Genomic DNA, 57,098 nt, shown 5'->3' with positions numbered 1-57,098 from the left:
GGGGATCCACCACGATCAGGTCGGGGCGCCACCACCGGCCGATCTCCAGGTAGTCGTCGAGCACGCCGCTCACCCGCTCGCGCCAACGCGCGGCAAGCTGGTCCCAGGTCGGCCGCCAGGTTCCGCCGGGAACGGCCGCCTGCTGTTGCGCCAGTTGAGCCATCTTGCGCCGCCGTTCCTCCTCCAGCAGCTCGCTTCCGACGGCAGCGGTGACGAACCCCGCGGCCTCGGCCTCGGCCAGCAGATCCGGCTGGCCGACCAGGAGGACCTCGTGGCCGGCCGCGCGCAGTGCCCCGGCCAGGGGCACCATCGGCAGAAGGTGGCTGGCCACCGAGACGGCGGCGAACAGCACCCGCATGAGCTCAGCCCACCAGTTCTTCGAGTACGGGCACCAGGTCGGCCGGGGTCGGCATGGCCGCGATCTCGTCGCGCAGCTGATGGGCGCCCTTGGTGTGGTCGGGCTCGTCGAGCACGGCACGCAACGCCGCCCGGATCGCAGCGGGGTCGTTCTGCGTCTCCGCCTCGTCGAGCTGCCGGCCCGCGCCGACGGCCTCGACGCGGTCTGCCACGACGAACGTGTCCGCGATGCCGGGCAGCACGAGCTGAGGTAGCCCGTACGCCGAGGCGGTGAGCGTCGAACTCGCCCCGCCGTGGTGCACGATCGCGTCGCAGGTGCCGAGGAAGAGGTTGAGCGGTGCCGGATCCACCACCCGCACGGAGGGCGGGACAGGGCCCAACTCGTCCTGGAATTCCGGCTCCAGAGTGAGGATCGTCTCCACTCCGTCGAGTGCCCCGGCGGCCTCGGCGGTGGCCCGGAACAGGGGGATGCCGTTCAGGGCCGCGGTCAGTCGCCCGAACGTCACACAGATGCGGCGCTGCCCGCGCGGTTCCTCCTTCGCCCAGTCGGGCAGCGTGCCGGTGCCGTTGAAGGGCACGTACCGCATGGCCCTGCTCGGCGGCGCCTCCGGGACCTGCAGGCTCGGCGGGCAGGGGTCGATGACCAGTGCGGGTTCCGGCAGACCGTCGAGGCCGAGGCGACCGAGCATGGTGCCCATCGTCCTGCGGGCCATCTCCTGCCCCGGGAATCCGGCCGGGTCGATGCCCCAGCGGCGGTTGACCGTCGGTATCCCGAGGACCCCGCCGACGATGAGCGCGCTGAACTCCAGCGGGTCCGCGACGATCAAGTGCGGCTGCCACTCCCTGGCCAGCGCCAGGTACTGGGAGACCATGTAACGGCAGTGGATCAGCCAGATCTTGTTGACCGCGTCCCAGTGTCCGTCCCGCACCCTGGTGCGCCCCACCTCGATCGGCCGCTTGCCCTCGGGCAGGCCGGAGGTGAGCGGCTCCAGCGCGTCGAAGTACTCTCCGACGACCGAGGTGCACAGCCCGGCCCCATGGGCCGTACCGACGATGTCCGGCTGCCCGGCGACCAGCACCTCGTGCCCCGCCGCACGCAGCGCCCAGGCAAGCGGGATCGACGGCGCGAAGTGCGTGGACACCGGCGTACTCATGAACAGGACACGCATCGAGGATCTCCCTCAGCGACGGGCTACGGCAGGTTTGCGCCGCCCATCGTCGAAGCCGTGGTTCGAGCCTCGTTGGGATCGCTGTCGAGGCGGCCCGCCGGAAACGGACCGCCTCGTCGAGGTGGGGGAGCGAGCGTCTTGCGCGCCCTGCGCTGCCCTCAGTCGTCCTGTTCCGCGAGCAGGCGGTAGAGCGAGCGTCGCGCGTCCAGGAGGACCTGGCGCGTTCGGTCGTAGCGCTCGTCGTCGGCGTCGTGCAGAGCGTGTCGTACGGCGGTGACGACGTGCTCGCACAAGGTGTTGATCTCCACGGCGCGCTCGTCGACGCCGGTCGCCAGGGTGTCCCACAGGGCGGCCAGCTGTTCCTGGTGCTCGGCCACATGCCCGCGTCCGGCGTCGGTCAGCCGGTAGTTCTTGCGCCCGACGCCGTCGACCTGCTCGGCGAGCCCGTCCTGTTCGAGGCCCTGCAGAGCCGGGTAGACCGCGCCCGGACTCGGCCGCCACGAACCATGGGTGCGCTCCGCGATGTACTGGATGATCTGGTACCCGTTCGCCGGCTGCTCGGCGAGGAGGGTGAGGGCCGCGGTCCTGATGTCCCCGCGTCCGGCCTTGTGGGCGCGCACCGCCGTGACGGCGGCGGCCGGGGCGACGGCCTGCAGAGCCATGGGGGCAGCCGTCGCGGACGGCACCGGTGCGAGCGCGGGTTCGGCGCGCGGTAACACCGGCTCGACGGCGCGCACCGAGGCCGGTTCTGCGGTGGGGGGGATCTCTGCGTCACTCATGGTGTTCCACCTGTCTGGTCGCTGAACTGCAGGAACGCCCTGCACAACTAAACGATATATCTAGAACTTCTATAGAGCAACCCTGTTCCCCTCGGGCCTCGGCCGCGCGAGCGCCGGCTCAGGTTCGTGTCAGCGTCGGCTCAGGTCGGCATCGCACGGTGGTCCCGGACGAGCGGCGCCCTGCCCGGGCCGCGCCACCACCGAAGAGCGAGGAGCATCCACAGAGATGAACGGTCCGACCATCACGACGGCGAAACAGACGCCCGACGGGCCGGGGGCGATGTCGCCGAACATGATCAAATGGATCTCGGCCAGCGCGCTCGGCACCCTGCTGCTGGCCAGCCTCGACCAGACCATCGTCGGCAGCGCGGCATGGACGATCGCCCGGGACCTTGATCCCCAGCAGGGTCTGCAGCGGCTGCCCTGGCTGTTCACCGTCTATCTCCTGGCCTCGACCGCCACCCAGCCGCTGTACGGCAAGTTGAGCGACGTCTTCGGCCCGAAGCGCGTGTTCATGTTCGCCACCAGCCTGTTCCTGGTCGGCTCGATACTCTGCGGAACCGCCCAGAACATGACCCAGCTGATCGTCTTCCGGGGCGTTCAGGGGCTCGGCGCGGGCGGCCTGGTCGGCGTGACACTGGTCATCGTCGCGATGATCTCGCCGCCCAAGGACCGCGCACGCAGGTCGGGCCTCGGCGGCGCGATCATCGGCGGCGGCAGCGTGGCGGGCCCGCTGCTCGGCGGGGTGGTCAGTGAACACCTCTCCTGGCGCGGCCTGTTCTACATCAACCTGCCGCTCGGCATCGCGGCGCTGGCGGTCATGCTGTACGCACTGCACCTGCCCGCCGGCCAGCGGCGCCGCGAGCCGGTCGACGTCCTCGGCGCGGTCCTGATCGCGGCGGCCGCGAGTGTCATTCTGCTCGTCACGGACTGGGGCGGTACGAAGTACTCCTGGACCTCGCCCCTGATCATCGCCATGGGCCTGGGTGGCGTTCTGCTCAGCGCGCTGTTCGTCTGGTGGGAACGGCGGGCGCCCGCGCCGATCCTGCCGCTGTCCCTGTTCCGCAATCCGGTCTACCGCACGGTCACCCCACTGCAGATCGTCACGGGGCTCGCGGTCATGTCCGCGCCCGTCTACCTGGCCACGTACATGCAGATCGCGCGGGCGCAGACGCCGACCAGCTCGGCCTTGTTCACGGTGCCCCTGGCGGCCGGTCTGGTGCTCTTCTCGACGTCCGGCGGCATGTGGATCTCCCGGTTCGGCCGCTACCGCATGGTGCTGGTGATCGGGAACCTGCTGTGCACCGCGGCCCTGACTCTGTTGGGCACCCTGGGCACACACACCCCGTCGTGGGTGATCGCGGTCGATCTGTTCCTGCTCGGCGCGGGGCTCGGCGGACTCATGCAGGTGTCGGTCCTCGCGGTGCAGAACGCCGTCGAGGCACACCAACTCGGTGTGGCCACCACCTCGGTGCGCTTCCTGGGTCGGATGGGACAGGCGTTGGGCACCGCCCTGCTCGGCGTCCTCCTCAACACGGCCTTCAACTCCCGACTGCCGCAGGATGTGCGGGACCAGCTCGGCGGGAACGTGTCGAACCTCGGCTCCGTCCAGCAACTGCCCGATGCGGTGCGGGAGACGGTCGTGGACGCGTTCGTCTCGGCCAACCACGTCATGTACCTCACGGCGGCCGCCGTCTCGGTGATCGCCGTCGCGCTCTCCTTCTTCGTGAAGGAGACGATGCAGGACGCGCAGCCGAACTGGGCCCAGGCGAAGCCGGAGCCGGCCGCGAGCAAGACCGGGGATGTCGGTTCCGAAGGAGCCTGAACCCCGGCCGAGAGACCCACGGGTCGGCGGCGGTAATCCCCCGGCCGCATCCGCCCGTGCAAGGCCGAGCGGAGAGGAAGCCCGCGGAAGCGGGATCACCTCTCCGCTCGGCCGGTTTTCCGACCCGGCCCGCGACCTCACCCCGCCGCGCGGCCCGCGAGCTCCTCCAGCGGGGCCACCCAGCTGCTGGGCGTCGGCATCGCGGCCATCTCCTCGGCCAGTTCGCGTGCGGCCCGAGCCGGGCCCGGGCGGGACAGCAGGTCCGCGACAGCGCTGCGGATGTCCTCCTCGCGCTGCCCACCGTCGCTCAGTATCGTGCCCGCACCGCGGTCGGCCAGCCGCTGCCCGTGCTCCACGAGATACGGGGCCTGCGGCAGCACCACCTGGGGCAGCCCGAACGACGTGGCGGTGAGGGTGGTTCCCGCACCGCCGTGATGCACCACCAGGGAGCACTCCGAGAGAAACAGATTCAGCGGTACGGCCCCCAGGACCCGTACCTCGCCGGGAAGTTCACCAAGCCCGGCGTCGGCGCCGACGACCACCACCTCGTCGGACGTTCCGGGCCCGGTCAGCGCCCGCAGCGTCCGCCGTACGGCCTCCGCGCCGCCCAGCGCGACCGTCCTGGTGCCGAAGCACACACAGATCCGTGTGCCACGCCGCGCGGCGAGCCCTGGCCGGCTCCCGCTGCCGTTGAACGGCACGAACCGGATCCCCGCGCCCCGGCTCAGGTCCGGCGCCTGCAGACCGGGCGGACAGGGATCGAGCACCGCCGAGGGCGCGGGCAGACCGCCCGACAACCGGGCGCGGGACACATCGGCCAGCGCGCGTTCGGCCTGCCGCCACCGTTCGTCGCCGAGTGCGTCCACTCCCCAGCGGTGGTGGACGTAGCCGATCCCCAGCTCACCGGCCACCAGGGGGGCCGCCAGTTCGAGCGGATCGGCAACGATCAGGTCGGGCCGCCAGCGCCGTGCCACGGCCATGCAGGGGTCCAGCAACCGGTCGATCCGCTCGCGCCAGTGACGAGCCAGCATCGGCCACGGTGGGCCGCCCGCCTTCGTTCCGGTGCCGTCGTCGGTGGGCGGCGTCTCGCGTCGGCGCCTGCCGGCGTCGGTGTACGCGTCAGCGACGACCGCGACGCTGAAACCGGCCTGTCGGGCCATCGCCACCACATTCGGCTGGCAGGCGACGAGCACCTCGTGCCCCGCGGAACGCAGGGCCCAGGCGAGCGGAACGATGGGGGCCAGATGGGTGGGTACCGGACTGGTCATGACGAGTACACGCAACGCAACTCCGCATGTCGTGAGGGGACCCGGGCGCGACGCACTGTCGCAACGCCCCTTCGACATCCGATCGAGTCCGCTGTCGTCGTGCCGGCAGTCGCGTTCCGCACCGGCGCTGGATCGGCGCACGAAGGCCCCGCGAAGGCCGGGTGATGGGCTTCGGTCAGGTGCTCACTCCATCGGAACGGACGGAGAACATGAAAGGGATCATCCTCGCGGGAGGCAGTGGCACGCGGTTGTACCCGACGACGCTCGCGGTCTCCAAGCAGCTGATGCCGGTCTACGACAAACCCACGATCTATTACCCGCTCTCGGTGCTCATGCTGTCCGGCATCACCGACATCCTGATCATCTCCACCCCGGCGGACCTCCCGCAGTTCCGTCGCCTGTTCGGCGACGGCAGTGAGCTGGGCCTCACGTTCAGCTATGCCGGGCAGGAGCATCCCAACGGGCTGGCGGAGGCATTCCTCATCGGGTCGGGCCACATCGGCGGCGACTCGGTGGCCCTGGTGCTGGGCGACAACCTCTTCCACGGCCCAGGGCTGTCGCCGCTGCTGCAGAAGAACGCACACGACGTGGACGGCTGTGTCCTGTTCGGCTACCAGGTGAGCGATCCCGAGCGCTACGGCGTCGGAGAGGTCGACGAGCGCGGGTGCCTCGTCTCGATCGAGGAGAAACCGACCGCCCCGCGCTCCGACCGCGCCATCACCGGGCTCTACTTCTACAGCAACGACGTGGTGGACATCGCCAAGAACATCAGGCCGTCGGAGCGGGGAGAACTGGAGATCACCGACGTCAATCTCACCTATCTCGCCGCGGGCAGAGCCCGGCTCGTGGAACTGCGCCGGGGATTCACCTGGCTGGACACCGGCACCCCGGAGGCATTGCTGACGGCAAGTCAGTTCGTCGGCATTCTGGAGAGCCGGCAGCGGGTCCGGATCGCCTGCCTCGAAGAAATCGCCCTGCGCATGGGCTACATCGACGCGGAGACCTGCCACCGGCTCGGCGAGCGTCTGGGCAAGTCGGACTACGGTCAGTACGTGATGGAGGTCGCCAGGACATGGCGAACCCCCTCCGCGGTGACGGCCCGGAGCCAGTGACAGCCGGTTCAGTCGAGCATGATCAGTGACAGCTCGACGGCCTTTTGGACGGCGTCCAGTCGGGACACGGCCTGCAGTTTCACGAAGATGTTGTGCAGATGCCGCTTCACCGTGCCCTCGGAGATGCTCAGCTGGCGGCCTATTTGCGCATTGGTCAGGGCCTTTCCGACGAGTTCGACCACTTCGCGTTCCCGGGAGGACAGGGCTGCCGGCTCGGTGCGCTTCTCCGCCGCGGGCCGCGGCCACGAGAAGACCATCCTGCTGTCGTGGAACGTGCTCATGTAGATGGTCGAGAGCAGGTAACGGTGCGGAACGTCCTTGGGCAGGTAGGCGCGTACGCCCTGGGCCATCAGCTGCCGCAGCGCGTCCGTGTCCACATCCCACCCGAGCACGATGACCTCCGTGAGCGGTGACACCCGGAAGATGTCCGCCACGACGGACTCCGTGTCGTGGGTGGCACGTTCCAGCCCCAGGAGAAGCACGTCGGGACGTGTGTCGGCGATGCTCTCCAGCATCGCCGACACACTCTCCGAGTCATGCCCGACCACGCACAGGCCCTCGTCCTGGGCTATGACGGTCCGCAAACCTTCTCTGAATATGGTGTTTACGTCGGTGATCAACACACTTATGGCCCGTGTAGTCGCCGTAAGGTGTTTGGTACTGGCCCCCGCAGCCAACCTTTTCGCCCTCCATGAATCCATAGGACCGAGACAGGAGAGAGCGTCCGTCAGGTCATTCTCCTGTGTCTCTGCATGGGCACGCTCCCCCGGGACATGACAAAGTTGCCTCTGGAACGTAACAGGGAGATCGTTTTCGAACAAGCGTAGCCTGCGAGCTCATGGGCGGGAATGCGCCATACGCGAACTTAATGGAATACTAAAGAAAACCGGGCGGCGAGGGTCGGTTCACCGGGCCGTGGACAGAGCGAGGCCCCCGCATGTTCCGTGGAACAAGCGGGTGGCCGCCGGTTCGGCGGTTGCCGGTCCGTCGCCGTCCTGGTGCGAACCTGCAGGTGTTTTCACGCCGAAATCCGCATCTCGAAGGCGGATACATCGTCGTCCGTCGAGTCGCTCAACAGATGCTGCTGAAGGCGCTGGAGGGGCAGTGACGGCCGCAGCCCCAACTCGTCGTCCAGGAGCCGTCGCAGGGACTGGTAGGCCTGGAGCGCTTCGCCCCTGCGCCCGGAATGACTCAGGCACGCGATCAGTTGGGCGTGAAACCACTCGTTGAGCGGATGGGCCGCCACCAGCGCGCGCAACTCGGGTACCAGTTCGGCGTGCCGGCCGAGCCGCACGTCGGCCTGCACGCGCAGTTGCAGTGCGGTCAACCGCATTTCCTCCAACTGCACCACGTGCGCTTCGAGCCTGCGCCCGGTGGTGACGTCGGCCATCGCGGGACCGCGCCACAGGACCAGTGCCTCGTGCAGGTGGCGCGCCGCCTCCTCCGGCCGGTTCATGGCCAGCAGCCTCTTTCCCTGTTCGGTGAGCCGCTCGAAGACCTGCGCGTCGATCCGGTCCACGTCGACCCGTAGCCCGTATCCCGGGGCCTGGGTGACGAGGAGACGGGCGGCAGCCTCGTCACCCACCGCCCGGCACAGCATCTTTCTCAGCTGATAGATATACGTCTGTGCCGTGGTGACGGCACTGCGTGGGGGATTGTCGCTCCACAGTTCATCGATGAGTGCGGGTATCTCCACTATCTGGTTGGCGCGGGACAGCAGGAGTGCCAATGTGTTCCGGGCCTTGGGGGCAGTCGGTGTGCAGATCCTGCTTTCGTGCAGAACTTCCATCGGTCCCAGAATATTGAACTGCAATGTACTTACCGTTCCTTCCAGGTGGTTGAGGTTTGGAACCGGCGGATCACACCAATTCAGGTCACCTCGTGTGGCAGTTCGGTTCGCGCTCTGCCGTGCAACTCGAAACTATTATCCGCGATTTACCGGACGTCTCAAGAGTGATACGTCTCAAGTAGTAGCCGACTTGCTCCCGTACGACTCCGCACGTGTACCGCACTGGCTGACGAGATCAGCCGGCCCCGCGTATCCGGTCCACCAACTCCGCCTGCCGCAGAATCTCCTCGGCGTGCTCGTCGAAACCTGTCCCGCTCAACGCGGCGCGGGCGAAAGCACCGACGATGTTCACGAACTGCCGGTCGGGCCGCAGCGTGAACTCCCGTGTGGTTTCCCGCCGTTCCAGACGCAGCACGGGCGCGAGGGTGTCCGGTGTGGTGAAGGCCCGGTCGAGCGTCAGCCTGCCCTCGCTGCCCCACAGCTCGTACGCGCACCGGTAGAAGCGGTCCCAGCCGAAGCTCAGTTGCGCACCGACCCCGGACGGGGACCGGAGCAGCGCACTGCCCCCGAGGTCCCTTCCCGTGTCCGGGTCGAGGGTCAGTGTGGCGCCGACAACCTCCAGGTCGTCCCCGGAGAACAGGCGGGCCGCCCGGACCGGGTACACACCTGTCTCCAGAAGGCTGCTGAGCGTGTGTCCCTCGCCCGCCGCCGCACGCGGCGGGGCGGGGATCCCGAACACGGCGTTGAACTCGCGCAGTTGGCCGATGGCTCCGTCGCGGACAAGCTCCTGCACGCGCGCGTGCTGCTCGTGATGCAAGAACATGAAGTTCTCCATGACGAGCAGCCCCCTTCCGCGCGCGGTCGCCACCACCTCCGTGGCCTCACGCAGACCGGTGGTGCACGGCTTCTCGCACAGGACGTGTTTGCCCGCCTCCAGGGCTCGTGTCGCCCACTCGGCGTGCAGCGCCGTCGGCAGCGGGACGTAGACGGCATCGATGTCAGGCCGTGCGAGAAGTCGGTCGTACCCCTCGACGGCCGCGCAGCCGAACCGGTCGGCGAGCTCCCCGGCTCGGGCGAGGCTGCGGCTGGCGACCGCGACGAGGTCCACCAGCGGTTGGCTCTGCAGGGCGGGCAGCATCCGGCGTACAGCGATGTCGGCGCAGCCCAGAACGCCCATGCGGACGGTCCGCGCCGGCGCTGCTGTGCTCACCATGTGGTGTGCAGACTCGCCAGCAGGCTTCGCGCCTGCACATTCAGATAACGGCTGTGCTGTACAAGCGTCATGAGCTGATGGACCGTCACCCAGTGATAGTCCTCGTCGTCGTGCAGCGGTACATCCTCACCCACCTCGATGATCTGGTAGTGGTTGTCCGCGTGGTGGAACCGTCCGCCCTCCTCCGACAGCACGGCGTCGAAGCGCAGGGTGTTCGGGGCGGCGTCCAGCACGAGGTCCAGGTACCGCGGCTGCCGGTTGGCCGCAAGCCCCTGGTAGTTGACCGGCAGACACTGCACCGTGGGCGCCAGCTCGCACACGTCGAAGGCCCCGGCCTCGGTCTTCGCGTGGACCAGGAGGTGTAGTACACCGTTGATGGGCCTGGCCAGAAAGGCGGCGACACCCCGTTCGACAGGGGCGATGAGGGGCTGGGTCCACCGGGTGACTTCGCGGGTGTCGGCCCGCACGTCCGCGGCGATCACCTTGAAGTGCTTGCCCTCGTCGTGCGCGATCTCGTCGTCCGCATGGGTCCAGCCGTCGAGCTTCGACAGGGGAACGGTACGCCGGGCGAACGAGTGCCGTGCCTTGACGTCGGTCAGCCAGGCGAGGAGCCGGCCGGTCGTGTGCAGGGAGCCGTGCCGCCCGGTCAGCGAACGCACCAGGGACTCACGGTATTCGGAGTTCGGCGCATTCCGGATCGGTCCGTTCGGTGCCTCGAAAGGTACACAGGACAGGATGCTGCGTGTATCCATGTTGACTACGTTGTCGTGCGTGAGAGCACGATGTATCTGCCCGATCGTGAGCCAGCGGAAGCTGTCGTGCGGGGGAACGTCGCCGGTGACTTCGATGATCATATTCCGGTTCCTCTTCTGCAAGAACCAGGCTCCCTGTTCGGACTGGAGGGAGTCGACCAGTACCGTCCGTTCCGCGCTCGTGAAGTACTCGATGTAGGTGGTGCGGCGCCCGCCGTGCACACCTGTGTAGTTGCTCCGGGTCGCCTGCACCGTGGGCGACAGTTGGACGGTTTCGGGGTTTCCGGGCTCCATCTTCGCCTGCATCAGACAGTGCAGTACGCCGTCGAACTCTTTGACGACAATGCCAAGTATTCCGATCTCGGGCTGGTCGAGGATCGGTTGCATCCATGAACCGAGGTCCGGCCGGTCGGTGGTCACCTCCAGCCCGGTGACGGAGAAGAATTTCCCGCTGTCGTGGACCAGATTTCCGTCGCTTTCCCGAAACCGCCAACCGACGAGATCGGCGAAAGGGATCCGGGTGACGTCGAACCGGTTCGTTCTTCTCTGTCGCTCGAACCAGGCGTCGAACGCCGCGTTCGGGGTGACCGGGCTGTCGACCACGGACGCCGAGACGGTGAACCGCCGGCCGAGGCCGGAGGGGCCGGTGGCCTCGGGCACACCGGGCAGAGCCATGGGCAGGGTCATAGCTGGGCTCCTTGTCGGGTTGGCGAGGTCACTGGGCCGCGCGCAGGGGCTTCCACCAGTCCGGGTTCCCCCGGTACCACTCGACCACGTCGGCCAGCCCGTCGGCGAAGGAGAGCGACGGGCTGTACCCCAGCTCCGTCCGGATCTTGGCGTCGTCCACGGCGTACCGGAAGTCGTGCCCCTTGCGGTCCTCGACGGTTCGGACCTGGCTCTTGTCGGCTCCGCACAACGTGAGCAGTTGCCCGGTGATCTCCCGGTTCGACAGGGCGGTGCCGCCGATGTTGTAGATCTCGCCTGCCCTGCCGCCGGTGAGGACAAGCTGCACGGCGCGGCAGTGGTCCTTGACGTGCACCCACTCCCGTACGTTCCTGCCGTCCCCGTACAGAGGCACGGGCTGTCCGCTGAGCAGGTTGGTGACGAACAGCGGGATCAGCTTCTCGACGTGCTGGTACGGGCCGTAGTTGTTGCTGCAACGTGTGACGCGGACGTCCAGACCGTAGCTTCGCCAGTACGCGCGGGCGATCAGGTCTCCGCCCGCCTTCGAGGCGGCGTAGGGGGAGTTGGGCAGCAGAGCGCGGGACTCCGTCCACGAGCCGCTGTCGATCGAGCCGTACACCTCATCGGTCGAGACATGCACGACTCGCTGCACCTCTGCCCGCAGACAGGCCTCCAGGAGGCTCTGGGTGCCCGCCACATTGGTCCGCATGAACTCGGACGCGTCGCACAGCGACCGGTCCACGTGGGACTCCGCGGCGAAGTGCACCACCTCGTCCTGCCCCTCGACCACGGACTGGATGGTCTCCCGGTCGGCGATGTCGCCGACCAGGAACCGCAGTCGCTCGTGTCGCTCCGGCAGATTGGCCCGGTTGCCCGCGTAGGTCAGCTTGTCCACGACGGTGATCCAGGAGTCCTCGTAGCCCGGATACTCCCCGTCCAACAGCGCACGGACATAACTGGAGCCGATGAACCCGGCGCCGCCCGTGACCAGAATCCGCACCGCACGTACTCCCAACGTCTTCGGAAACCAATGGACAGCCGCTAGGAAGCGACAGATTGAGGGAAGCCCTCGGCGCGCAGCGCCTCGGCCGCCGCGCGCAGCGAGAGGCGGTCCTGCTCTCCGGTCCCGGGACGGGCGGAGAGCAGGGTGACGACGGAGCTCGCGCCGCGCCGGACCGCGGGGTGCCGACGGGCGATACTGCCCAGGCCACGGCCCGGACCCGCCTCCACCAGGACGTGGTCTCCCGAGGACAGCAGCGCGTCGAGCGCGGACCAGAACAGGACGGGCGCCATCGGCTGGCGTGCCCAGAAACCCGGATCGAGCGCCTCCGCGGTCCGCAGGGGAGCCGCCGTGTACCCGGAGTACACAGTGATCAGTGGCGGCCTGCAGGCCACCGCGGCGACGCGTTCCTCGGCGCCCACCAGAAACGGGGCGAGCACCGGGCTGTGGAAGGCGGTGTGCGAGGGCACGGGACGGCTGGTGAGGCCGTTCGCGTCGAGCCGCCGTGCCACCTCGGCCAAGAGGCCGCGCGGCCCCGCGAGGACGGTGTGCCGAGGCGCGTTGACCGCGCCGACCACAACGTCCCCGCCCAGGAACGGCTCGACCTCCGCCGGGGCCGCCGCCACCGCGAGCATCCCGCCCGGTGGTGCGGCGGCGACCCTGGACACACGATCGAGCACCAGGCCGGTGGCGTCCCGGAGTTCGAAGACCCCCGCGAGCACGGCCGCTGCCATCTCGCCGATACTGTGACCGAGCAGCGTGGCCGGCTCGACCTGCCAGCTCATGACGAGCCTGCCGAGGGCGTAGTCCACCGCGAAGAGCAGCGGCTGGGCCCAGGCCGCGGACTCCGTCGGGACCGACGGCCGCTCGGCGAGCCAGTCCGTGCGCAGGGCCGGACCCGCCGCGCCCATGGCCGAGAAGACCTCGTCCATCGCCTCGGTGAAGACCGGCTCGGACGCGTACAGGCCGGCCCCCATGCGCCGGTACTGGGCGCCCTGACCAGGCAGCAGCAGCGCCACCCGGCGCGGCCGGCCGCCCACCGACCCACTCATGGAGTGCCCCCGTGCTCCGGCCGGGCGGTCAGTGTCCGGCCAGTTGCTCGGCGTACTCCTTGGACAGCCTCAGATTGCCCATGCTGTTGGCGCTCAGGATGCGGCGCAGATACTTGCGGGCACCCTCCACGGTCATGTCCTCGCCGAGAAGGTGCAGCCCTTCCGTCCGGATCGTCGCCGTGTGCCGGGCGCTGACGACGACGCCCTCCGGAGTCTCCGTGAACAGCCAGTGGCCGGTGTGCGCGAGCAGGGTCTTCGGCGGCCGGGTCTGCTTGTAGACGATCTTGTGGTTCGTCAGGCAGATCCGCACCGAGCGCGTGGTGTGCTCAGAGCCGTCGGACGAGCGTGTGTCCATGTCGAAGAACTGGATGTTCGGCGTGTTCTCCTCCAGCTCCAGCCGGATCACGTGCGGAATCCGCTCGGGCCACTTGTCCGCCTCGTACAGGTATTGGTAGGCGTCCTCCACGGACCCCGCCACGAACAGTGGGTCCTCGAAGGAGACGATCAGCCTCTTCAACTCGTCGGCTTTCTCCGCCGCGTGCTTCAGGGTCGTGAGGTGCCGCCGGCTTCCGTGCTGCATCGACTCCGCGCGCTCCGCGGCCACCCGCTCGTCCTCCTCGACGAGGGTGAACTCGTGGTGCATACGGACGAGAGTGGCACCGTCCGGCTGCTCCTCGAACTGGAATCCACCGCCGACCGTCGCGAAGGGGGCGTTCGCGGGCTCGTGCGTGAACAGCACGTCGCCCGAGTCGGTGACCCTGCGCCGGGACGTCCAGGTCCGCACCGTGTGGTCGTCCACGACCGCCCAGTGCTGGATCAACTCGCCGTCTGTACCACTGTCCAGGATCTCCGCGTGCACCGCGGGTTCGTGCAGTTGGGTCCACGCCTCGACGTCGACCACGATCTGGCGCACGACGTCCACGGGCGCGGCTATCAGCGCCTTCTCTTCCACTCGGTGTGTCTTCACTGCCGACACTGGTCCTCCGGTCCGCTTGCGTTGGTCGCACATGACGGTGTCGCGCTTGCACCATGCCCGCGGAAAACGGAGTCCCGTTGGAGGCAGCATCGATCCCCGTGGCCTCCAACGGGTTTCGAGGCCAGTCGTGGACCGTGCCTTCGACGCCCGGCACTCACGGCCGGCGGCGCCCCGACGACAGGGAGACACTCGTGATCGCACAGGATGTGGCCGAACGCGTGACCGCCGAGGTCTACGCGGAGGTGCAGCAGTTCTACGCCGAGCACATGCAGTTGCTGGACGGCGGAGTCGTCGACGCGTGGGCGGAGACATTCACCGAGGACGCGACCTTCGCCGTACCGACCCTGCCGGAACCTACGCGCGGCCGGGAACAGCTCAGGGAGGCGCTGCGTCGCACCACACAGGAACTGGCCGAGGCCGAGGAGCAGCGCCGCCACTGGCACGGGATGGTCGCGGTGTTCCCGAACGACGACGGATCACTGCGGGTACGGTGCTACGCCCTGGTGTTCGCGACCCGGCGCGAGCAGCAGCCGGTCCTGCACCGTGTCTGCGTCTGTGAGGACGTCCTGGTCCGCGAGAACGGCGGTCTCCTGGTGAAGAGCCGCAAGGTCACCCGGGACGACCTGCCGTAGCGCGGAGGAGGTGCGGACCGGTTCGCACCGGTCCGCACCTCCTCCCGCACAGCGCTCCCGTGTCACTCCTCCACGAACGCGACGGCCCGCGCCCAGCCCGCCCCGGCGTTCACGAACTTCACCGGCAGGCAGGAGACCGTGAACCCGGTGCTGCCAGGCAGCGCGTCCAGATTGGCGAGCCGCTCGATCTGGCAGTACTCGCGCTCACGACCCACGAAATGCGCGGGCCACAGCACGCCGCGATCACCGGTGCGGCGGAACTTCTCGATCATGTACGTGAAGGGCGCGTCCAGACTGAAGGCGTCGGTGCCGATCACCTTCACCCCGAGGTCGAGCAGAAGATGCGTCGCCGAGGCGTCGAGACCCACGAAGTCCGTGAAGTACTTGGGGGTTCCGGCGATCCGGTCCGCGCCGGTGTTCAGCATGACGATCTCCATCGGCTGCGGCTCCCGGCCGATCCGGTCGAACTCGCGCCGCAGCACGTCGGTGCCGACGGCGCCGACCGGTTCACCGGTCAGGTCGAGCACCATGCCCGGGCGCACGAACCAGTCGAGCGGCATACGGTCGATGTGGCGCGGTACGCCGTACGCCGCCGTGGAGCCGTAGTGCGACGGCGCGTCGACGTGGGTTCCGGTATGCGTGGTCAGTCTGACGGTGTCGAGCGAGAGCAGCTCGCCGCCGGGCAGGTCGGCCGGGTCGAACTCCAGGCCGTACCGTTCCCGCATGCCCTCGGCCATGTGCCGCCCGCCCTCGGCGGGCGACATGATCTCGTGTTCGACCGGATTCGGCTCCCACACGCCGGCATCGATCGATGTGGACAGGTCGATGATGCGCATACGTCCCCCTACTTCGCCGCGCCGCGTCGGGTCGGCACCAGATGAACCCGCCGGAGCAGGTTCTCCAGACCGGCGTCGTCCGTGAGCGGTCCCTTGGCCGCCAGATAGCCGTCGGGGCGCACGAGGGCGAACGAGGGGCCGGCCGTGAGGGCGAAGCCGCGCAGCACCCGGCCCCCCGGGTCGTGCAGAGGCTCGGGGCCGCCGTCCCGCGCGGTCACCTCCGTGTCACGTACGACGCGTACGCGCAGTGCGTCCCCGTACGTCTCCTGCACGCGACCCACCGCTTCCGGAGGTGCGCCGGGGCCGGTGAAGACGAGCAGTTTCCACCGTGGATCGGCCAAGTCGTCGCACACCGCCAGCCATCCAGGGCTGACGCCAAGCTCCTCCACGGAGCAGGAGACCCGGTCGCCCGGCTCGATCCCGGCGCTCCGGCCGCTCGCAGTGCCCGGTTGCGCGGGAACGGTGAGCGGACCGGACCGGTAGTGCAGAGCGAGTCCGGACATACCGCGCAGGATCTTGCGCTCCACCCCGCGTTTGACCGGTGCCAGAAGATTGAGCAGGCCCATGCCGAGCGGCAGCAGGACGGGGGCGGCCGCGTTGCGCAGGGCAATCAGTTTCGTCGCGGTCTTCGTGGAACCGAGCAAGACCTCGCCGACGGGCACCCGCTCGGCGCTGTACGTGTCCAACAGGCCCTCCAACGCCTGCCCGTTGACCACCGAGGCCAGCTTCCAGGCGAGGTTGTAGGCGTCCTGAACACCGGTGTTCATGCCCTGCCCGGACGCCGGACTGTGCACATGCGCCGCGTCACCGGCCAGGAAGCAGCGGCCGGAGCGCATGTTCTCCACCATCCGCTGCCGGATGGTGAACACCGACATCCACGTCAGCTCTTTGACCCTGACCGGCCTGCCGAGCCCCTCGGACATCTTCGCCTCGAACCGGGCCCGCACCACGTCCGGTCGGTCCTCGTCACCGACGTCGTCGGTGTCCAGGAGCCGCCACTTGCCCTCGTCGGGGAACGGCACCATGAGGATGGTCCCGCGCGACAGATGCATCCAGTGGAGGCTGTCCCGGGGCAGCTCGGTGTCGATGAAGGCGTCGGCCACCATCCACTTCTCCGAGGACTCGCCGAGCAACTCGACACCGAGCTGTTTGCGCACGGTGCTGTGCGCCCCGTCGGCCCCCACCAGCCATGCGGCCGCGTACTCCTCCAAGCGGCCGTCGTCGTGCCGCAGCCGAGTGACGACGCCGTCCGGGCCGTTGTCGAGACTCTCCAGCGCGACACCCCACTCCACGTCGACGCCGGCCGTACCCAGGCGCTCCCGCAGCACCTCCTCGGTGATGACCTGGTCGACCTGCAGCGTGAACGGGAAGCGGGTCGGGAGCTCCGAATAGTCCGTGCCGAGGCTTGTCAGCACACGGCCCTTGCGGTGCATGGTGAAGTTCTCCACACGCTGCCCGCGTGCCAGCAGGTCCGGCAAGATGCCCATCTGGTGGTACACCTCAAGCGTGCGGGCGTGCGTCGCCGTCGCACGGCTCGTGGTGGCCGGACCCTCGGCCCGGTCCACGACCCGCACCCGTACACCCCGTCGCACGAGCTCGTACGCGGCTGTCAGCCCGACCGGCCCGGCCCCGGCGACCAGCACATCGACGTCACTGGATATCGCGTTCATCAACCCTCCATTCAGCCTGTGTCCGGGCCACCCTGTCCGGCCCGCCTCGACGCCGGTCGGAACCTCGCTGGAGGGGCGCGCGGCCCGTGCTCCGTCTCGATTCGAAGCGCCTTCGAAGTCCTGCGGACACAGTGCGGCCATGGCAACCACCGATTCCGCGAGCACCACGAGCTCGGCCATGGCGGGACCTCCGCTCGACACCATCGCCCACCTGATCGCCGGCCCCCGGGTCGACCACATCCTGCGCAGGGCGGCCGAGCGCCGGCCGACACACACCGCGCTGCGCTCCCCGGCCGGTGAGACCAGCTACGCGGAACTGGACGCGGCGGCCGACGCGTTCGCCTCGGGCCTGCGCGCCCTGACCGACGGCACCTGCGAGGTCGTTGCCCTGGCGATGGTGCTCGACCCCGCGTTCCCGCAGGCGTTCTTCGGCATCGCGCGGTCCGGCAACGTGAGTGCCCTCGTCAACCCCCTGCTCCCGCCGGAGCGCCTCGCTCACGTCCTGCGTGTCTCGGGTGCCCGTGTGGCCGTCGTCAGTCCCGCGCTGCTGCCGGCGCTCGCCGCGGTGCAGGACCGGCTCGCCGACCTCGAACACATCGTGCTGACCCACCGCGAGCCGGACATGGCAGCGGGGGCCGCCGACCTGCCCACGGTCGCCGAGCTGTCGGCGGGCGCCCCCGCGTTCACGCCGCCCCCGGAGGTGGACGGCGACGAGGTGGCGTGTCTGCAGTTCACCAGCGGCACCACGGGAGCGGCCAAGGCCGTCCGGCTCACCCACCGCAACCTCACGGTCAACGCCGCCCAGACCGCCCACATGCACCGGGTCGACGAGCACTCGGTGCTCTTCAACCATCTGCCGACGCTGCACCTGATGCACGTCACGGTGGCCGCCACCGCGGGGGCCACCCATGTGCTGTGGCCCGGTGCGGATGTGGCCGAGGCCGTCATCGCCGCGGACGTCGCCAGGGCCACGCACTACTACAGCCTGCCCATGCGGCTGGCCAAGCTCGCGGCCGACCCCCGGCTCGGCGAGTTGGAGGCTCCCGCCCTGCACGCGATCCTCTCGGGCGGCTCAGCCCTGACGCCCAGCGCGGCCGGTGTGCTCAGCCAGCACTTCGGAGTACCGGTCGTCCAGGGTTACGGACTCGCGGAGACCTCTCCGGCCACCCACCTCTCCGACCTCGACCGCCCCAGGCCCGGATCCTGCGGCGTGCTGGTCCCGGGCGCGGAGAGCAGGATCGTCGACATGGCGACCCGGACCACCCTGCCGGTCGGCGAATGGGGCGAGATCCAGGTGCGCGGCCCCCAGCTGATGCTGGGCTACCTCGGGCGCGACCTGTCCCACGACGTCGATGCGGACGGCTGGTTCTCCACGGGAGACATCGGCTACACGGACCCGACCGGGCACCTGTTCGTGGTGGACCGGATCAAGGACGTCTTCAAGTGCGACAACTGGCTGGTGTCGCCGACGGAGATCGAGCGTGTGCTGCTCAAGCACCATGCCGTCGCCGACTGCGTCGTCGTCGACGTCCCGCACGAGTTCAGCGGCGCCGTCGCGCACGCACTCGTCGTACCGGCCGACACCTCCTGCACACCGCGGGAACTCGTCGACTTCGTGAACGCCGAGGTCGCCGCCTTCGAGCGGCTGCACCACGTGGCGCTGGTCGAGAGCATCCCGCGGTCCGCCACCGGCAAGGTGCAGCGCCGCGAACTGCGCGACCAGCACCTGCGCGAACTTCGGCCCGGAGACCTGACCGTCTGACCCGACCTCATCTCCGCCGCGCCCACACCACGAGCCTCAGGAGCATGCCACCGTGCACCACTTCATCAACCGCTACACCGTGTCCGGCGATGTCACCGAGTTCCGCAGGCTGCTCGCCGAACTGTCCGCCTACATGAGGGACCAGCCCGGCTTCTCGGCCCACCGCCTGTACCGGTCCGCGAGGGACGAGCGGACCTACGTGGAGGTCGCCGAGTGGACCGACCCGCAGTCGCATCGCAAGGCGCTCTCGGGCGACGGCTTCCTGGGCCCGGTGGCCGAGCTGCGCAAGCACGCGACCGCGGATCCGGCCCCGTTCGAGCTGCTCGCCGAACACGTCGTACCCGCGTCCGAGTAGGGCAGCGGTGTCGAGCGGACAGGTGGCCGCCGGTGCCCACGGCCGACTGAAGGAACTGAGTGACCTCAAGGAGCTGGCCCGCCGCGGGCCGGATCCGCAGGGCACCGAACGCCAGCACGCCAAAGGCCGGCTGACGGCCCGTGAGCGGATCGAACTGCTGGTGGACAAGTGGAGTTTCGTGGAGATCGAGTCACTGCGCAGACACCGCGCGACCGGCTTCGGGCTGGAGGCCAGGCGCCCGCACACCGACGGCGTGGTCACCGGCTGGGGCACCGTGGAGGGCCGCACGGTCTTCGTCTGTGCCCATGACTTCCGCATCTTCGGGGGCACACTCGGTGAGGCGCACGCCGAGAAGATCCACAAGGTCATGGACATGGCCGTGGCGGCAGGTGCTCCGCTCGTCTTCCTCAACGACGGGGCCGGCGCGCGCATTCAGGAGGGCGTTCTGGCGCAGGCCGGATACGGCGGGATCTTCCGGCGCCACGCCAGAGCGTCGGGTGTCGTCCCGCAGATCAGTGTGATCCTCGGCCCGTGCGCCGGCGGCGCGGCCTACGGGCCGGCCCTGACCGACTTCGTCTTCGCCGTACGGGACATCTCCCAGATGTTCATCACCGGACCCGACGTGGTGCAGGCCGTGACCGGTGAGGAGGTGACCCTGAACGAGCTGGGCGGGGCGGACGTCCACGCCGAGGTGTCAGGGGTCGCGCACTTCCTGTACGACGACGAGGAGACGTGCCTCGCCGAAGTGCGCTATCTGCTTGCTCTGCTGCCGTCCAACAACCGGGAGCTGCCGCCCGCGGTGCTCTGCGAGGACCCCGCCGACCGGCTCTGTGAGGCGGTGCTCGACCTGGTCCCTGACGACGGCAACCGTTCCTACGACATCCGCCGGGTGATCGAGGAACTCGTCGACGACGGCGACTTCATGGAGGTTCACGCCGGCTGGGCCTCCAACATCGTCTGTGCGCTGGCTCGCATGGACGGACGGACCGTGGGGGTGATCGCCAACCAGCCCACCGTCATGGCCGGTGTGTTGGACATCAAAGCCAGTGAGAAGGGAGCGCGGTTCGTGCAATTCTGCGACGCCTTCAGCGTTCCGCTGCTCACCCTCGTCGACGTTCCCGGCTTCCTGCCGGGTGTCGACCAGGAACACGAGGGGGTCATCCGGCGCGGAGCCAAGCTGTTGTACGCGTACTGCAACGCCACCGTGCCGCGGGTCTCGGTGGTGCTGCGCAAGGCGTACGGCGGCGCGTACATCGTGATGGACTCCCGGTCCATCGGCGCGGACGTCGCGCTGGCGTGGCCGGGCAATGAGATCGCCGTCATGGGGGCCGAGGGCGCCGCCAACGTGGTGTTCCGCCGTGACATCGCGGAGGCCGAGGACCCCGAGGCGATGCGCCGGCAGAAGGTCGAGGAGTACAAGCGCGAGCTGGTGCATCCGTACTACGCCGCCGAGCGGGGACTCGTCGACGACGTCATCGACCCGCGCGAGACCCGGACGGCGCTGATCCGCGCGCTCGCCATGCTGCGGGCGAAGGATGCCGATCTGCCTCGTCGTAAGCATGGAAATCCGCCGCAGTGACAAGGGGCCGGAAGGTGGGGGACGGGAACGTGACGCACGTGCCACGTGTGGAGAAGGGGCTGATGGAATCCGGCGAACCTGCGTTCGTCGGCCCGCTGGAGCAGGTCGGACCGTGGGCGATGTTCGTGAGTCCCCGCAGCCGGCAGAGGTGAACCTGTGTCGCGAGCGGTCACAGTAGTGGGGATCGGGGGATCCGCGGGACCCGGCTCGACCACCGAGCGGGCCGTGCGGATCGCCCTCGGAGCCGCCGCTCGGCGAGGCGCGCGGACGCAGCTGATCGGTGGTTCCGAGCTGGTACTGCCGCTCTACGACGCCGCCGAGGCCGGGCGGTCCGCGCTCGGGCGCAAGCTCGTCGCCTCGGTGGCGTCGGCGGACGGAATCATCATCGGCACCCCGGCCTACCACGGGTCCATCTCGGGCATGATGAAGAACGCGCTGGACTATGTCGAGGAGTTGCGCACCGACGAGCGGCCCTACCTCTCGGGGCGTGCCGTGGGGTGCATCTCCGTCGCGAGGGGATGCCAAGGTGCCGGCTCCGCCCTGGCCGCGGTAAGGACCACCGTCCACGCCCTCCGCGGCTGGCCCACGCCACTCGGCGTCACGGTGAACACCGAGCCGATGCCGTTCGACTCCGGTGAACGGCTCGATTACCTCCGGATTCGCGAACGACTGGAACTGCTCGCGAACCAGGTGGTCGAGTTCGCCCTGATGCGCCAGGCATGGACGACGCAGTTGTCGAGCGAGGCCGTAGAACTGCCTCCGGGGGCGTAGCCGGCGTCCTTCCACCGCTGTCGGCGAGTCGGCGGCGCAGGCCGCACGGCGTCCGCACATGACCGCCGGCGAAGCCGGCCCCGGCGGCAAGGTGATCGCCAGGACCGTCGACCGGCCCTGGCACCACGAGACGGCCCTGAAGACCCGCGACTGGGGCACCGTCACCGCCGACCTCACCGGTGTCTCCGACAGCCAGACCTGGACCTCCCTGGACGACGGCGCGGGCGTCAAGTGGCGCACCACCTCCAGCTCCGTCACGCACGACACCGTCGCCGGCCGGGTCACCCAGGTCGACGACCGCGGCGACACCGCCACGGCGGCCGACAACCAGTGCGTCCGCACCACGTACGCCACCAACGCCGACAAGAACATCCTGCTGCTGCCGTCCCGGGTGGAGACCGTCACCGAGGGGACGCCGGACGGGCGATCGCCCAGTACGACACCGTCCTCGAGCACCGTGCCACGCCCAGCGTATGGCGTTCCTCATGTCGGGTCAGTATGGGCCGGGCTGCGGCGGCGGGCGGTGGCCTTGAGTCTGGGCCTTCGGCACTCACACGATCGCCGATGTCGAGGCCGGCACGCTCCCTGTAGGAGTCAGTGGTCTCAATTGCGGTCTGAGTACCGTTCAGCGGTCGGCGATGCCTGGTGGCACGACCCACTCGGTGGGCTGGCCGGTGAGGGAAGCGATCATGTCGAAGTCGCCGTCGTAGTGGAGTACGGTCAGCCGGTTCAGCTCCGCTGTGGCGGCGATGAGAAGGTCGGGGAGTGACAGTGCCCGGTGGAAGCCTGCGTTGAGAGCGTGGCGCTGGACCTCTAGGGCGCGAGTGAAAGTGTGGTCGTCACTGCGCAGGTAGTCGAAGGCGTGGAGCCAGGTGCTGATTCGCGTTGCCTCGGCGGTGTCCCGGGCCGAGTGGATCATCTCGTACTCGGTGGGTTCGCAGACTGCGAGCAGGTAGCGTTCGTGGAGGGGCTTGAGTACCTCTCTGACGCCGGGTTTCGTCCAGCGCGCCAGAGCGGACTTGTCGATCAGGTAGCGGTCCTGCATCAGGCGGCTCGGCCACCTTCGCGCTTGAGGGTTCCGTCGGCGTTCCGAGGGCCGGTGCTCTCGATGATCTCGCTGAAGTCGAAGTCGCCGGCGTCCATGGCGTCGAAGCCCTCCTGTCGCAGGTGCCGTTTGACGGCGTCCTCCATGGCGAGGCGTACGGCCTGAGCTTTTGTCTTGGTGCCGAAAATCCGCATGGCCTCGGCGACCATGGTCTCGTCGAGGTCGATCACTGTCCTTGCCACATTGGCCTCCTCGCATGATCAGAACCACCAAATGATATCAGATTTGCACGATAAGCGATATCATCTGGTGTGCCCTGGCGGGGTCCGTCATGTTGGTCGTGGAGCCTGGTCGGCTGGGGAGGCCCAGGTCTGCTGGAGTGTGGCCGACGGTGGGTCGCTCGTTCGGGTGAATTAGCGGTCTGCGGGGACTGTCTGCGCCTGCAGCGGTGAGCTTCCTCCAGTAAGCGGGTTCGGCTCTCATCGCAGAGACGGGGCTGGGGGTGGCGCGTTGACTGAAGCTCATGGCACGTTCGATGGCCTGACCCTGCTGCGCACGTATGTGATGGCGCTGCCGCCCACGGTGGATCTGCGGACGGCCAACAAGATACTTGCCATCGGGAGGAGCACCGGCTACCACCTGGCGAAGAGTGGCGAGTACCCGTGCAAGGTGCTGAGGCTAGGCAATGCCTACCGGGTCGTTACTGCTGATCTTCAGCGCATCCTGGCGCTTGAGGGAGTGGGAGAGGCTCCGGAGCCTGCTCCGCCGCCGGTTCAGGCCGGTCCGCCTCGGCCTGCTGAGGCGGTGCCGGGCTGATGCTGTCATTGCCGATGCCGGAGTCTGCCGGTTCCGTAGCGAGCAGATTGTGGGAGGTTGACAGAGTCAATCCCGAACCCGTGCCGACACTGCTGGCAATGATCTCGGAGGCCGACCGGCGGCTGCACCAGCCTCCAGCCAGTCCTCTCCGGTGGACAGCCGGTGGACAGACGCCTTTGGACGGTGCAACACCGAGTGGCATGGTTCAACCGGACTCTTCAATTCTGATCAGGCAGAACGTCACGAGGTGGCACCACGCGGCACCGGGCAACATGATCGCTCTCGGTCTCGTAATGCGTAGGTCTCGGGTTCGCCCCGAAGGCCTGGTCGGTCGGCCAGGTCTGGTTCATGACCACGTGAGGGCCGCCGCACTCCAAGTGAGGGTGATGGCGTCGCCGTTGAGAAGTATGTCTGCGAAGGCGGTGACCTGCCGGACGACGTCCGTGAAGCGTTCGGGGTAGCTGGTTGCGGCGGGGCCTTGTCAGCGGCGCCAGGCGGTGTAGGAGATCTGGCGGCGCTCGCCGAGGTCGGTGATGGTGGAGCTGAGCGATTTCAGAGTGATGCCGCGGTGTGTGGCGGTGGCGGTCAGTGCTGTGGTGAGTTCTTGGCCGTCCAGGTCGTTGAGGGTGAGCAGGCGGTAGAGGTCGCCGTAGTCGCGGTCGCGGGTGTTGAGGTCGCCGAGTGAGACGGCGGTGGAGAGTTTCTCGGCGATGACGGTGGTCAGTGGGTAGCCGAAGATCTGGAAGCTTTCCTCCGTGAGCTGCTGTGGGTAGTTGATGAGCCGGGGGCCGGGCGTGACGGGGTCGCCGAAGCTGACGTCCAGTTGGAGCTTGAGTCGGGCCCGGGCGATGGAGACAGCCATGGACAGGCGCAGACCGTGGTGCTCGTCCTCCTCGCGGATGGGGACGGTCTTGAGTGTCGCGGGATCGAATACGACTCCGTCGTCGCTCTCGGTGGCGGCGATGGCCGCGATTCTGTGGATGATCTCGGTTTCTGTGCCTGGGAACGATCGGCCGAGGATGTCGATGTCGCGGGTCATTCGACGTGCGCCGAACTGGGCGAGCAGCAGGCCACCCTTGAGGACGAAGTGCTCCCGGCCCAGGGGCGATGAGGCCAGGCGGTAGAGGAACCGTTCGAGGACGTACTCGACCATGACCTCGTCCCTGGACCGGCTGTTGCGGCGGGCCAGGTTGCGCAGGTCGTTGTAGACGCGGCCTGCGGTGGCGTCGCGGGTGGGGTTGGCCATCAGGTGAGCACCGCCTCTACGGCGGGGCGGACGACGGAGAGAGCGTCCAACTCGCGTGCGATGTGCTGGAGTTCGCCGACCCCGCCGCGTCCGCTCCGGCGCAGGTAGCGGCCGAGCGCGGACAGGGCGAGGGTCTCGCCGAGGCGGCTGCGGTGGCGCATCGCGTCGACGGCGCTGCGGGCTGCGTTGTACATGGGGATGGTCTCTCCCGGGGCTGCTTCGAACCGTTCGATACCGAGGTCGAAGGTCTTCGCGGCGTACTGCGCCACCACGGTCGGCGGGTAGGAAATCGTCGGGCGGCGTGTACCGCGCGGCACGGCGATGTGTACTGCTGCGGGGATGTCGTCGATCAGCTCATGCAGGGCCAGGGCGGATTCACCACACACGACGGTGCGAGGGGCCCGTGCGCACACGGCCAGCAGATCCGCGTGCGCCGTCTCCGGGGCGTCTGCCCGCCGGTACACCCCACGGGACAGTTCGTCTATCTGCGCTTCTGCGACCAAGTGCGCCAGATCGCGGGGGGGGGAGGAGAGAGAGGAGGGCCTGACGCGCCTGCGCCGTCGTGAATGTGGGGGAGAGGCCGGCCAGCCGCTGTTCCAGGCGCGAGTTTTCCGCAGCACTCATGTATCGAATGACACCCCTCAGGTGGACTCAGGGGATCGATTTGATACGTCCAGTGGCGTGTGAGCGGTGTATCCGGTGTTGATCACGTGCTGCGAAACCGCAGGTCAAGAGCTCCTTCCATGGGGACTTCCCGGGGACTTTTCAGGGACTTTCACGTCTGTCCCAGGGGCATTCCGGGGACTTTCCGCCAGGTAAGCAGGGAAGGCCCCGACAGCGCCGAAAGAAACGAACGCGCTGGTCAGGGCCCGTTCCCCTAGCACTCGATGATATTGACCGCCAGCCCGCCCCGCGCCGTCTCCTTGTACTTGACGCTCATGTCCGCGCCCGTCTCCTTCATGGTCTTGATGACCTTGTCGAGGGAGACCTTGTGGGAGCCGTCGCCGCGCATGGCCATCTTCGCCGCGGTGACCGCCTTCACCGCGGCCATGCCGTTGCGTTCGATGCAGGGGATCTGGACGAGGCCGCCGACCGGGTCGCAGGTGAGGCCGAGGTTGTGTTCCATGCCGATCTCGGCGGCGTTCTCGACCTGCTCGGGGGAGCCGCCGAGGACCTCGGCGAGGGCGCCGGCGGCCATCGAGCAGGCCGAACCGACCTCGCCCTGGCAGCCGACCTCGGCACCGGAGATGGAGGCGTTCTCCTTGAAGAGCATGCCGATCGCACCGGCGGCGAGGAGGAAACGGACCACGCCGTCCTCGTCCGCGCCCGGGACGAAGTTGATGTAGAAGTGGAGGACCGCGGGGATGATGCCGGCGGCGCCGTTCGTGGGGGCCGTGACCACCCGGCCGCCCGCCGCGTTCTCCTCGTTCACCGCCATCGCGTAGAGCGTGATCCACTCCATCGCGTGGGCCAACGGGTCGCCCTCCGCCCGGAGCTGGCGGGCCGAGACGGCGGCCCGGCGGCGGACCTTGAGGCCGCCCGGCAGGATGCCCTCGCGGGACATGCCCCGGGAGACGCAGGACTGCATCACGTGCCAGATGGAGAGGAGGCCCTCGCGGATCTCCTCCTCGGTGCGCCAGGCCCGCTCGTTCTCCAGCATCAGGGCGGAGATCGACAGGCCGGTCTCCTTCGCCAGGCGCAGCAGCTCGTCGCCCGTGCGGAAGGGGTATTTGAGGACCGTGTCGTCGAGTTTGATGCGGTCCTCGCCGACCGCGTCGTCGTCGACCACGAAGCCGCCGCCGACCGAGTAGTACGTCTTCTCCAGTACCAGTGCGCCGGAGGCGTCGTAGGCGAAGACCGTCATGCCGTTCGCGTGGTACGGCAGGGCCTTGCGGCGGTGCAGGACCAGGTCGTCGGCGAAGGAGAACGGGATCTCGTGCGAGCCGAGCAGCGAGAGACGGCCCGACGACTTGATCTGCTCCACGCGGTCGTCGGCGCCCCCCACGTCCACCGTCCGCGGCGACGCGCCCTCCAGACCCAGCAGCACCGCCTTGGGGGTGCCGTGGCCGTGGCCGGTCGCGCCCAGGGAGCCGTACAGCTCGGCCCGGACCGAGGCCACCGAGGGCAGCAGGTCCTCGTTGTGCAGACGGCTGGCGAACATACGGGCCGCGCGCATCGGCCCCACCGTGTGAGAACTGGACGGGCCTATGCCGATCGAGAACAGGTCGAAGACCGAGATGGCCACGGGGACTCCTCATAACGGGGTGGTGCGAGGGGCTCCGCACAAGGGGGAGCGAGGGGTGGGGCACCGCGCACCTTCCAGTGTGCGCAGTGCCCCGGGGGCCGACTACAGCCCGGGGTAGAGCGGGTGCTTCTCCGCCAGGTCGGTCACCCGGGCCCGCAGGCCCGCCACGTCGTACGACGGCTTCAGCGTCTCGGCGATGATGTCCGCGACCTCGCGGAAGTCCTCGGCCCGGAAGCCGCGGGTGGCGAGGGCGGGCGTGCCGATGCGCAGACCTGAGGTGACCATCGGCGGGCGCGGGTCGTTCGGGATGGCGTTGCGGTTGACGGTGATGCCGACCTCGTGCAGGCGGTCCTCGGCCTGCTGCCCGTCCAGCTCGGAGTCGCGCAGATCGACCAGGACGAGGTGCACGTCCGTGCCGCCGGAGAGGACGTCCACCCCTACGGCCTTGACGTCGTCCTGGACCAGGCGCTCGGCCAGGATCCGCGCGCCGTCCAGCGTGCGCTGCTGGCGCTCCTTGAAGTCGTCCGAGGCGGCGACCTTGAAGGAGACGGCCTTGGCGGCGATCACGTGCTCCAGGGGACCGCCCTGCTGGCCCGGGAAGACCGCGGAGTTGATCTTCTTGGCCAGTTCGGCGGTGGAAAGGATCACGCCACCGCGCGGGCCGCCCAGCGTCTTGTGGGTCGTGGTGGTGACCACGTGGGCGTGCGGGACCGGGTTCGGGTGCAGACCCGCGGCCACGAGGCCCGCGAAGTGCGCCATGTCGACCATCAGGTAGGCGCCGACCTCGTCCGCGATCCGGCGGAACGCGGCGAAGTCCAGCTGACGCGGGTACGCCGACCAGCCCGCCACGATCAGCTTCGGCCGGGACTCCTTGGCGAGGCGCTCGACCTCGTTCATGTCGACCTGACCGGTCTCGTCGCTCACGTGGTACGCGACCACGTTGTAGAGCTTGCCCGAGAAGTTGATCTTCATGCCGTGGGTCAGGTGCCCGCCGTGCGCGAGGTTCAGACCCATGATCGTGTCGCCGGGCTGCAGCAGCGCGAACATCGCCGCCGCGTTGGCCTGGGCGCCCGAGTGGGGCTGCACGTTCGCGTGCTCGGCGCCGAAGAGCGCCTTGACGCGGTCGATGGCGATCTGCTCGACCACGTCGACGTGCTCGCAGCCGCCGTAGTAGCGGCGGCCGGGGTAGCCCTCGGCGTACTTGTTGGTCAGGACCGAGCCCTGGGCCTCCATGACCGCGACCGGAGCGAAGTTCTCCGAGGCGATCATCTCCAGGGTGGACTGCTGGCGGTGCAGCTCGGCGTCGACGGCGGCGGCGACGTCCGGGTCCAGCTCGTGCAGGGGTGTGTTCAGAAGCGACATCGGTCGGAAGTCCTTAGGAGCCGGAGAACTCGGTGTACTCGTCCGCGGAGAGCAGGTCGGCCGGCTCGTCCGTGACGCGTACCTTGAACAGCCAGCCGCCCTCGAAGGGGGCGGAGTTCACCAGCGACGGGTCGTCCACGACGTCCTGGTTGGTCTCCACGACCTCACCGGTGACCGGTGCGTACAGGTCGCTGACGGACTTGGTCGACTCCAGTTCGCCGCAGGAATCGCCCGCGGTCACCGTGGCACCGACCTCCGGAAGCTGGGCGTAGACGACATCGCCGAGCGCGTTGGCCGCGAACTCGGTGATGCCGACCGTCGAGACGCCGTCCTCGGCGACCGACAGCCACTCGTGCTCCTTGCTGTAGCGCAGCTGCTGGGGGTTGCTCATGGCCTGAATTCTCCTGTACGCGGGGGAGTGCTGATGAACGGGATGAAGGAGATGAACGGGATGAAGGAGGTGGAGGAGATGAAGGAGGTGGAGGAGATGGACGGGTGGTCCTGGGATACGAGACGTCACCCGGGGCGTGGCGTCACGTGGGCGCGCTGGACCGCCGAGCTCTTTCGGGCCCGGAGCTACTTCTCGCGCTTGTAGAACGGCAGCGCCACGACCTCGTACGGCTCGTGGCTGCCCCGGATGTCCACGCCGACCCCGCTCGTGCCCGGTGCGGCGTGCGCGGCGTCGACGTACGCCATCGCGATCGGCCTGCCCAGCGTGGGGGAGGGCGCGCCGGAGGTGACCTCGCCGATCACCTCGCCGCCGGCGACGACGGCGTACCCGGCACGCGGTACCCGACGGCCCTCGGCGATCAGGCCGACCAGCACCCGCGGCGGGTTCTCCTGGGCTCGGGAGGCGGCCTCCTGGAGAGCGGCACGCCCCACGAAGTCCCCTTCCTTGGCGAACTTCACGACCCGCCCGAGCCCCGCGTCGAAGGGGGTGAGCGTGGTGCTCAGCTCGTGCCCGTACAGCGGCATGCCCGCCTCCAGGCGCAGCGTGTCGCGGCAGGACAGACCGCAGGGGACGAGACCGACGGGCGCGCCCGCCTCGGTCAGCGCCTGCCACAGCTTCTCGGCGTCGGACGGGGCCACGAACAGTTCGAAGCCGTCCTCGCCGGTGTAGCCCGTGCGGGCGATCAGCGCCGGGACGCCCGCGACGGTGCCCGGCAGACCCGCGTAGTACTTCAGCCCGTCCAGGTCGGCGTCGGTCAGGGACTTGAGGATGCCGGGGGACTCGGGGCCCTGGACGGCGATCAGCGCGTACGCGTCGCGGTCGTCGCGCACGAGGGCGTCGAAACCGGCGGCGCGCTCGGTCAGCGCGTCCAGCACCACCTGGGCGTTGGAGGCGTTGGCGACGACCATGTACTCGGTTTCGGCCAGCCGGTAGACGATCAGGTCGTCGAGGATGCCGCCGTCCTTCCGGCAGATCATGGTGTAGCGGGCACGGCCGACGCCGACGGAGGCGATGTCGCCGACGAGCGCGTGGTTCAGGAGCGCGGCCGCCCGCGGGCCGGTGACGGTGATCTCGCCCATGTGCGAGAGGTCGAAGAGACCGGCCTTCGTGCGGACGGCGAGGTGCTCGTCACGCTCGGAGCCGTACCGCAGGGGCATGTCCCAGCCCGCGAAGTCGGTCATCGTCGCGCCGAGCGAGCGATGCAGGGCATCGAGCGCGGTGAGACGGGGTGCGTTACTGCTCATCGGTGGGGCTCCCAAGGCATGACGGCGAGGTCGTTCCTCCCCATCTGTCATCGGAACCTGAGAGGTTCATCACGACCCCGCGAACGGTGGTCCTGACTTGCACCTTGGGTGGAGCCGCCGGACGGCGGCCCGCTTTTCAGATGTGCCTCGCCCGCGCGGTAACGGGGCCTGAGAGATTCAAGGGAGGGACTTGCTCCTTCGGCGTCCGGGTACCCGTGGGTCCCCGGAACTCTCCCGCGCGGATTCAAGCGGCCGGTATGCAGTTTGGCGGGCACATCATCGCACGCGCCGTCCGATCACGGCAGTCCGCATCTGTAACCGGCCTGTGGCAGTCCGCGTACGGAAATGAGAGACACCGCGCATTACCTTCTCTTTACACTCGACGGGGATGAGACTCCACACCCCAAGGGGAGGACGATCACGGTGAACAGGACCACGGCGTACGCGACGACCTCGGGCGTCGCGCTGCCCGAACAGCCCGGCGCCCCGGCCCGGGCCCGGGAAGCGTGCGGACCGCTCCCGGCGGCCTTCGTCCGCGACCTCAGGCAGCGCGCGGGACGCAGCCCGCACGGTCTGTACTTCGGGGCCGCGGACGTCGTCGTGGTCACCGGGCTGCCCGGCAGCGGAAAGTCGACCCTGATGCGCCGGGCCGTCACGGGCGCCCGCATCGACTCCCAGGACACCCGCGACCGCTGGGACGGCCGGCTCTCCCGCCGGCTGCCGTACGCGGTCTACCGCCCCTTCGTCCGCCTCGCGCACTACGTGGGCCTGCGCGGAGCGCTGCGCTCCGGCGCCGGCGTCGTCGTGCACGACTGCGGTACGCAGGCCTGGGTGCGCCGCTGGCTGGCCCGCGAGGCCCGCCGCCGGGGCGGCACCCTGCAGCTGCTGCTGCTCGACGTCACGCCGGGCACGGCGCTGGAGGGCCAGCGCGAGCGCGGCCGGGGCGTCTCGCGGTACGCGTTCGCGCGCCACCGGGGCGCGGTCGCCCGGCTGCTGCGCTCCGTCGAGCGGGGCGATCTGCCGGAGGGCTGCGGCTCGGCGGTGCTCCTGGACCGGGACGCGGCGGACGTACTGCGCCGGATCGACTTCGGCGACTGAGGAGTCGAGGAGTCAAGGAGTCCTGGAAGTCCTACGAGCCCACTAATCTTTCCAGCCAGAACACCAGAACAGTGGTTCACAGCAGGCGGTAGACAGGTAGACAGATGGACTTCCCCGAATTCCAGGCTTTCCCGGACTCCCCGGCACCGGCGCACCCGCACGCCCACCCGCACGGCGGCTGGCCGGGCAACGAACTGGAAGAGGTGCTCTCCGCGTCCCTCGGAGTGCCCTCGGCCGGCGGCCGCATCGTCGAGGTTCTCAGCCGCAGCTTCGTCTGGGTGCCGCTGCCCAACGGCGGCGGACCGCACGCGGACTCCCTCGACCTGCCCACGCTGGAGATCGAGGGCCAGGCGTATGTGCCGGTCTTCAGCTCCGAGGAGCAGTTCCGCCAGGTCGTCGGCGGCCACCTGTCGTACACGATCGCGCCCGCCGTCGAGTTCGCCCGCGGCCTGCCCCCGCAGCTCGGCATCGCGATCAACCCGGACGGCGTGGTCGGTGTGCCGCTGCCGCCACCCGCGGTCGCCGAGCTGTGCCGGGCCGGGCGCACCCCGCTGGACGGGATCGCGAGCGGCGGCCGGGTGCGGCTCTTCGAGCCCGACTGGCAGGACGACCCGGTGGACTTCCTGGCCGCGGCCTCGGCCGAGTTCGCGGCGGCCGGTGTGGTGCTGACCGCGCGCCGCTGCCTGGCCAGCGTCGAGGGCGGCGAGGCGCTGATGTTCATCGGGGTCGAACTGTCCGGATGGGAGGGCGACGCCCGTACGCTCCCGCTGGACGCGCTCGGCCGGGCGCTCGGCCGGGTGCCGGTGGAGCGGCCCGTGAACATGGTGTTCCTCGATGTCGCACAGGATCCGGTGGGGGACTGGATGCGGGCGAATGTGCGCCCGTTCTACCAGCAGGGGTACTGACGCGGCACAGACCTCCCGCGCCGTGCGTCAAGTCGCTGTCAGGTTCGCCGCTTAAGCTGGTTTCATGGCTCGGTCGGGGTTCGGTCGAGGTGTTGTCGAAGTGTCGACTCACGTTCGTCACGAGCGCCGTCGGCGTATTGCGTGATTTCGTCGTGATTTCGTCATGATTTCTTCGCGAAGGGGCGGTTGAGGGTGAGCGCGTCGGGCACGGCCGCGGCCGGGCAGGTCGAGCACATGCTGCGCCAGGTGACGCCCGGGCGTTACGACGCCTACGAGGCGCTCCTTCGCGCGCTCGCGACCCCGTCGTCCGGCCAGGTCTGGATGCTGCTCTGGCACGGCCAGGCCGGCTCGCCGGACGCGCAGTACGGGAACATGGAGGTGGACGGCTTCGGCTACGCGCCGTGCGTCACCTCCGCCCAGGAACTCTCGGCCAGCGGCTGGAACCGGTCGTACGAGGTCGTCGACGGTCTGGATGTGGCCCGCACCCTCTACCCCGACCACTTCGGACTCTGGCTGAATCCGCATGCCCCCGGCGGCGGGGTCGGCATCCCGTGGCTGGATCTGCGCAGAATCGCCGCGGGCCTGGAACGCCAGCCCGCGGGTCCGGTGCGGCTCTCCGAACCGGGCATCGAGATCCCGCAGTTCTACGCCCTGCTCACGCAGAACGCGCACCGCACGCCCGCCGTGCGCTCGCTGCGCCGCGCGTGGGTGCAGCCCGCGCTCGGGGCGCCCTATCTGGCCATCGGTCTCGATGTCTACGACACCTCGCCGCCCGCCGTGGACTCGGTACGGGCGATGATGCAGCAGTCGATCGGCGCGGTGCCGGACGGGCTGCCCGTGTCGACCGTCGCGATGTCCGACGAGTACGACCCGGTGGCGATGTGGCTGCGCGCCAACGCCCGGCCGTTCTACGACCGGGAGGCGCACGCGGCCGCTCCGGCGCAGGCGCCGATGGCGGGTGGCTACGGGTACCCGCAGCCTCGCTCATACTGAAGACATACTCGTTCGGCCTCCTCGTTCTTCACGTGCCCGACCGTGCTGACCTGCGCGCAAGGAAGCGTAAGGGTCAGATGTCCGCTTGTGGGGTGACAAGCGGCGAAAGGGGGCCCTGTGGCCCTTTCAACCCCAACTGTCCACTGTCCGACCCCCGTTACCCACTGTTCGGATAACGGAATCCTCCTGACAGCATCACGGTTACGCATACTTTCTCCGTCAGCTCTGGCACGTGATCGTGGAGTCGCTGAAGACTCCCGTGTCAGACGTGGGGTCATCGATCCTGTGAGCGAGACAGTCGTAGCTCAAGTCATAGATCAAGTCGTAGTTCAAGAGCGCAGCGGCGCCGCATCATCTGCGGCGACTGCGCACGTTGTAGGCGAGGCAAGCCGTGGACCGCGGCATGCAGAGGCCGGTGACCACCGGCGAGAAGGGTCAGGGCACTGTGACCGCACCGATCGAGACCACCGGGGCGGCTGCCGAGGCGCAGCCGGAGGCAGTCCTCGCCGGGGCCAAACAGAGCCAGATCCAAGGTCGTTCCCTCGGACAGATCGCCTGGCTCCGTTTCAAGCGGGACAAGGTGGCCGTGGCGGGCGGAATCGTCGTCATTCTGCTGATTCTGATGGCGGTGCTGGCGAAGCCCATCGAGGCGATCTTCGGTCTGGACCCCAACGAGTTCCACCAGGACCTCATCGACCCCGCCCTGCTGTCCCCCAAGGGGAGCTGGGGCGGCATCAGCTGGGACCACCCGCTGGGCGTCGACCCGCAGTTCGGGCGTGACGTCATGACCCGCATCATCGAGGGCTCCTGGGTCTCCCTGCTGGTCGCCGGTGGCGCCACGCTGCTGTCCGTCGTGCTCGGCGTAGTGTTCGGGGTGGTCGCGGGCTTCTACGGCGGCTGGATCGACACGATCATCAGCCGCGCGATGGACACCTTCCTGGCCTTCCCGCTGCTGCTCTTCGCGATCTCGATCTCCGCCTCGCTGCAGGACGGAGCGTTCGGACTGACCGGACTTCCGCTGCGGATCGCCGTACTCATCTTCGTGATCGGATTCTTCAACTGGCCGTACATGGCACGCATCGTGCGTGCGCAGACGCTCAGTCTGCGTGAGCGCGAGTTCGTGGAGGCCGCCCGCAGCCTGGGTGCTCGCGGGCCGTTCATCCTCTTCCGGGAGCTGCTGCCCAACCTCGTCGCGCCGATCCTGGTCTACGCGACGCTGCTGATCCCGACGAACATCCTCTTCGAGGCGGGCCTGAGCTACCTCGGCGTGGGCATCGCCCCGCCCCAGGCCTCCTGGGGCGGCATGCTCTCCAGCGCCGCCGGCCTCTACGAGACCGATCCGATGTACATGATCGTGCCGGGCCTGGCCATTTTCATCACGGTCCTGGCATTCAACCTGCTGGGCGACGGGCTGCGTGACGCACTCGATCCCCGCAGCAAGTAACGCGCGGCAACAGGCAGTTCGTCCGCCGCAACCATCAATCGAGGGGGCTTTCCTCAGGTGAAGACCAAGAAAGTGACAGCTGCAGTCGCCACTGTGGTGGCGCTGACGCTGGGGGCGTCTGCGTGCAGCAGCTCCGACGACGGAGACGGCGGGGGCGGTAGCAAGGGGGGAGCCTCCGCCAAGGCTGACGCCGCACTCACTTCGATCGTGAACCCGAGCACGAAGAAGGGCGGCACCGTCTCCTACGAGATGTCGGACGTGCCGGACTCGCTCGACCCGGGCAACACGTACTACGGCTGGGTGCAGAACTTCTCCCGCCTCTACGCGCGTTCGCTCACCACCTTCAAGCCCGCAGCGGGCAACGCCGGCCTGGAAGTCGTTCCGGACCTGGCCGAGGGCCTCGGCGTGCCCAGCGACGGCGCCAAGACCTGGACGTACAAGCTGCGCAAGGGTCTGAAGTACGACGACGGCACCCCGATCACCTCGAAGGACGTCAAGTACGCCGTCGAGCGCTCCAACTTCGCCCCCGAGGCGCTGTCCAACGGTCCGACGTACTTCAAGGCGCACCTCGTCGGCGGCGACAAGTACACGGGTCCCTACAAGGACAAGTCCAAGGACGGTCTCAAGTCCATCGAGACCCCGGACGACCAGACGATCGTCTTCAAGCTGAAGGACGCCTTCGCGGACTTCGACTACCTGGCGACGTTCAACCAGACGGCGCCGGTGCCGCAGGCGAAGGACACGGGCGCCTCGTACGTCCAGAAGATCGTGTCCTCGGGCCCGTACAAGTTCGAGTCGTACGAGGAGGGCAAGAGCGCCACCCTCGTCCGCAACACCAACTGGGACCCGGCGACGGACCCGATCCGCAAGGCGCTGCCGGACAAGATCTCGATCCGCTTCAAGGTCAACCAGACCACCATCGACAACAACCTGATGTCCGACAACATCACGGTTGACGGCGCTGGTACCGGTGTGGCCCCGGAGACCCAGCCGAAGGTGCTGACCAGCGCCAAGTACAAGGGTCAGCTGGACAGCTCCTACGCCGGTGCGACCGGGTACGCGGGTCTCAACCTGCACGTGAAGCCGTTCGACAACATCGACTGCCGCAAGGCCGTCCAGTGGGGTCTCGACAAGGCCTCGGTCCAGGCCGCGGCCGGCGGTGACCCGAAGGGTGACGTCGCCACCACGCTGCTGCCCCCGACGGTCAACGGTTACACCAAGTTCGACCTGTACCCGAGCGCGGGCAACAAGGGCGACGAGGCCAAGGCCAAGGCGTCGCTGAAGGCGTGTGGCAAGCCGAACGGCTTCACCACCAACCTGTCGGCCCGTTCGGACCGCCCGGCGGAGATGGCCATGGCCACCGCCATCCAGGCGTCGCTGAAGAAGATCGGCATCACGGTCAACATCAAGTCGTTCCCGTCCGGCAAGTACTTCTCGAACTTCGCGGGTGTTCCCAGCTACGTGCACGAGCACGACCTGGGCATCATCATGACCGCGTGGGGTGCCGACTGGCCGACCGGTTTCGGCTTCCTGGACCAGATCATCAACGGCTCGGCCATCAAGCCGTCCGGTGGTAACAACGTCTCGGAGCTGAACGACCCGGCGATCAACAACGCGCTGAACAAGGCCATCGGCAACACCGACGCCACCGCCCGCACCCAGGCGTGGGGCGACATCGACAAGCTGGTGATGGAGAACGCCTCCGTCGTTCCGCTGCTCTACCGCAAGAACCTGCTGCTGCGGCCGACCTCCGCGACGAACGTCACGGTCACCCAGGCCTACCTCGGCATGTACGACTACCTGCTGATGGGCTCCGCGAAGTAGTTGCGGGCCCGTTGGGCTTAAGAGACTGAAAGGCAGGTGAAGGCGCCGGTGTCCGCCGGCCGGGAAACCCCCGGCCGGCGGGCACCGATGCCGGACAGCTGTGGCTGCGTACATCATCCGACGCGTGTTTGGCGCTGTGGTGCTGCTGCTGATCGTCAGCGCCGTCACCTTCGCGATTTTCTTCCTCGTCCCCCGGCTCGCCGGGCAGTCGATGGACCAACTGGCCGCTCAGTACGTGGGTAAGGACGCCAACAAGGCCTCCATTGCCGCGGTGAAACAGAACCTCGGGTTCGACCAGCCGCTGTACACCCAGTACTGGCACTTCATCAAGCAGATCTTCGTGGGCGCGGACTACAAGTTCGGCCCCGACTCCTCGCACTGCTCCGCGCCGTGCTTCGGCTACTCGTTCAAGTCCCACATCGAGGTCTGGCCCCAGATCACCGACCGCATCCCGGTGACCTTCTCGCTCGCCATCGGCGCGGCAGTCATCTGGCTGACCACCGGTGTGGCGACGGGCGTCCTCTCGGCGCTCAAGCGCGGTTCGTTCCTGGACCGTTTCTTCATGGGCGTCGCCCTCGCCGGCGTCTCCCTCCCGATCTTCTTCACCGGCATGCTGGCGCTGGGTGTCTTCACGGTCCAGTGGCCGATCTGGGACACCGGGATCAACTACGTCAACTTCACCGACAATCCGGCGGAGTGGGCGTGGAACCTGCTCATCCCGTGGTGCAGCCTCGCGTTCCTCTACTCGGCGCTCTATGCCCGGCTCACCCGAGCCGGAATGCTGGAGACCATGAACGAGGACTACATCCGTACCGCCCGCGCCAAGGGCCTGCGGGAGTCCAAGGTGGTCTACAAGCACGGTCTGCGGGCCGCGCTGACGCCCATCGTCACGATCTTCGGCATGGACTTCGGCCTGCTCATCGGCGGCGCCGTGATCACGGAGAACGTCTTCTCCTTCCAGGGCCTCGGCTTCTACGCCGTCAAGGGCGTCTCGGACAACGACCTGCCGATCGTCATGGGCGTGACCCTGGTCGCCGCCTTCTTCATCGTCGTCTGTAATCTGCTGGTGGACCTGGTGTACGCCGCCATTGATCCCCGGGTGAGGCTTTCATGACTGAACTCAGCAAGACCGGAGCGGCAGTCGGGGAGCCCGTGGCGAGCGTGCCCGCGGATACCGAGGGGGCCTTCCTCTCGGTACGCGACCTGCGCATCCACTTCGACACCGACGACGGCCTGGTCAAGTCCGTCGACGGCGTCAGCTTCGACGTCAAGCCCGGCAGGACCCTCGGCATCGTGGGCGAGTCAGGCTCCGGCAAGTCGGTCACCTCGCTCGGCATCATGGGCCTGCACCACACCGCCAAGGCGAAGATCTCCGGCGAGGTGTGGCTGGACGGCGAGGAGCTCATCGGCGCCGACCCCGACCACGTACGGCGGCTGCGCGGCCAGAAGATGGCGATGATCTTCCAGGATCCGCTGTCGGCCATGCACCCGTACTACACCGTGGGCGCCCAGATCATCGAGGCCTACCGCACCCACCACAAGGTCAGCAAGAAGGTGGCGCGGACCCGCGCGATCGAGATGCTCGACCGGGTCGGCATCCCCGAGCCGGCCAAGCGTGTCGACAACTACTCGCACGAGTTCTCCGGCGGTATGCGCCAGCGCGCGATGATCGCGATGGCGCTGGTCAACAACCCCGAGCTGCTCATCGCCGACGAGCCGACCACCGCCCTGGACGTCACCGTGCAGGCGCAGATCCTCGACCTGATCCGGGATCTGCAGAAGGAGTTCGGCTCCGCGGTCATCATGATCACCCACGACCTGGGTGTGGTCGCCGAGATGGCCGACGACATCCTGGTGATGTACGGCGGCCGCTGTGTCGAGCGCGGTACGGCCGAGAAGGTGTTCTACGAGCCCCGGCACCCCTACACCTGGGGTCTGCTCGGCTCGATGCCGCGCCTGGACCGTGCGCAGACCGAACGCCTCATCCCGGTCAAGGGCTCCCCGCCCTCGCTGATCAACGTGCCGTCCGGCTGCGCCTTCAACCCGCGCTGCCCGTACGCGGACCTGCCCAAGGACAACCTCACCCGCACGGTCCGCCCCGAGCTGACCGAGGTGGGTAGTGGGCACTGGGCCGCCTGCCACATGACGCAGGAGCAGCGCGAGAAGATCTGGATCGAAGAGATTGCGCCCAAGCTGTGAGTGAGAACGCAGAGGACAAAGCAGTGACCATCCCTGCACAGAGCGACGGCGCGGCCCAGGACGCGGCACCCGGGGCGACCCTCACCAAGGGCGCCGCCTCCGGCGAGACCCTGCTCAAGGTGACCGGGCTGCAGAAGCACTTCCCGATCCGCAAGGGACTGCTGGGGCGCCAGGTCGGCGCGGTGCGGGCCGTCGACGGCATCGACTTCGAGGTGCGCGCGGGGGAGACCCTGGGCGTCGTGGGCGAGTCCGGCTGTGGCAAGTCCACGATGGGCCGGCTGATCACGCGACTGCTGGAGCCGACCGGGGGCAAGGTCGAGTTCCAGGGCAAGGACATCACGCACCTCAGCGCGGGCGGCATGCGTCCGATGCGCCGCGATGTGCAGATGATCTTCCAGGACCCGTTCTCGTCGCTGAACCCGCGTCACACGATCGGCACGATCGTCAGCGCGCCCTTCAAGCTGCAGGGCGTCATGCCCGAGGGCGGCATCAAGAAGGAAGTGCAGCGGATGCTCGAGGTCGTCGGCCTCAGCCCCGAGCACTACAACCGCTATCCGCACGAGTTCTCCGGCGGTCAGCGCCAGCGCATCGGCATCGCCCGCGCGCTCGCGCTGAACCCGAAGCTGGTCGTGGCGGACGAGCCGGTCTCGGCCCTCGACGTGTCGATCCAGGCGCAGGTGGTGAACCTGCTGGACGACCTCCAGCAGGAGCTCGGCCTCACGTACGTGATCATCGCGCACGACCTGTCGGTCGTCCGGCACGTGTCGGACCGGATCGCGGTGATGTACCTCGGCAAGATCGTCGAGCTCGCCGACCGCGACTCGCTCTACACGGCGCCGATGCACCCGTACACCAAGGCCCTGATGTCCGCGGTGCCGATCCCGGACCCGGCGCGGCGCAACACCAAGAGCGAGCGCATCCTGCTCAAGGGTGACGTGCCCTCGCCGATCTCGCCGCCGAGCGGTTGCCGCTTCCACACGCGGTGCTGGAAGGCGACGCAGATCTGCAAGACGACCGAGCCGCCGCTCCTGGAGCTGAAGCCCGGCCAGCAGGTCGCCTGTCACCACCCGGAGAACGCGGAGGACCAGGCGCCGCAGGACGTGGTGCTGCTGTCGGCCGCCAAGGAGGCCATTGAGCTGGTCCCGGAGGCGGCACGCACCGCCGAGGCCCCCGCCGAGGCGACGGCCGCCACCAGCACCGCCGCGGACGAAGCCCCGACCGCGCCGGGCGAGCCCGCCGCGGGCGAGGCGCCCACGAAGACGGCGGAGTCCGCCGCCGGCGAAGCCTCTGCCGCTGGTGACGGGTCCGCCGCCGCTGAAGCCTCTGCCGCTGCTGACGAGCCTGCTGCGGGTGATGCTCCCGCCGAGGCGGCGGAGTCCGCCGCCGGCGAAGCTTCTGCCGCGGGTGAGGTGTCCGCTGCAGCCGATGAGTCCGTTGCCGGCGAGGGGTCTGCGGCTGCGGATGCCTCCGCCGGCGCGGAGGAGCCCGCCGCCGGTGAAGCCTCTGCTGCTGGTGACGAGTCCGCCGCAGGCGACGCTCCCGCCCGTGCGGAGGAGCCTGCCGCCGACGACGCCTCTGCTGCTGGTGAAGCCTCTGCCGCTGCTGACGAGCCCGCCGCAGCGGAGGAGCCCGCCGTCGGTGAAACCCCCGCCGGTGGTGGCGAGTCCGCTGTAGGCGATGCCCCCGCCGCAGGCGCCGAAGAGGCCGTCGCAGGCGGCGACGTTGCCGACGGGAAGCCCGGCGCAGGCGCCAAGGGGTCTGGGGAGAACGCTGGTCAGGAGTCAACTGACAAGTAGGCCATGACGATTGGGCAAAGTCATGAACATGCCCGAACGGGAGAGTGCAGAGTCTCGCGTGTCCAACTGATCGGGAACGATCGGAACACGTACGAAAGGGACGCTCATGCCACTCTCCCGTTCGGCACGTTTAGGGGCCCTCGCCACCGCGGCGGCCTCCTTCCTCGTCATCGCCGCCTCCTCCGCCCCGACCCCGGGCGCCGACGGCATCGGCGACCCCTACTTCCCCCAGCTCGGCAACGGCGGCTTCGACGCCCGCCACTACGCCCTGGACGTGGCGTACAACCCGGACACCGACCGTCTCGACGGCCGTACGACGCTCACGGCCCGCGCCACCCGGTCCCTCTCCTCCTTCGACCTCGACCTCCAGAAGCTGGAGGTCACCCGCGTCGAAGTGAACGGCAGACGCGCCGACTTCACCCGCGACGGCGACGAGATCCACATCACCCCGCGCGGCGCGCTCCGCAAGGGCAGCACCTTCACCGTTACCGTCACCTACGGCGGTGTCCCCGAGGCCCTCAACGGCCCCATAGTCTTCGGCTCCGACTACGGGTGGATGAAGACCGCCGACGGCGTCTTCGTCGCCTGTGAGCCCAACGCCGCCTCCACCTGGTTCCCCTCCAGCGACCACCCCTCCGACAAGGCCACCTACGACATCCGGATCAAGGCCCCCAAGGGACTGACCGGTGTCTCCAACGGCCGCCTGGTCTCCACCTACGACAAGGGCGACCAGACCGTCACGCACTGGCGCGAGAACCGGCCGATGGCGACCTACCTCGCGACCGCGACCATCGGGAAGTTCGACGTCAGGACGGGCAGGACCCCGGCCGGGACGCCCATCTACGTCGCCATCGACCCGGTGCTCGCGAACAGCAACAGCGTCGACGTGTACGCCGTGACGGCCGAGGCGACCGACTACTGGTCGCAGGTCTTCGGGCCGTACCCCTTCGAGGAGACCGGCGCGATCGTCGACGACATGCCGGAGGCCGGGTTCTCGCTGGAGGTGCAGTCGAAGCCCGCGTACTCGGCCGTGCGCTCGGAGACGACCATCGTGCACGAGCTGGCCCACCAGTGGTTCGGCGACTCCGTCTCGGTGGAGCGCTGGAAGGACATCTGGCTCAACGAGGGCTTCGCGACCTACGCCCAGTGGCTGTGGTCCGAGCACAAGGGCATCCGCTCGGCGCACGATTCCTTCCTGGCCGGGTACAACGCGCGCCCGGCGGACTCGGCCTTCTGGCAGACCGTCGTCGCCGACCCGCAGCGCGACACCATGTTTGCCTCGGCGGTCTACCAGCGCGGCGCGATGACCCTCCAGATGCTGCGCGAGCGCATCGGCGACACCGCGTTCTTCAAGCTGCTGCCCGCCTGGACGAAGCTCCACAAGTACGGCAACGCCAACACCGCCGACTTCGTCAAGCTCGCCGAGAAGATCTCGGGCCAACAGCTCGACGACCTCTTCCAGACCTGGATCTACACCACCGGCAAGCCCGTGGTCTAGGTCGTACCACCTGCCGTGAACCTTGCTTTGTAAGGTTCACGGCAGGTGGCGGGTGAGAATGTCCGGGTGCTTCAGAACCTGTTCAGCCCCTCCGTCCAGCATCTGCTCGACCTCGTGGGGATCTTCGTCTTCGCGATCTCCGGCGCGCTGCTGGCCGTCCGCAAGAACTTCGACGTCTTCGGCATCGCCGTCCTCGCCGAGGTCACCGCGCTGGGCGGAGGGCTGTTCCGGGACCTGATCATCGGGGCCGTACCGCCGGCGGCGTTCACCGACCTCGGCTACTTCAGCACCCCGCTGCTCGCCGCCCTGCTGGTGTTCTTCCTCCACCCGGAGGTGGAGCGGATCCAGGTCGCCGTCAACGTCTTCGACGCGGCCGGACTCGGCCTGTTCTGCGTCGCGGGCACCACGAAGGCGTACGAGTACGGGCTCGGCCTGACCGCCTCCGCCGCCCTCGGTCTCGCCACCGCGGTCGGCGGCGGTGTGCTGCGCGACGTCCTCGCCAACGAGGTGCCCTCCCTGCTGCGCTGGGACCGGGACCTGTACGCGGTCCCGGCGATCGTCGGCGCCACGATGGTGGCCCTGTGCCTGCGCTACGACGCGCTGAGCCCCTTCACCAGCGGGCTCGCGGCGGTCACCGCCTTCGTTCTGCGGCTGCTCGCGATGCGCTTCCACTGGCGAGCGCCGCGCGCTTGGAATCGCCGGTCGACGGCGACGGAGGCAGAGACCCCTTAGCGCGCGCACCCGGCCCGATCTCCAGGGTCAGCCAGCGGAAGGCCTCGGGGATCTGCGGTCGCCACAGGGCCATGTTGTGGCCGCCGGCGCTCTGCGGCAGCAGCACCAGCTGCACGGTCGTCGGCGGTTCGGCGATCGACTGGAGCGCCACGCCCGCCTGGTAGCCGTCGTTGACCTCGCCGGAGATGTAGAGGGCGACGTGGGGCGGGGTGCGGTAGCCCTTGAGGAGCAGGAAGGGGTTGTTCTGCCGCCGCAGCGCGACGCTCCGCGCCGCGAGCGAGTCGCGTTGGCCGATCGGGTCGTTGTACCCGGACATGCTCACCGCGGCCCGGTAGCGGTCGGGGTGGGCGACCGTCAGCTTGGCCGCGCAGTGCGCCCCCGCCGAGTAGCCGGCCACCCCCCAGCCGTCCGGCGCGGACTTCGCGCGGAAGTTGTCCAGCACCATCTTCGGCACATCGATGCTCAGCCAGGTGTCGGCGTTCACCTTGCCGGGGATGTTCGCGCAGCCCGTGTCCGCCTTGGCCACCAGATTCGTGCGCGGCGCCACCAGGATGAACGGCGCGACGCGCCCGTCGCGCATCAGCGGCAGCAGTTGCTCGTGCACCTTCAGGGAGCCGAACCACGCCTTCGCCGAGCCCGGATAGCCGGGCAGCAGCTCCACGACGGGGAACTTGCGGTTGCGGTAGGCGGGTTCGTTGTACTGCGGCGGCAGCCACACATAGACCTCCGCGTCCACGCCCGACACCTGGCCGCGCAGCTGGGTGACGCGCACTCCGCCCGCCCGGTGCATCCCGGGGCCGTGGGCCGGCGAGAACTTCTGGTGGACCCTGGGGAGCTGCCGCACCGAGATACCGCCGGTGCCGTCGCGTCCGAGGTCGGCGGCCGCCCGCACATGGTTGCCCGTGCCGATCAGGTCGGACCAGTTGTCGTAGAGGCTGTTGGCGTTGTTCACGAGCACGAAGACGAGGGTGATCGCCGTGCCCTGGGCGAACAGCAGCATCAGCATCCGGGCCACGCTGCGCACCGGCGCCGGGCCGGGGATGCGCGACCACAGCACGAGGGGGACGACGAGGGCGACCGCGACCAGGACGATCGTGGTGAGGAGGAACGGCGTTCCGGTGAGGCTCACGATGTGTGCGGTCTTCCTGTGACGGGCCGGGTCAGGGCTCTGCGGCTGCATAGGGTTCTCTGTCCCTGGAGAGGGGAATCCGGAGCCGTTGGTTCACGGAACAGTGCGGACACTTACTAAGAAATTGCCGGAACCCCACCCCGGAACCCCACCGTGGGTATGCGGGGATGTCACCTGCCCGAAACAGCAAAAGCTACCGCTTAGTAATCACCTGTTGTACCGTTCAGGCATGTCAGAAGCAGCTACCGCACAGGCCGCACGCGCCACGATCGGTGACAGCGAGTTCGACCGCGACACCGCGGTCACCCTGCGCGAACCCGGCGTCTACGACATCGACGTGTCCGCCGGATGGACCATCATCAGCGCCGTCAACGGCGGCTATCTCCTCGCCGTCCTCGGCCGCGCCCTCTCGGAGGCACTGCCCCACACCGACCCGTTCACCATCTCCGCCCACTACCTGACCGCGTCGCAACCCGGCCCCGCGGTGATCCGTACGGACATCGTCCGGACCGGGCGCACCCTGTCCACCGGCCAGGCCTCGCTCTTCCAGTACGACGACGAGGGCCGCGAGGTCGAACGGATCCGTGTGCTCGCCTCGTACGGCGATCTCGACGCACTGCCCGACGACGTCCGTACGACGGCGACGCCGCCCGCGATCCCGCCCATGGAGCACTGCTTCGGCCCGGAGGACGGACCGACCCCGGTCGACGGCAGCTCCGCCATCACCGAGCGGCTGATGCTCAAGCTGGACCCCTCGACGCTGGGCTGGGCCCTCGGGGCGCCGTCCGGGAAGGGCGAGATGCGGTCCTGGTTCGGGCTCGCCGACGGCCGCGACCCCGACCCGCTCTCGCTGCTCCTCGCGGTCGACGCGCTGCCGCCGACCGCCTTCGAGTTCGGGCTGTCCGGCTGGGTGCCGACGGTCGAACTGACGGTCCATGTGCGCTGCCGTCCGGCGCCGGGTCCGCTGCGGGTGTCGATCACCACCCGCAACCTCGCCGGTGGCTTCCTGGAGGAGGACGCCGAGGTGTGGGACAGCGCGGACCGGCTGGTCGCACAGTCCCGACAGCTCGCCCGGGTCCGGCTCGGCTGAGCGACCGCCGGCCGGCCAACCGCCCACGGGCGTCGGCCCCTTCGGGAGCCGGCGCCACCGAGCCGAACCGCGGCTCGGTGGCGCCGGGTGGAGGGGCGGCGGGGCGGTCTCGATGTCACAGTTCAGGTACGGCGCTTCCCGCCTCGACGTGTTCCCGCGGCTCGACGCGGTCCGCCCTCACGGCGCTTCCGGAGGGTGGCGGCGAGAGCGAGTGGGTCCTTGCGCACCTGTCGTACGGCGTCGTCCGCGAGGCCCGCACGCTGCTGGCCTTCGTGGACGCGGTGGAGGCGGTGTCGCCGCCGCGGGCGCGGGTGGAACCGGCCGGGGCGCCGTCCGCGATCGGCGCCGTGGACGCGGGCGATCGCGTCTCCCACGAGGGAAGTTGACCCACAGGCAACCACGGGTTCGGCACAGCGCGGCCCTACGTGGATCTGGTCCTCTGGCCACCCGTCATCCCGCACTCATCCGGTTTTCATGAACCGGTCGACCTGTCCTGGCTGGGAGTTGCCTCATGAACCCTCGTGCCCGACTCGTCCCCGCCGTCGCCCTGCTGGCGCTCTCGCCGCTGCTGGCGGCCTGTGGTTCGGGCGACTCGTCGTCCTCGTCCTCGAACAGCGGCACCTCGAACCAGAACTGTCAGCGGCCGTCCGGCATGCCGAGCGGAGGCCCCTCGGGCATGCCGACCGGTGGACGCTCCGGGATGCCCACGGGCTCGCCGTCCGGGACGCCGTCGAACCTGCCCACCGGCAAGGCGCCGTCCGGCGGTCCCTCGGGCATGCCGTCCGGTGGCCCGGGTGGCGGCCAGGGCGGTGGCCAGGGTGGCTGCGGTGGCGGCCCCGGCGGTGGCGGTCAGCCGGGTCAGGGGCAGCAGGCCGCACAGGGCTGAGCGGCCCTCGGCGCTGCCGGGGGTGACGTACTCGATGCTCTCGGGGGTGACGTATTCGGTGAACGGGTGTGTCACCCCAGCCAGTTGCGGCGGCCGATGCTGATCAGCCGCATCTGGCGGGCCGCCACCCGGACCACCCGCTCCCGTTCCTCCTCGGACGCCTCCAGCGCCTCCAGGCAGAGCGAGGCCGTCATCAGCATCTGGTCGACGTACAGGCCCGCGAGCATCAGCAGATCGTCGTCGCTCCACCCCTCCGACTCGGGGTGTTTGGCCAGCTCGACCTGCACCTCCTCGGCGAACCGGGCCAGTTGCTCGCTGATCGCCTGCCGCACCGGCTGGACGCCACCGTGCCGCTCACGCGCGATGAAGCGGACGTGCGCCGGCTGGGTCTCGACATGGTGGGCGATCAGGGCGACCGCGCGCTCGATGCGTTCGCCGCTGTCACCGGCCGCGGAGACCGTGTCCCCGATCATCGGGTGCAGACTGCCCAGCGCCTCCTCGACCAGCGCCACACCGAGATCCGCCGTCGAACGGAAGTGCCGGTAGAAGGCGGTCGGGGCGACTCCGACGGCGCGGGTGACCTCCCGCAGACCCAGGCTGCTCAGGCTCTGCTCCTCCAGCAGTTCCAACGCCGCGTCCAGGAGCGCCTGTCGGGTCCGCTGCTTCTGGGCCTGCCGGATGCCGAGAGTGTGACTCATGCCATGCAGTTAACAACTGTTCTCTGTAATTGAAAAGCCGGGCGACGCGCTAGACTCAGGAGTCAGTGAACAAGTGTTACTACAACCGTTCACTGAGCCGTCAGGTCCCCGAAACATTCGGGGTTCACCGTCGAGAGGCATCTCATGCTGTTCCTCGTCGCCGCCCTCCTGCTGCTGGGTGTCGTCATGGGCTCCGTGGCCCACGCCCCGCTGCCCGTCTCCCTCGTCGCCGCGGTCGTCATCGCCGTCTGGCTGGCCGTCTTCGCGGTCCGCGAGCGCAACGCGCGCCGGCGCCACACCTCCACCAACTGATCGTCGGGAGCTGACCCACGTCATGGAACTCACCGAGCGCACCACCCTCACCGCCACCGCCACGGCCACCGCTTCCCCCACCGCCACCCGTAGGACCGCCGTACGGGACGCGGACGGCATGGCCGTCGCCTCCTTCGTCCTCGGTCTCCTCGGTCTGCTGGTCCTGAACGTCTTCCTGGGCCCGATCGCCATCGCCCTCGCCTCCGCCGCCCTCTGGCGCGGCACCGCCCGCCGCGGCCGCGCCTTCCTCGGCCTGGGACTCGGCATCGCCGATCTTCTGGTCCTGGTGGCGTTCATGCAGTTCGACAGCACGGTGTCCTGGAACTTCTGATCCGGGGCCCGAACGAGGCGTCCGATGCGCCGTCGTCCGAGGGACGGGTCGGTGGTTACGCCGACGGGGGCCGAGGTCACGCCCGGACGGCCCGTAGAATCGGGGCCATCATGGCTTACCTCGACCACGCCGCGACCACGCCGATGCTCCCCGAGGCGGTAGAGGCACTGACCGCCCAGCTGAGCATCACGGGCAACGCCTCCTCCCTCCACGCCGCCGGCCGCCGCGCCCGGCGGACGGTCGAGGAAGCCCGCGAGACCCTGGCGGAGGCCCTCGGCGCCCGCCCCAGTGAGGTCGTCTTCACCTCCGGTGGCACCGAGGCCGACAACCTCGCGGTGAAGGGCCTGTACTGGGCCCGCCGCGCCGCCGACCCGGCCCGCACCCGGGTCCTCGCGAGCCCCGTGGAGCACCACGCCGTCCTCGACGCCGTCCACTGGCTCGGTGAACACGAGGGCGCCACGGTCGAGTACCTGCCCGTCGACTCCTACGGCCGCGTCCACCCGGACGCCCTGCGCGAGGCCGTCGCCCGCAACCCCGACGACGTCGCCCTCGCCACGGTCATGTGGGCCAACAACGAGATCGGCACGGTTCTGCCGATCCGCGAACTGGCCGACGTCACCGCCGAGTTCGGCATCCCGCTGCACGCCGACGCCGTCCAGGCCTTCGGCCAGGTGCCCGTCGACTTCGGTGGCTCCGGGCTCGCCGCGATGACCGTCTCCGGCCACAAGATCGGCGGCCCGTACGGCATCGGCGCCCTGCTGCTCGGCCGCGAGTACACCCCCGTACCCGTGCTGCACGGCGGCGGCCAGGAGCGGCATGTGCGCTCCGGCACGCTCGATGTGCCCGCGATCGCCTCGTTCGCGGTCGCCGGGCGGCTCGCCACCGAGCAGCGCGCCTGGTTCGCCCGGGAGATCGGCGTCCTGCGCGACGCCCTGGTCGACGCCGTACGCGCGGCGGTGCCCGACGCGATCCTGGGCGGCGACCCCGACCCCGCGGGCCGGCTGCCCGCCAACGCCCACTTCACGTTCCCGGGCTGTGAGGGCGATTCCCTGCTGCTCCTGCTGGACGCCCAGGGCATCGAGTGCTCCACGGGCTCCGCGTGCACGGCCGGCGTCGCCCAGCCCAGCCATGTCCTGCTGGCCACCGGCACCGACCCCGACCTGGCCCGCGGCACCCTGCGCTTCTCCTTCGGCCACACCTCCACGGAGGCGGACGTGGCGGCGGTGGCCAAGGCGATCGGCCCGGCGGTGGAGCGGGCGCGGACGGCCGGTCTGACCTGACCTCCGCCGCGCCCACCCACGGACCGGGCTAGCTGTCCGTCACCATGAGGGAGGCCATCATGCCCTCGTCCTCATGTTGGAGCAGATGGCAGTGGAGCATGTACATGTACGTGTCGTCGGTGAAGTCGGTGAACTTCATCGCGATCTTGATGGAGCCACCGCCGACCACTTCGAAGGTGTCGAACCAGCCGAGGTTGACGCCGGTGGGCTTCTCGCCGTTGATCTCGATGAGCTGGTACGGCACGTCATGCAGATGGAAGGAGTGCTCCAGCTGCGTGCTGTTGCTGATCGTCCAGATCTCCTCGGCGTCGAGCGTGGTGCTGATCATCGTCATCTTGGCCATGGTGGTGCCCGCGGTGCCGTTGATCAGCATGGTGGCCCCGCTCTGGCCGAGCGTGATCGTCCGCGCAGCGAAGTCGGTCGTGTCGTACCGGGTGATCGTGTTGAGCGAGCTGGGCAGGTCGGTGGCCGTGTCGGTGGCCTCCGGGGTCACCGTCAGGAAGTCGTACGTGCCGCTGCCGCCGCGGATCCAGCCGGTGGTGACGACTGCCTGGAGGGTGACCGCGTCCGCGTCGTCGAGGACGAACTCGGCGCGGGCGCCGGCCACCAGCCGGATGGATGTCACCTCGGTGGGCTCGGTCAGATAGCCCTGGTCGGTGGCGATCTGGGTGAGCGTGCCGCCGTCGCTGCGCTGGACGGTCATGATATCGGCCGGAGAGGCGTTGAGGACGCGGAAGCGGGTGCGGGCCTTGGTGGCGGTGAAGCCGAGGGTGGTCGAGTCGACGTTGGTGCCGTTGACCAGCACCGGGAAGGTGACGGTGGAGCTGCGATAACCGGTGGCCTCGTACTTGATGTCACCGGCGGTGTCGACCGCCAGGCACTGCAGGATGATCGGGATGTCGTCGACGCCGTACTCGCTCGGCAGCGCGGCCGACGCGTCCGAGGTGTCCTCGACGATGATCATCCCGGCCAGGCCGTGAACGACCTGCTCGGCCGTGGTGCCCAGGGCGTGCGGGTGGTACCAGAGGGTCTTGGCCTCGTCCTTGACGGTGAACGTGGGGGACCAGGTCGTGCCGTCGGCGAAGGCGTTCTGCGGGCCGCCGTCCATCTTGGCCGGGATGTGCGCGCCGTGGAAGTGGACAGTGGTGTCGGCGCCCAGGGAGTTGGTGATGTTCAGCAGGACCGTGTCGCCGTTGGTCCACTTCATGGTCGGGCCGAGGTACGACCCGTTGTAGCCCGCGGTGGTGCTGGTCACTCCGCTGAGCACCTCGCTGGTGCCCGCCTTCGCCTCCAGGGTGAACGTCGTGGTGCCGTCCGTGGTGGTCCCCTCCAGGAGGTCGGGGATGGTCAGCGTGATGTCCGCGGCGTGCGCCTTGTTCTGGGTCGCGTTGGTCAGCAAGGCGATGGCCGTGCCGCCGGCGGTCACCGCCGCGAGGCCCGCGCCGGCCATCCCGCCGAGGAACTTGCGGCGGTGCATGCCCTTGCCCTTGGTCTTGGACTGGCTCTTGTCCTTGCCCGCTCCGGAGGCGGACTGTGAAGTGTGCGTCATGGCCGTGGACTCTTGGCCTAAGGACTGTGTAAAGACTGGGACCGACTTAGGAGTACGCCGTCTTCGCTGTGAAATTTGCTGACTTCGAGTCAGGATCGGTCTTCCGTCAACTCGCCTGGAAAAAAGGAGAGTTGATGTGCGGCTGGTCACATCGGCCGCACGGGACGCAACGGACACACGCAACCCGGAAGGGCCTCACAGCATCACGATTCGGTGACCTGGGCCTGCCGCGCCGTTGTCTGTGACCGCGCGGGGAACGCGCTCTCAGGCGGCTACGCCCCGGCTGTGCGCGCCGGCTCCGCGGCGGTGCGCGCCTGGCGTACGAGCCGTATGTACCGGTCCCAGTCCCAGTACCGCCCGGGGTCCGTGTGGTCCGTGCCCGGCACCTCCACGTGCCCGATGATGTGCTCACGGTCGACGGGGATGCCGTACCGCCCGCAGATCCCGGCCGTCAGCCGCGCCGACGCCGCGTACATGGCGTCGGTGAACGAGGAGGCGCGCTCGACGAAGCCCTCGTGCTCGATGCCGACGCTCCGCTCGTTGTACTGCCGGTTGCCCGCGTGGAACGCCACGTCCAGCTCGCGGATCATCTGGGTGATGTGCCCGTCCTTGCGGACGATGTAGTGCGCGGCCGCGCCGTGTCCCGGGTCCTGGAAGACCTTGACGGCGCTTCGGTAGCTGCCCTGGGTGACATGGATGACGACCCGGTCTATCCCGTAGTCGTCGGGGCGGTCCGCCCGCCGCCAGTTCGCCGAGGAGGCGGCCACCCACTGTGCGCCCCGGAAGTCGACCGCGCCCGCCACCCGGGGCTTTTCGACGCTGGGCAGCCGCCACCACAGGTGCCCCAGCTCACCCCGCGCGAGCACCGCCGTGCCCACGGCGGCCGCCGCGCCGCCGATGAGCAGCGCCCGCCGCCCGATCCGCCGGTCATGGTCACGGCCGATCCGCCGGTCGCGGTCACGGCCGGCCCGTCGCTCCTTGGACTGGTCCGTGTGCCCGGTGCTGCCACCGCTCCCGGTGTCCTCACCGCTCCCACCGCTCCCACTGTCCCCAGTGGTTTCTGTCGCTCCAGTGGTTCCCGCAGCCCCTGTGGCTCCCGCGGTCCCCGCGTTCTCCGTGGCCTCACTCATCGCGTCCGCCCCCGTCCTCCGTGCCCGCCCGTCCCCCAGCGCTCCCCGTCGCGATCTTCAACGGATACCCGCGGGCTTCGGTTCCCGCGGCCCCGTACTCTGGAGGGGCTATGACTGAGACCTCGCAGCGCCCCCGCCCCCTCCGCGTCCTCGCCGCCATGTCCGGCGGCGTGGACTCCGCCGTCGCCGCCGCCCGCGCGGCGGAAGCCGGTCACGACGTGACGGGCGTGCACCTCGCGCTCTCCGCCAACCCGCAATCGTTCCGCACGGGCGCGCGTGGCTGTTGCACCATCGAGGACTCGCGCGACGCCCGTCGCGCCGCGGACGTCATCGGCATCCCGTTCTACGTGTGGGACCTCGCCGAGCGCTTCCGCGAGGACGTGGTCGAGGACTTCGTCGCCGAGTACGAGGCCGGGCGCACCCCGAACCCCTGCCTGCGCTGCAACGAGAAGATCAAGTTCGCCGCCCTGCTCGACAAGGCGCTCGCGCTCGGCTTCGACGCGGTCTGCACCGGCCACTACGCCAAGGTGCTCGTGAACGAGGACGGCACGCGCGAGCTGCACCGCGCCTCCGACATGGCCAAGGACCAGTCGTACGTCCTCGGTGTCCTCGACGACCGCCAGCTCGCCCACGCGATGTTCCCGCTCGGTGACACGGTGACCACGAAGGACGAGATCCGCGCGGAGGCCGAGCTCCGGGGCCTGGCCGTCGCCAAGAAGCCCGACTCGCACGACATCTGCTTCATCGCCGACGGCGACACCCAGGGCTTCCTGGCGGACCGCCTGGGCAGGGCGGAGGGCCACATCGTCGACGAGTCCGGCGCCGTCATCGGCTCGCACGAGGGCGCGTTCGGCTTCACGATCGGCCAGCGCAAGGGCCTGCGCATCGGCACCCCGGCCGCGGACGGCAAGCCGCGCTACGTCCTGGACATCTCCCCGGTGAACAACACGGTGACGGTCGGCCCTGCGGCGTCCCTGGACGTCAACGGGCTGACGGCCGTCAAGCCCCGCTGGTGCGGCGCCGCCCCGGCCGGGCCGGGCACGTACACCGCCCAGCTCCGCGCCCACGGCGGCGAGACGACGGTCACCGCCGAACTCGTGGACGGTGGGCTGGAGGTCACCTTCACCGAGCCGGTCCGCGGCGTCGCCCCCGGCCAGGCGATCGTCCTGTACGACGGCACGCGCGTGGTCGGCTCGGCGACGATCGCCACGACCACGCGCGCGACAACCTCCGTCTGATCGTTCGGGGGTGGCTCCGGGCGCGCGGCCGTCATAGGCTGCTGCTGCGGATCGTCCGCATGGTCTTTTCCGTATGACCACATACGAGCACGTCAACGACGGGTATCCCGCCCGTCCTGCTGGAGGTCGACGGTGCTGCTGCGCTTCAGGGTGGCCAACCACCGGTCGATCCGTGATGAGTGCGAGCTGTCGCTGATCGGCATCAAGGGCTACGACGACGGCGCCGCACGGGTCAGTGGCCTGCGGCAGGGTGACGACGACGTCCCGGTCGAGCCTGTGGTCGGTGTCTTCGGTGCCAACGCATCAGGGAAGTCCAACCTGCTGCGTGCCATGTACTCCATGCGCAAGGCGGTGCGTGAGTCGTTCGCGGAGTGGACGAAGCTGACCGGGGTGCCGCGCGAGCCGTTCAAGCTGGACCCCGAGGCCCGCGAAGAGACGTCCGTCTTCGAGATTGATCTGGCGCTGGGCAAGCGCAAGATCCGCTACACCTACGGCTATGAGCTGTCGGACGACCGGGTCGAGGCCGAGTGGCTGTACGCCTACCCCGAAGGGGAGCGGGTCGTCTGGTTCGACCGGGAAGCGGACCGGCCGCCGGAGGAGGGCGGCGAGTACGTCTTCGACGCGGGGGGATTCCGGGGGAAGCGTGACGACCTGGTCGGCTTCACTCGCCCGAACGCCTTGTTCCTGTCCACCGCTGCCGCCCTGAACGATCCGCAGCTGTCCGCGATTCACCGGTGGTTCCTGGACAACATGTGGCTGGTGACGCCCGGCCAGGACGTCGCCGCCCGGACGAACTGGACGCGACGCCTCCTCGTCGACTCCTTGGCCGGAGCGAAGACGCGGGCACACTCCGAGCCGAGAGAGTACGCCGAGCGCTTGACGCAGCTCTTGACCATCGCCGACCTCGGTCTGACCGGAGTGGACATCGACCGCGAGACGGGCGAGGTGACCTTGCGGCACCGCACCCCGCACGGTGATGAGGCACCGCTCGACTTCGAGAGCGAGGAATCGCTCGGCACGCACAGCTGGTTCGCCTTCCTCGGCCCGATGCTGCACGTGCTCGACAAAGGCTCGGTTCTGCTCGTGGACGAACTGGACTCAAGTCTCCATCCGACACTGGCGGCCGAGGTCGTACGTCTCTTCCAGGACCCGCAGGCCAATCCGCGTGCCGCTCAGCTGGTCTTCACCACCCACGACGCGACCCTGCTCGGCAGCGAGGTTCTGGAGCGTCCGCTCGGCCGTGACCAGGTGTGGATCACGGCGAAGCGCAAGTCCGGCGAGACCGAGCTTTACCGCCTGACCGAGGCGGACCCGGGCCCCGGCGAGAACCTGGAACGCGGCTATCTGCGAGGCCGGTACGGCGGCGTGCCGCGCATCGGCGCGGGCGACATGGCTCGTGAGCTGTCCTGGCGTGAGCAGGAGAAGGAACGAGAGCGGGAGGCGAAGGCGACAGCGTGACCAGGCGGGGCGGAGAACGCGGAGGGCACCCCGGCGACACCGGGACGGGGCAGAACGGGCCGGAGGACAGCGATGGCAGCGTCAAGCGCAGGAAGGGGCGGTGTGACCGGCGCGAGGAGAGCCCGCTGGTGCCGGCGGCGGCGCCCGTGCCACCCACTCTCACCCGCCGCCAGCGTGTCCTGTACGTGGGCTGCGAAGGTGAGTCGACGGAGCCGGACTACCTGAGGTATCTCCAGGACCGCTTCGGAAACGGTGACCTCACCGGGCAGCCGTTCGTGATCCACACGGTCAAGAAGAAGAACGGGCTCAAGCCCGAAGAGGTCGTCGAGGCCGTGAAGATCAGGGCCGCCGAGGATGAGGCATGGGCGCTCTTCGACCGCGACGAGCACACCAAAATCCCGAAGGCCGTGGCCGAGGCCGCCGCGAGCGGTGTCGAGATGTGTTTCTCCCACCCCTCCTTCGACCTGTGGCTGCTTCTGCACTTCCAGCAGTTCGGCGGCGCGCAGAGTGGCAGCAGCGAGGTGGTGCACGACAAGCTGCGCAAGGCTCACCCCGCGTTCAAGAATTTCGACAAACGCAACGACAAGAGCGTCAAGGGTACGCGGGCCAAGGCTCTGGAGGGCAAGGCGGGCAAGGCGATCACACACGCCAAGAGCCTGCTGGCCCAGTGCGAGTACGGGGCGTGCAAAGCGGCGCAGGCCAAGATCGTCCCACCCCGGCAGCGTTACGATGACGAGGTGCCCGTACCTCCGAGTCCCAAGCCGCCCGAGCGCTGGGCAGCGCGGTCCGGACACGCACAGGGCTGCCAGGTGCTGGACCGGGATCCGTCGACCGATGTCTGGCGGCTCCTGGTCAGTCTGGGGATCACCGAGGACTGATCCGGCACGAGGTGCTCGGGAGCGCCCTGAAGGGGCGCGGGGAACTGCGCGACCAGCCACGTCGATGCCGCAGAAAATTGACGGCATGTCGCGGCTCATCCAGCGGAGCGCTTAGGCTTCCAGGGCACTCCAGGCGGAACCGGGGTGCCCCAGGATCTCCGTCACACGAAGGACCGGCGCGTGGCTCGACTTACCCTGCCCGAACTGGAGCGGCATCTGTTCGCCGCCGCCGACATCCTGCGCGGGCGCATGGAACCCTCCGACTACCGGGACTACATCTTCGGGATGCTGTTCCTCAAGCGTTGCTCGGACGAGTTCCAGCCCGAGTGGGAGCGGGTGCGGGCGGAGGTTTTCCAGGCGACCGGTGACGAGGAGCGGGCGAGGAAGCGCGCGGACGACCCGGACTCGTACGACCGCGTGTATTACGTGCCGCCGCGCGCCCGTTGGTGGGCGGGCCCGCATCGTGATCCCGAACTTCCCGACGGCTTCGCGCCGGGCATCTCTGAACTCACCGAGCGCGTGGGCGAGCGGCTGGACGAGGCGCTGGCGGCTCTGGAGGCGGGCAACGACCTTCTTGCCGGAGTCACCTCCCACATCACCTTCAACGCCCAGATCGGCAACCGTTCCCGCTTCACCACCACCGAACTGCGCTCCCTCATCCGGCACTTCAGCGTGTACCGGCTGCGCAACGAGGACTTCGAGTTCCCCGACATGCTCGGCGCCGCGTACGAGTACCTGCTCGCGCGCTTCGCCGACAGCGCGGGCCAGAGCGGTGGTGAGTTCTACACCCCGCGCTCCGTGGTACGCATGATGGTCCGCCTGGTCGATCCGCAGCCCACGGAGACCGTCTACGACCCGTGCATGGGCTCGGGCGGCATGCTCATCGCCGCCAGGGAGTACGTCGAGGAACACGGCGGCAGGCCGGAGGAGCTGGGAGTCAACGGGCAGGACCTGCGGCCCGAGTCGTGGTCGATGGCCAGCATGAACATGGTGCTGCACGGCATCCGTGCCTTCGACCTCCGGCACGGCGACACCCTCACCGAGCCGCTGCACATCGACCCCGCCACCCGTCGGCTGCGCACCTTCACGAAGATCCTCTCCAACCCGCCGTTCTCGCAGCTCTACGACCGCCCGTCGGTCGAGGCGGCGGAGGCTCGCCACGGCACACGCATGAAGTGGGGCTGGGCCCCCGAGAACGGCAAGAAGGCGGACCTGATGTTCGCCCAGCACATGCTCGGCGTGGTGGAGGAGCGGGGCGTTGTCGCGGTCGTCATGCCGCACGGCGTCCTCTTCAGGGGCGGCAAGGAACGCGACATCCGGATGGAACTGCTGCACGACGACTGTGTGGAGGCGGTCATCGGCATCGGCCCCAACCTCTTCTACGGGGTCGGCGTCCCGGCGTGCATCCTGATCCTGCGCCGCCCGCACCGCAAGCGCCCGGACCGCGAGAAGAAGGTCCTCTTCATCAACGCGGACCGCGACTTCACGCCGGGCCGTAACCAGAACGAACTCGGCCCGGAACACGTCGAGAAGATCGTCGAGGTCTTCCAGGAGGGCCGCGAGGTGCCGGGCTACTCGGTGTTCGTGGACCGAGACAAGCTGCTCGCCACCGAAGCCAATCTCAACATCCGCCGCTGGGTGGACAATTCACCGCCCGCCGAGCCGAACGACGTACGCGCGCACCTGTACGGCGGCGTCCCGGTCGCCGAAGTCGTGGCGAAGAAGGACCTGTTCGACGCGTATGGCGTCGACGCGACGTCGCTGTTCGCGGTGCGGCAGGAGGACCCCGAGTACTACGACTTCCTGGCGGCGGGCCCGGAGGCAGGCGCCGCCCGCATCCCAGAGCTGGCCGCCGGACGGGAGGCGGTGCTGCGGGAGGCGTACGAGACGTGGTGGGCCAAGGGCCAGAGCCTGTTCGTACAGCTGGCGAAGGACGGCCCGCGCACGCTGATGCACCTGCGGACCGGGCTGCTGGACGGTTTCGCCGGGGCGATCGGAAGCGTGGGCGTCCTGGACCGCTACCGCACCGCGGGTATCGTCGCCGACTGGTGGACGGAGTCCCGCTATGACATGAAGGCGCTGGCCGCCGGCGGGTTCGAGCGGGTCCTTGAGGGCTGGGTCGACTCCACGGAGGCGATCGTGACACCGGCCGCCGGGTCCACCGGCACGGGCCGTGGCGCGACGGTCTCGGCGGCGGACCGGCGGGCGGCCATGGACCGGCCGGTAGTACGACTGCTGCTGCCGGACTTTCTGACGGAGCACGCGGAGGCGGAGACAGCCTCGGCGGCGGCCGATGTGGCGTTCAAGGAGGCGACGGAGGCGCTGGCGGCGGCGAAGCCGTCGGACGCGGACGGCGTGGATGACTCTGAGGACGCCGAGGAGGGTGGGGGAGACGAGGCTGCCGCCTCGCCGGTCTCCCCAGAGGAACTGGCCCGCCTGGAAAAGGAGTTGGCGGTGCGGAAGAAGGAACGCGCCGCCGCGACGAAGAAGCGCAAGGCGCTGGATGACCGTTTCCTGCCCCAGCTGCTGGCCGCGGCGAAGATGGCGCTGGCGGACGAGGAGCGTACACGCGAGGTCGTTCTGGCGATCCTGAACGAGAGCCTGTCGGCACGGCTTGAGGCGGCGGTTGCTGTTGGCCGG

At 69.0% G+C, this 57,098-nt stretch carries 54 protein-coding genes and 2 riboswitches (2 of these 56 cut by a window edge); of the genes, 29 read left to right on the top strand and 25 right to left on the bottom strand.

Annotated features, from left to right (window positions below; genetic code table 11):
- From RV986_RS16320 to RV986_RS16310, 3 genes are all read right to left on the bottom strand, one after another.
- On the bottom strand, window positions 1–358 hold the 5' end (the start) of the coding sequence (locus RV986_RS16320) for a nucleotide disphospho-sugar-binding domain-containing protein (RefSeq protein WP_475918106.1). It extends 839 nt beyond the left edge of the window; only the first 358 of its 1,197 coding nucleotides appear in the window; the start codon lies at window positions 356–358; the stop codon falls past the left edge of the window.
- Between the two features lie 4 nt (window positions 359–362).
- Window positions 363–1,526: a nucleotide disphospho-sugar-binding domain-containing protein gene (locus tag RV986_RS16315; protein WP_475918105.1), complete on the bottom strand. Its 1,164-nt coding sequence runs from the start codon at window positions 1,524–1,526 to the stop codon at window positions 363–365.
- 158 nt (window positions 1,527–1,684) lie between these two features.
- Window positions 1,685–2,305 (bottom strand): PadR family transcriptional regulator, encoded by a 621-nt coding sequence (locus RV986_RS16310; protein WP_475918104.1) that lies wholly within the window; start codon window positions 2,303–2,305, stop codon window positions 1,685–1,687.
- A 226-nt stretch (window positions 2,306–2,531) separates the two neighbouring features.
- Here RV986_RS16310 and RV986_RS16305 point away from each other — a divergent pair, with 226 nt between their 5' ends.
- Window positions 2,532–4,130: an MFS transporter gene (locus RV986_RS16305; RefSeq protein WP_475918103.1), complete on the top strand. Its 1,599-nt coding sequence runs from the start codon at window positions 2,532–2,534 to the stop codon at window positions 4,128–4,130.
- Between the two features lie 137 nt (window positions 4,131–4,267).
- On the opposite strand, the gene RV986_RS16300 is transcribed toward RV986_RS16305, so the two are convergent.
- The gene (locus RV986_RS16300) at window positions 4,268–5,398 is read right to left on the bottom strand and encodes a nucleotide disphospho-sugar-binding domain-containing protein (RefSeq protein WP_475918102.1); all 1,131 of its coding nucleotides are present in this window, start codon (window positions 5,396–5,398) and stop codon (window positions 4,268–4,270) included.
- Between the two features lie 209 nt (window positions 5,399–5,607).
- Between RV986_RS16300 and rfbA the strand changes: the two genes are divergently transcribed.
- Complete coding sequence (gene rfbA / locus RV986_RS16295) at window positions 5,608–6,510, top strand: glucose-1-phosphate thymidylyltransferase RfbA (protein WP_475918101.1); 903 nt, start codon at window positions 5,608–5,610, stop codon at window positions 6,508–6,510.
- 8 nt (window positions 6,511–6,518) lie between these two features.
- Here rfbA and RV986_RS16290 read toward each other — a convergent pair whose 3' ends face one another.
- The 7 genes from RV986_RS16290 to RV986_RS16260 form a co-directional block, all read right to left on the bottom strand.
- A complete protein-coding gene (locus tag RV986_RS16290) occupies window positions 6,519–7,094 on the bottom strand; it encodes a helix-turn-helix transcriptional regulator (protein ID WP_475918100.1) in 576 nt (191 codons plus the stop codon).
- Between the two features lie 434 nt (window positions 7,095–7,528).
- Entirely contained in the window at window positions 7,529–8,299 is a 771-nt protein-coding gene (locus tag RV986_RS16285) for an AfsR/SARP family transcriptional regulator (RefSeq protein WP_475918099.1), read from the bottom strand.
- 235 nt (window positions 8,300–8,534) lie between these two features.
- Complete coding sequence (locus RV986_RS16280) at window positions 8,535–9,512, bottom strand: Gfo/Idh/MocA family protein (protein ID WP_475918098.1); 978 nt, start codon at window positions 9,510–9,512, stop codon at window positions 8,535–8,537.
- Window positions 9,506–10,951: an NDP-hexose 2,3-dehydratase family protein gene (locus tag RV986_RS16275; protein ID WP_475918097.1), complete on the bottom strand. Its 1,446-nt coding sequence runs from the start codon at window positions 10,949–10,951 to the stop codon at window positions 9,506–9,508. The genes RV986_RS16280 and RV986_RS16275 overlap by 7 nt, the downstream gene beginning before the upstream one ends.
- Window positions 10,952–10,979: 28 nt before the next feature.
- On the bottom strand, window positions 10,980–11,948 hold the full coding sequence (rfbB, locus tag RV986_RS16270; RefSeq protein WP_475918096.1) for a dTDP-glucose 4,6-dehydratase: 969 nt from the start codon (window positions 11,946–11,948) through the stop codon (window positions 10,980–10,982).
- A gap of 41 nt (window positions 11,949–11,989) precedes the next feature.
- Window positions 11,990–13,000: an acyltransferase domain-containing protein gene (locus RV986_RS16265; protein WP_475918095.1), complete on the bottom strand. Its 1,011-nt coding sequence runs from the start codon at window positions 12,998–13,000 to the stop codon at window positions 11,990–11,992.
- A gap of 28 nt (window positions 13,001–13,028) precedes the next feature.
- Window positions 13,029–13,967 carry an aromatase/cyclase gene (locus RV986_RS16260; RefSeq protein ID WP_475918094.1) on the bottom strand — a complete coding sequence of 313 codons (939 nt, stop codon included), beginning with the start codon at window positions 13,965–13,967 and terminating at the stop codon, window positions 13,029–13,031.
- 200 nt (window positions 13,968–14,167) lie between these two features.
- On the opposite strand from RV986_RS16260, the gene RV986_RS16255 reads away from it, so the two are divergent.
- Window positions 14,168–14,608, top strand: coding sequence for a nuclear transport factor 2 family protein (locus tag RV986_RS16255; RefSeq protein ID WP_475918093.1), 441 nt, complete (start codon window positions 14,168–14,170; stop codon window positions 14,606–14,608).
- Window positions 14,609–14,670: 62 nt separating this feature from the next.
- Here RV986_RS16255 and RV986_RS16250 read toward each other — a convergent pair whose 3' ends face one another.
- Entirely contained in the window at window positions 14,671–15,444 is a 774-nt protein-coding gene (locus tag RV986_RS16250; protein WP_475918092.1) for a cyclase family protein, read from the bottom strand.
- 8 nt (window positions 15,445–15,452) lie between these two features.
- A complete protein-coding gene (locus RV986_RS16245; RefSeq protein WP_475918091.1) occupies window positions 15,453–17,114 on the bottom strand; it encodes an FAD-dependent oxidoreductase in 1,662 nt (553 codons plus the stop codon).
- A 139-nt stretch (window positions 17,115–17,253) separates the two neighbouring features.
- Here RV986_RS16245 and RV986_RS16240 point away from each other — a divergent pair, with 139 nt between their 5' ends.
- The 4 genes from RV986_RS16240 to RV986_RS16225 all read left to right on the top strand — a co-directional run bounded on the left by RV986_RS16240 (window position 17,254) and on the right by RV986_RS16225 (window position 21,581).
- The gene (locus RV986_RS16240) at window positions 17,254–18,876 is read left to right on the top strand and encodes a class I adenylate-forming enzyme family protein (RefSeq protein ID WP_475918090.1); all 1,623 of its coding nucleotides are present in this window, start codon (window positions 17,254–17,256) and stop codon (window positions 18,874–18,876) included.
- A gap of 52 nt (window positions 18,877–18,928) precedes the next feature.
- Complete coding sequence (locus RV986_RS16235) at window positions 18,929–19,231, top strand: antibiotic biosynthesis monooxygenase family protein (RefSeq protein WP_475918089.1); 303 nt, start codon at window positions 18,929–18,931, stop codon at window positions 19,229–19,231.
- A gap of 7 nt (window positions 19,232–19,238) precedes the next feature.
- Window positions 19,239–20,810: an acyl-CoA carboxylase subunit beta gene (locus tag RV986_RS16230; RefSeq protein ID WP_475918088.1), complete on the top strand. Its 1,572-nt coding sequence runs from the start codon at window positions 19,239–19,241 to the stop codon at window positions 20,808–20,810.
- 156 nt (window positions 20,811–20,966) lie between these two features.
- On the top strand, window positions 20,967–21,581 hold the full coding sequence (locus tag RV986_RS16225; protein ID WP_475918087.1) for an NADPH-dependent FMN reductase: 615 nt from the start codon (window positions 20,967–20,969) through the stop codon (window positions 21,579–21,581).
- A gap of 625 nt (window positions 21,582–22,206) precedes the next feature.
- On the opposite strand, the gene RV986_RS16220 is transcribed toward RV986_RS16225, so the two are convergent.
- Both RV986_RS16220 and RV986_RS16215 read right to left on the bottom strand, forming a co-directional pair.
- Window positions 22,207–22,626: a PIN domain-containing protein gene (locus RV986_RS16220; RefSeq protein WP_475918086.1), complete on the bottom strand. Its 420-nt coding sequence runs from the start codon at window positions 22,624–22,626 to the stop codon at window positions 22,207–22,209.
- On the bottom strand, window positions 22,626–22,868 hold the full coding sequence (locus tag RV986_RS16215) for a type II toxin-antitoxin system VapB family antitoxin (protein WP_293996899.1): 243 nt from the start codon (window positions 22,866–22,868) through the stop codon (window positions 22,626–22,628). Before RV986_RS16215 ends, RV986_RS16220 begins: the two co-directional genes overlap by 1 nt.
- A 322-nt stretch (window positions 22,869–23,190) precedes the next feature.
- On the opposite strand from RV986_RS16215, the gene RV986_RS16210 reads away from it, so the two are divergent.
- Window positions 23,191–23,442: an integrase gene (locus RV986_RS16210; protein WP_475924296.1), complete on the top strand. Its 252-nt coding sequence runs from the start codon at window positions 23,191–23,193 to the stop codon at window positions 23,440–23,442.
- Between the two features lie 481 nt (window positions 23,443–23,923).
- Here the strand turns inward: RV986_RS16210 and RV986_RS16205 are convergent, their stop codons facing one another.
- From RV986_RS16205 to gcvH, 5 genes are all read right to left on the bottom strand, one after another.
- Window positions 23,924–24,688, bottom strand: a complete 765-nt coding sequence (locus tag RV986_RS16205; RefSeq protein WP_475918085.1) for a nucleotidyl transferase AbiEii/AbiGii toxin family protein — start codon at window positions 24,686–24,688, stop codon at window positions 23,924–23,926.
- Window positions 24,688–25,191 (bottom strand): type IV toxin-antitoxin system AbiEi family antitoxin domain-containing protein, encoded by a 504-nt coding sequence (locus RV986_RS16200; protein WP_475918084.1) that lies wholly within the window; start codon window positions 25,189–25,191, stop codon window positions 24,688–24,690. Before RV986_RS16200 ends, RV986_RS16205 begins: the two co-directional genes overlap by 1 nt.
- 374 nt (window positions 25,192–25,565) lie before the next feature.
- Window positions 25,566–26,933 (bottom strand): L-serine ammonia-lyase, encoded by a 1,368-nt coding sequence (locus RV986_RS16195; protein ID WP_475918083.1) that lies wholly within the window; start codon window positions 26,931–26,933, stop codon window positions 25,566–25,568.
- A 102-nt stretch (window positions 26,934–27,035) separates the two neighbouring features.
- Window positions 27,036–28,295, bottom strand: a complete 1,260-nt coding sequence (gene glyA / locus RV986_RS16190; RefSeq protein WP_475918082.1) for a serine hydroxymethyltransferase — start codon at window positions 28,293–28,295, stop codon at window positions 27,036–27,038.
- A gap of 13 nt (window positions 28,296–28,308) precedes the next feature.
- Window positions 28,309–28,686: a glycine cleavage system protein GcvH gene (gene gcvH / locus RV986_RS16185; RefSeq protein ID WP_475918081.1), complete on the bottom strand. Its 378-nt coding sequence runs from the start codon at window positions 28,684–28,686 to the stop codon at window positions 28,309–28,311.
- Window positions 28,687–28,719: 33 nt separating this feature from the next.
- Between gcvH and RV986_RS16180 the strand changes: the two genes are divergently transcribed.
- Entirely contained in the window at window positions 28,720–28,890 is a 171-nt protein-coding gene (locus tag RV986_RS16180) for a hypothetical protein (RefSeq protein WP_475918080.1), read from the top strand.
- Here the strand turns inward: RV986_RS16180 and gcvT are convergent.
- On the bottom strand, window positions 28,872–29,990 hold the full coding sequence (gcvT, locus tag RV986_RS16175; protein WP_475918079.1) for a glycine cleavage system aminomethyltransferase GcvT: 1,119 nt from the start codon (window positions 29,988–29,990) through the stop codon (window positions 28,872–28,874). The genes RV986_RS16180 and gcvT overlap by 19 nt on opposite strands.
- A gap of 34 nt (window positions 29,991–30,024) precedes the next feature.
- A riboswitch (glycine riboswitch) is annotated at window positions 30,025–30,136 on the bottom strand.
- Window positions 30,137–30,237: riboswitch (glycine riboswitch) on the bottom strand. It lies immediately after the preceding riboswitch.
- Between the two features lie 170 nt (window positions 30,238–30,407).
- Between gcvT and RV986_RS16170 the strand changes: the two genes are divergently transcribed.
- The 10 genes from RV986_RS16170 to RV986_RS16125 all read left to right on the top strand — a co-directional run bounded on the left by RV986_RS16170 (window position 30,408) and on the right by RV986_RS16125 (window position 42,479).
- Entirely contained in the window at window positions 30,408–31,088 is a 681-nt protein-coding gene (locus RV986_RS16170) for an AAA family ATPase (RefSeq protein ID WP_475924295.1), read from the top strand.
- 104 nt (window positions 31,089–31,192) lie between these two features.
- Window positions 31,193–31,993, top strand: a complete 801-nt coding sequence (locus RV986_RS16165) for an enhanced serine sensitivity protein SseB (RefSeq protein WP_475918078.1) — start codon at window positions 31,193–31,195, stop codon at window positions 31,991–31,993.
- A 192-nt stretch (window positions 31,994–32,185) separates the two neighbouring features.
- Window positions 32,186–32,986: an enhanced serine sensitivity protein SseB C-terminal domain-containing protein gene (locus RV986_RS16160; protein ID WP_475918077.1), complete on the top strand. Its 801-nt coding sequence runs from the start codon at window positions 32,186–32,188 to the stop codon at window positions 32,984–32,986.
- A 445-nt stretch (window positions 32,987–33,431) separates the two neighbouring features.
- Window positions 33,432–34,430, top strand: a complete 999-nt coding sequence (locus RV986_RS16155) for an ABC transporter permease (RefSeq protein WP_475924294.1) — start codon at window positions 33,432–33,434, stop codon at window positions 34,428–34,430.
- 57 nt (window positions 34,431–34,487) lie between these two features.
- Window positions 34,488–36,254: an ABC transporter substrate-binding protein gene (locus tag RV986_RS16150; RefSeq protein WP_475918076.1), complete on the top strand. Its 1,767-nt coding sequence runs from the start codon at window positions 34,488–34,490 to the stop codon at window positions 36,252–36,254.
- 100 nt (window positions 36,255–36,354) lie between these two features.
- The gene (locus RV986_RS16145) at window positions 36,355–37,368 is read left to right on the top strand and encodes an ABC transporter permease (RefSeq protein ID WP_475918075.1); all 1,014 of its coding nucleotides are present in this window, start codon (window positions 36,355–36,357) and stop codon (window positions 37,366–37,368) included.
- On the top strand, window positions 37,365–38,453 hold the full coding sequence (locus RV986_RS16140) for an ABC transporter ATP-binding protein (RefSeq protein WP_475918074.1): 1,089 nt from the start codon (window positions 37,365–37,367) through the stop codon (window positions 38,451–38,453). The genes RV986_RS16145 and RV986_RS16140 overlap by 4 nt, the downstream gene beginning before the upstream one ends.
- A 23-nt stretch (window positions 38,454–38,476) precedes the next feature.
- The gene (locus RV986_RS16135) at window positions 38,477–40,249 is read left to right on the top strand and encodes an ABC transporter ATP-binding protein (protein WP_475918073.1); all 1,773 of its coding nucleotides are present in this window, start codon (window positions 38,477–38,479) and stop codon (window positions 40,247–40,249) included.
- A 106-nt stretch (window positions 40,250–40,355) separates the two neighbouring features.
- Entirely contained in the window at window positions 40,356–41,747 is a 1,392-nt protein-coding gene (locus tag RV986_RS16130; RefSeq protein ID WP_475918072.1) for a M1 family metallopeptidase, read from the top strand.
- Between the two features lie 66 nt (window positions 41,748–41,813).
- Window positions 41,814–42,479 (top strand): trimeric intracellular cation channel family protein, encoded by a 666-nt coding sequence (locus RV986_RS16125; protein ID WP_475918071.1) that lies wholly within the window; start codon window positions 41,814–41,816, stop codon window positions 42,477–42,479.
- On the opposite strand, the gene RV986_RS16120 is transcribed toward RV986_RS16125, so the two are convergent.
- Window positions 42,379–43,608, bottom strand: coding sequence for an alpha/beta hydrolase (locus tag RV986_RS16120; RefSeq protein WP_475918070.1), 1,230 nt, complete (start codon window positions 43,606–43,608; stop codon window positions 42,379–42,381). The genes RV986_RS16125 and RV986_RS16120 overlap by 101 nt on opposite strands.
- A 229-nt stretch (window positions 43,609–43,837) precedes the next feature.
- Here RV986_RS16120 and RV986_RS16115 point away from each other — a divergent pair, with 229 nt between their 5' ends.
- The 3 genes from RV986_RS16115 to RV986_RS16105 all read left to right on the top strand — a co-directional run bounded on the left by RV986_RS16115 (window position 43,838) and on the right by RV986_RS16105 (window position 45,584).
- A complete protein-coding gene (locus RV986_RS16115) occupies window positions 43,838–44,698 on the top strand; it encodes a thioesterase family protein (RefSeq protein WP_475918069.1) in 861 nt (286 codons plus the stop codon).
- A gap of 77 nt (window positions 44,699–44,775) precedes the next feature.
- Window positions 44,776–45,084 carry a hypothetical protein gene (locus RV986_RS16110; RefSeq protein ID WP_475918068.1) on the top strand — a complete coding sequence of 103 codons (309 nt, stop codon included), beginning with the start codon at window positions 44,776–44,778 and terminating at the stop codon, window positions 45,082–45,084.
- A 125-nt stretch (window positions 45,085–45,209) separates the two neighbouring features.
- Window positions 45,210–45,584 (top strand): hypothetical protein, encoded by a 375-nt coding sequence (locus RV986_RS16105; protein WP_475918067.1) that lies wholly within the window; start codon window positions 45,210–45,212, stop codon window positions 45,582–45,584.
- Window positions 45,585–45,655: 71 nt separating this feature from the next.
- Here RV986_RS16105 and RV986_RS16100 read toward each other — a convergent pair whose 3' ends face one another.
- Window positions 45,656–46,282 carry a TetR family transcriptional regulator gene (locus RV986_RS16100; RefSeq protein WP_475918066.1) on the bottom strand — a complete coding sequence of 209 codons (627 nt, stop codon included), beginning with the start codon at window positions 46,280–46,282 and terminating at the stop codon, window positions 45,656–45,658.
- Window positions 46,283–46,426: 144 nt separating this feature from the next.
- Here RV986_RS16100 and RV986_RS16095 point away from each other — a divergent pair, with 144 nt between their 5' ends.
- The 3 genes from RV986_RS16095 to RV986_RS16085 all read left to right on the top strand — a co-directional run bounded on the left by RV986_RS16095 (window position 46,427) and on the right by RV986_RS16085 (window position 48,205).
- A complete protein-coding gene (locus RV986_RS16095; protein ID WP_475918065.1) occupies window positions 46,427–46,594 on the top strand; it encodes a hypothetical protein in 168 nt (55 codons plus the stop codon).
- Window positions 46,595–46,616: 22 nt separating this feature from the next.
- Complete coding sequence (locus RV986_RS16090) at window positions 46,617–46,925, top strand: DUF4190 domain-containing protein (protein ID WP_475918064.1); 309 nt, start codon at window positions 46,617–46,619, stop codon at window positions 46,923–46,925.
- A 110-nt stretch (window positions 46,926–47,035) separates the two neighbouring features.
- Entirely contained in the window at window positions 47,036–48,205 is a 1,170-nt protein-coding gene (locus RV986_RS16085; protein ID WP_475918063.1) for a cysteine desulfurase family protein, read from the top strand.
- A gap of 28 nt (window positions 48,206–48,233) precedes the next feature.
- On the opposite strand, the gene RV986_RS16080 is transcribed toward RV986_RS16085, so the two are convergent.
- Window positions 48,234–49,754: a multicopper oxidase family protein gene (locus RV986_RS16080; protein WP_475918062.1), complete on the bottom strand. Its 1,521-nt coding sequence runs from the start codon at window positions 49,752–49,754 to the stop codon at window positions 48,234–48,236.
- Between the two features lie 272 nt (window positions 49,755–50,026).
- Window positions 50,027–50,884, bottom strand: a complete 858-nt coding sequence (locus RV986_RS16075; RefSeq protein ID WP_475918061.1) for an N-acetylmuramoyl-L-alanine amidase — start codon at window positions 50,882–50,884, stop codon at window positions 50,027–50,029.
- 110 nt (window positions 50,885–50,994) lie between these two features.
- Here RV986_RS16075 and mnmA point away from each other — a divergent pair, with 110 nt between their 5' ends.
- From mnmA to RV986_RS16055, 4 genes are all read left to right on the top strand, one after another.
- Window positions 50,995–52,122, top strand: a complete 1,128-nt coding sequence (gene mnmA, locus RV986_RS16070; protein WP_475918060.1) for a tRNA 2-thiouridine(34) synthase MnmA — start codon at window positions 50,995–50,997, stop codon at window positions 52,120–52,122.
- 132 nt (window positions 52,123–52,254) lie between these two features.
- On the top strand, window positions 52,255–53,580 hold the full coding sequence (locus tag RV986_RS16065) for an AAA family ATPase (RefSeq protein WP_475918059.1): 1,326 nt from the start codon (window positions 52,255–52,257) through the stop codon (window positions 53,578–53,580).
- On the top strand, window positions 53,577–54,458 hold the full coding sequence (locus RV986_RS16060; RefSeq protein WP_475918058.1) for an RloB family protein: 882 nt from the start codon (window positions 53,577–53,579) through the stop codon (window positions 54,456–54,458). Before RV986_RS16065 ends, RV986_RS16060 begins: the two co-directional genes overlap by 4 nt.
- Window positions 54,459–54,638: 180 nt before the next feature.
- Window positions 54,639–57,098: the 5' portion of a type I restriction-modification system subunit M gene (locus tag RV986_RS16055; RefSeq protein ID WP_475918057.1), read on the top strand. The gene runs 132 nt beyond the window's last position; the window shows 2,460 of its 2,592 coding nt (coding positions 1–2,460); the start codon lies at window positions 54,639–54,641; its stop codon lies off the right edge, out of view.

This window comes from Streptomyces sp. RLA012, assembly GCF_056270325.1.
The sequence above is the reverse complement of the archived record's forward strand: the minus strand, read 5'-3'. Positions and strand labels throughout refer to the sequence as shown.

Coding starts and splice junctions, on each gene's coding strand:
- RV986_RS16315 (WP_475918105.1), bottom strand. CDS start 1,526: ATGCGTGTCCTGTTCATGAGTACGCCGGTGTCCACGCACTTCGCGCCG.
- RV986_RS16310 (WP_475918104.1), bottom strand. CDS start 2,305: ATGAGTGACGCAGAGATCCCCCCCACCGCAGAACCGGCCTCGGTGCGC.
- RV986_RS16305 (WP_475918103.1), top strand. CDS start 2,532: ATGAACGGTCCGACCATCACGACGGCGAAACAGACGCCCGACGGGCCG.
- RV986_RS16300 (WP_475918102.1), bottom strand. CDS start 5,398: ATGACCAGTCCGGTACCCACCCATCTGGCCCCCATCGTTCCGCTCGCC.
- rfbA (WP_475918101.1), top strand. CDS start 5,608: ATGAAAGGGATCATCCTCGCGGGAGGCAGTGGCACGCGGTTGTACCCG.
- RV986_RS16285 (WP_475918099.1), bottom strand. CDS start 8,299: ATGGAAGTTCTGCACGAAAGCAGGATCTGCACACCGACTGCCCCCAAG.
- RV986_RS16280 (WP_475918098.1), bottom strand. CDS start 9,512: ATGGTGAGCACAGCAGCGCCGGCGCGGACCGTCCGCATGGGCGTTCTG.
- RV986_RS16275 (WP_475918097.1), bottom strand. CDS start 10,951: ATGACCCTGCCCATGGCTCTGCCCGGTGTGCCCGAGGCCACCGGCCCC.
- RV986_RS16265 (WP_475918095.1), bottom strand. CDS start 13,000: ATGAGTGGGTCGGTGGGCGGCCGGCCGCGCCGGGTGGCGCTGCTGCTG.
- RV986_RS16250 (WP_475918092.1), bottom strand. CDS start 15,444: ATGCGCATCATCGACCTGTCCACATCGATCGATGCCGGCGTGTGGGAG.
- RV986_RS16245 (WP_475918091.1), bottom strand. CDS start 17,114: ATGAACGCGATATCCAGTGACGTCGATGTGCTGGTCGCCGGGGCCGGG.
- RV986_RS16240 (WP_475918090.1), top strand. CDS start 17,254: ATGGCAACCACCGATTCCGCGAGCACCACGAGCTCGGCCATGGCGGGA.
- RV986_RS16220 (WP_475918086.1), bottom strand. CDS start 22,626: ATGCAGGACCGCTACCTGATCGACAAGTCCGCTCTGGCGCGCTGGACG.
- RV986_RS16210 (WP_475924296.1), top strand. CDS start 23,191: ATGGCGCTGCCGCCCACGGTGGATCTGCGGACGGCCAACAAGATACTT.
- RV986_RS16205 (WP_475918085.1), bottom strand. CDS start 24,688: ATGGCCAACCCCACCCGCGACGCCACCGCAGGCCGCGTCTACAACGAC.
- glyA (WP_475918082.1), bottom strand. CDS start 28,295: ATGTCGCTTCTGAACACACCCCTGCACGAGCTGGACCCGGACGTCGCC.
- gcvH (WP_475918081.1), bottom strand. CDS start 28,686: ATGAGCAACCCCCAGCAGCTGCGCTACAGCAAGGAGCACGAGTGGCTG.
- RV986_RS16180 (WP_475918080.1), top strand. CDS start 28,720: ATGAACGGGATGAAGGAGATGAACGGGATGAAGGAGGTGGAGGAGATG.
- gcvT (WP_475918079.1), bottom strand. CDS start 29,990: ATGAGCAGTAACGCACCCCGTCTCACCGCGCTCGATGCCCTGCATCGC.
- RV986_RS16165 (WP_475918078.1), top strand. CDS start 31,193: ATGGACTTCCCCGAATTCCAGGCTTTCCCGGACTCCCCGGCACCGGCG.
- RV986_RS16140 (WP_475918074.1), top strand. CDS start 37,365: ATGACTGAACTCAGCAAGACCGGAGCGGCAGTCGGGGAGCCCGTGGCG.
- RV986_RS16130 (WP_475918072.1), top strand. CDS start 40,356: ATGCCACTCTCCCGTTCGGCACGTTTAGGGGCCCTCGCCACCGCGGCG.
- RV986_RS16115 (WP_475918069.1), top strand. CDS start 43,838: ATGTCAGAAGCAGCTACCGCACAGGCCGCACGCGCCACGATCGGTGAC.
- RV986_RS16105 (WP_475918067.1), top strand. CDS start 45,210: ATGAACCCTCGTGCCCGACTCGTCCCCGCCGTCGCCCTGCTGGCGCTC.
- RV986_RS16100 (WP_475918066.1), bottom strand. CDS start 46,282: ATGAGTCACACTCTCGGCATCCGGCAGGCCCAGAAGCAGCGGACCCGA.
- RV986_RS16095 (WP_475918065.1), top strand. CDS start 46,427: ATGCTGTTCCTCGTCGCCGCCCTCCTGCTGCTGGGTGTCGTCATGGGC.
- RV986_RS16090 (WP_475918064.1), top strand. CDS start 46,617: ATGGAACTCACCGAGCGCACCACCCTCACCGCCACCGCCACGGCCACC.
- RV986_RS16085 (WP_475918063.1), top strand. CDS start 47,036: ATGGCTTACCTCGACCACGCCGCGACCACGCCGATGCTCCCCGAGGCG.
- RV986_RS16080 (WP_475918062.1), bottom strand. CDS start 49,754: ATGACGCACACTTCACAGTCCGCCTCCGGAGCGGGCAAGGACAAGAGC.
- RV986_RS16075 (WP_475918061.1), bottom strand. CDS start 50,884: ATGAGTGAGGCCACGGAGAACGCGGGGACCGCGGGAGCCACAGGGGCT.
- mnmA (WP_475918060.1), top strand. CDS start 50,995: ATGACTGAGACCTCGCAGCGCCCCCGCCCCCTCCGCGTCCTCGCCGCC.